The organism is Comamonas sp. AG1104 (assembly GCF_003350425.1).
GTDB classification, from domain to species: Bacteria; Pseudomonadota; Gammaproteobacteria; order Burkholderiales; family Burkholderiaceae_C; genus Comamonas; species Comamonas testosteroni.
This window is the reverse complement of record NZ_QQAS01000012.1, coordinates 57,672-101,836: the sequence shown is the minus strand read 5'-3', so window position 1 is coordinate 101,836 and position 44,165 is coordinate 57,672. Positions and strand designations below refer to the sequence as shown.

At 58.6% G+C, this 44,165-nt stretch carries 45 protein-coding genes and 3 pseudogenes (1 of these 48 only partly in view); 19 read left to right on the top strand and 29 right to left on the bottom strand.

From position 1 onward, the window contains the following. Positions 1-677, bottom strand: a 677-nt coding sequence (locus DFO48_RS23605; RefSeq protein ID WP_114864969.1) for a PAS domain-containing protein, incomplete at its 3' end; no start/stop codon positions are given. Positions 678-874: 197 nt separating this feature from the next. After that, entirely contained in the window at positions 875-1,351 is a 477-nt protein-coding gene (locus DFO48_RS23600; RefSeq protein ID WP_003081373.1) for an Lrp/AsnC ligand binding domain-containing protein, read from the bottom strand. Between the two features lie 115 nt (positions 1,352-1,466). On the opposite strand from DFO48_RS23600, the gene putA reads away from it, so the two are divergent. Next, positions 1,467-5,315, top strand: coding sequence for a trifunctional transcriptional regulator/proline dehydrogenase/L-glutamate gamma-semialdehyde dehydrogenase (gene putA / locus DFO48_RS23595; protein WP_114864964.1), 3,849 nt, complete (start codon positions 1,467-1,469; stop codon positions 5,313-5,315). A 346-nt stretch (positions 5,316-5,661) separates the two neighbouring features. Here putA and DFO48_RS23590 read toward each other — a convergent pair whose 3' ends face one another. The 9 genes from DFO48_RS23590 to DFO48_RS23550 form a co-directional block, all read right to left on the bottom strand. Continuing rightward, on the bottom strand, positions 5,662-5,877 hold the full coding sequence (locus DFO48_RS23590; protein WP_003053517.1) for a molybdopterin-binding protein: 216 nt from the start codon (positions 5,875-5,877) through the stop codon (positions 5,662-5,664). 360 nt (positions 5,878-6,237) lie between these two features. Further along, on the bottom strand, positions 6,238-7,170 hold the full coding sequence (locus DFO48_RS23585) for a CysB family HTH-type transcriptional regulator (RefSeq protein ID WP_114864963.1): 933 nt from the start codon (positions 7,168-7,170) through the stop codon (positions 6,238-6,240). Positions 7,171-7,239: 69 nt separating this feature from the next. Further along, on the bottom strand, positions 7,240-8,250 hold the full coding sequence (locus tag DFO48_RS23580) for an ATP-binding cassette domain-containing protein (protein ID WP_114864962.1): 1,011 nt from the start codon (positions 8,248-8,250) through the stop codon (positions 7,240-7,242). Positions 8,251-8,362: 112 nt separating this feature from the next. Next, positions 8,363-9,208, bottom strand: a complete 846-nt coding sequence (gene ssuC, locus DFO48_RS23575) for an aliphatic sulfonate ABC transporter permease SsuC (protein WP_003081380.1) — start codon at positions 9,206-9,208, stop codon at positions 8,363-8,365. Between the two features lie 10 nt (positions 9,209-9,218). Continuing rightward, on the bottom strand, positions 9,219-10,457 hold the full coding sequence (gene ssuD, locus DFO48_RS23570) for an FMNH2-dependent alkanesulfonate monooxygenase (RefSeq protein WP_114864961.1): 1,239 nt from the start codon (positions 10,455-10,457) through the stop codon (positions 9,219-9,221). A 23-nt stretch (positions 10,458-10,480) separates the two neighbouring features. Further along, positions 10,481-11,563, bottom strand: a complete 1,083-nt coding sequence (locus DFO48_RS23565; RefSeq protein WP_114864960.1) for an aliphatic sulfonate ABC transporter substrate-binding protein — start codon at positions 11,561-11,563, stop codon at positions 10,481-10,483. A gap of 20 nt (positions 11,564-11,583) precedes the next feature. After that, positions 11,584-12,606 (bottom strand): sulfonate ABC transporter substrate-binding protein, encoded by a 1,023-nt coding sequence (locus DFO48_RS23560; RefSeq protein ID WP_114864959.1) that lies wholly within the window; start codon positions 12,604-12,606, stop codon positions 11,584-11,586. A gap of 226 nt (positions 12,607-12,832) precedes the next feature. Further along, the gene (ssuE, locus tag DFO48_RS23555) at positions 12,833-13,429 is read right to left on the bottom strand and encodes an NADPH-dependent FMN reductase (RefSeq protein ID WP_114864958.1); all 597 of its coding nucleotides are present in this window, start codon (positions 13,427-13,429) and stop codon (positions 12,833-12,835) included. Between the two features lie 68 nt (positions 13,430-13,497). After that, positions 13,498-14,529 (bottom strand): sulfate ABC transporter substrate-binding protein, encoded by a 1,032-nt coding sequence (locus DFO48_RS23550; protein ID WP_114864957.1) that lies wholly within the window; start codon positions 14,527-14,529, stop codon positions 13,498-13,500. A gap of 143 nt (positions 14,530-14,672) precedes the next feature. On the opposite strand from DFO48_RS23550, the gene DFO48_RS23545 reads away from it, so the two are divergent. From DFO48_RS23545 to DFO48_RS23525, 5 genes are all read left to right on the top strand, one after another. Then, positions 14,673-14,948 carry an oxidative damage protection protein gene (locus tag DFO48_RS23545; RefSeq protein WP_003053502.1) on the top strand — a complete coding sequence of 92 codons (276 nt, stop codon included), beginning with the start codon at positions 14,673-14,675 and terminating at the stop codon, positions 14,946-14,948. Between the two features lie 304 nt (positions 14,949-15,252). Then, complete coding sequence (locus tag DFO48_RS23540; protein WP_114864956.1) at positions 15,253-16,416, top strand: GGDEF domain-containing protein; 1,164 nt, start codon at positions 15,253-15,255, stop codon at positions 16,414-16,416. Positions 16,417-16,795: 379 nt separating this feature from the next. Beyond that, on the top strand, positions 16,796-17,449 hold the full coding sequence (locus DFO48_RS23535) for a cytochrome b/b6 domain-containing protein (RefSeq protein ID WP_114864955.1): 654 nt from the start codon (positions 16,796-16,798) through the stop codon (positions 17,447-17,449). Continuing rightward, positions 17,446-18,228 (top strand): molybdopterin-dependent oxidoreductase, encoded by a 783-nt coding sequence (locus tag DFO48_RS23530; protein ID WP_114864954.1) that lies wholly within the window; start codon positions 17,446-17,448, stop codon positions 18,226-18,228. The genes DFO48_RS23535 and DFO48_RS23530 overlap by 4 nt, the downstream gene beginning before the upstream one ends. Positions 18,229-18,298: 70 nt before the next feature. After that, positions 18,299-18,610 (top strand): hypothetical protein, encoded by a 312-nt coding sequence (locus DFO48_RS23525; RefSeq protein WP_003081406.1) that lies wholly within the window; start codon positions 18,299-18,301, stop codon positions 18,608-18,610. A gap of 169 nt (positions 18,611-18,779) precedes the next feature. Here the strand turns inward: DFO48_RS23525 and arsH are convergent, their stop codons facing one another. The 6 genes from arsH to DFO48_RS23495 all read right to left on the bottom strand — a co-directional run bounded on the left by arsH (position 18,780) and on the right by DFO48_RS23495 (position 22,691). After that, entirely contained in the window at positions 18,780-19,496 is a 717-nt protein-coding gene (gene arsH, locus DFO48_RS23520) for an arsenical resistance protein ArsH (RefSeq protein ID WP_003057103.1), read from the bottom strand. Beyond that, the gene (arsC, locus tag DFO48_RS23515; protein ID WP_114864953.1) at positions 19,483-19,914 is read right to left on the bottom strand and encodes an arsenate reductase (glutaredoxin); all 432 of its coding nucleotides are present in this window, start codon (positions 19,912-19,914) and stop codon (positions 19,483-19,485) included. The genes arsH and arsC overlap by 14 nt, the downstream gene beginning before the upstream one ends. Positions 19,915-19,939: 25 nt before the next feature. Continuing rightward, positions 19,940-21,229: an arsenic transporter gene (locus tag DFO48_RS23510; RefSeq protein WP_114864952.1), complete on the bottom strand. Its 1,290-nt coding sequence runs from the start codon at positions 21,227-21,229 to the stop codon at positions 19,940-19,942. Positions 21,230-21,355: 126 nt separating this feature from the next. Beyond that, a complete protein-coding gene (locus DFO48_RS23505) occupies positions 21,356-21,862 on the bottom strand; it encodes an arsenate reductase ArsC (protein WP_114864951.1) in 507 nt (168 codons plus the stop codon). Between the two features lie 6 nt (positions 21,863-21,868). Beyond that, positions 21,869-22,354 carry an ArsI/CadI family heavy metal resistance metalloenzyme gene (locus DFO48_RS23500; RefSeq protein WP_114864950.1) on the bottom strand — a complete coding sequence of 162 codons (486 nt, stop codon included), beginning with the start codon at positions 22,352-22,354 and terminating at the stop codon, positions 21,869-21,871. 13 nt (positions 22,355-22,367) lie between these two features. Beyond that, positions 22,368-22,691: a helix-turn-helix transcriptional regulator gene (locus DFO48_RS23495; protein WP_114864949.1), complete on the bottom strand. Its 324-nt coding sequence runs from the start codon at positions 22,689-22,691 to the stop codon at positions 22,368-22,370. Between the two features lie 266 nt (positions 22,692-22,957). On the opposite strand from DFO48_RS23495, the pseudogene DFO48_RS23490 reads away from it, so the two are divergent. Further along, positions 22,958-23,276, top strand: a pseudogene (locus DFO48_RS23490) (tyrosine-type recombinase/integrase); the annotation flags it as partial. A 905-nt stretch (positions 23,277-24,181) separates the two neighbouring features. Here DFO48_RS23490 and DFO48_RS23485 read toward each other — a convergent pair. After that, the gene (locus DFO48_RS23485; RefSeq protein ID WP_114864948.1) at positions 24,182-24,529 is read right to left on the bottom strand and encodes a PRC-barrel domain-containing protein; all 348 of its coding nucleotides are present in this window, start codon (positions 24,527-24,529) and stop codon (positions 24,182-24,184) included. A gap of 88 nt (positions 24,530-24,617) precedes the next feature. Then, positions 24,618-24,914, bottom strand: a complete 297-nt coding sequence (locus DFO48_RS23480; protein WP_233506509.1) for a YqjD family protein — start codon at positions 24,912-24,914, stop codon at positions 24,618-24,620. A 354-nt stretch (positions 24,915-25,268) separates the two neighbouring features. Here DFO48_RS23480 and DFO48_RS23475 point away from each other — a divergent pair, with 354 nt between their 5' ends. The 3 genes from DFO48_RS23475 to DFO48_RS25755 are packed head-to-tail and all read left to right on the top strand — an operon-like array spanning position 25,269 to position 26,770. Continuing rightward, positions 25,269-25,520: a hypothetical protein gene (locus DFO48_RS23475; protein ID WP_114864946.1), complete on the top strand. Its 252-nt coding sequence runs from the start codon at positions 25,269-25,271 to the stop codon at positions 25,518-25,520. A 43-nt stretch (positions 25,521-25,563) separates the two neighbouring features. Continuing rightward, a complete protein-coding gene (locus tag DFO48_RS23470) occupies positions 25,564-26,403 on the top strand; it encodes an alpha/beta fold hydrolase (protein ID WP_114864945.1) in 840 nt (279 codons plus the stop codon). Between the two features lie 37 nt (positions 26,404-26,440). Then, on the top strand, positions 26,441-26,770 hold the full coding sequence (locus tag DFO48_RS25755; protein ID WP_233506511.1) for a four-helix bundle copper-binding protein: 330 nt from the start codon (positions 26,441-26,443) through the stop codon (positions 26,768-26,770). A 101-nt stretch (positions 26,771-26,871) separates the two neighbouring features. Here DFO48_RS25755 and DFO48_RS23460 read toward each other — a convergent pair whose 3' ends face one another. Further along, positions 26,872-27,060 carry a hypothetical protein gene (locus tag DFO48_RS23460; RefSeq protein ID WP_114864943.1) on the bottom strand — a complete coding sequence of 63 codons (189 nt, stop codon included), beginning with the start codon at positions 27,058-27,060 and terminating at the stop codon, positions 26,872-26,874. A gap of 370 nt (positions 27,061-27,430) precedes the next feature. On the opposite strand from DFO48_RS23460, the gene DFO48_RS23455 reads away from it, so the two are divergent. After that, positions 27,431-27,580 carry a transcription initiation factor TFIID subunit D10 gene (locus DFO48_RS23455; protein WP_114864942.1) on the top strand — a complete coding sequence of 50 codons (150 nt, stop codon included), beginning with the start codon at positions 27,431-27,433 and terminating at the stop codon, positions 27,578-27,580. Between the two features lie 429 nt (positions 27,581-28,009). Here DFO48_RS23455 and DFO48_RS23450 read toward each other — a convergent pair whose 3' ends face one another. Then, positions 28,010-28,576 (bottom strand): hypothetical protein, encoded by a 567-nt coding sequence (locus DFO48_RS23450; RefSeq protein ID WP_114864941.1) that lies wholly within the window; start codon positions 28,574-28,576, stop codon positions 28,010-28,012. 434 nt (positions 28,577-29,010) lie between these two features. Here DFO48_RS23450 and DFO48_RS23445 point away from each other — a divergent pair, with 434 nt between their 5' ends. Continuing rightward, positions 29,011-29,562 carry a bacterioferritin gene (locus DFO48_RS23445; protein WP_114864940.1) on the top strand — a complete coding sequence of 184 codons (552 nt, stop codon included), beginning with the start codon at positions 29,011-29,013 and terminating at the stop codon, positions 29,560-29,562. Positions 29,563-29,933: 371 nt separating this feature from the next. Here DFO48_RS23445 and DFO48_RS23440 read toward each other — a convergent pair whose 3' ends face one another. Continuing rightward, positions 29,934-31,259: an MFS transporter gene (locus tag DFO48_RS23440; protein ID WP_114864939.1), complete on the bottom strand. Its 1,326-nt coding sequence runs from the start codon at positions 31,257-31,259 to the stop codon at positions 29,934-29,936. A gap of 26 nt (positions 31,260-31,285) precedes the next feature. Here DFO48_RS23440 and DFO48_RS23435 point away from each other — a divergent pair, with 26 nt between their 5' ends. Together DFO48_RS23435 and DFO48_RS23430 are read left to right on the top strand one after the other, a co-directional pair. Next, the gene (locus DFO48_RS23435) at positions 31,286-32,059 is read left to right on the top strand and encodes a helix-turn-helix transcriptional regulator (protein ID WP_003081433.1); all 774 of its coding nucleotides are present in this window, start codon (positions 31,286-31,288) and stop codon (positions 32,057-32,059) included. Between the two features lie 304 nt (positions 32,060-32,363). Further along, positions 32,364-32,687 (top strand): DUF1010 domain-containing protein, encoded by a 324-nt coding sequence (locus tag DFO48_RS23430; RefSeq protein WP_114864938.1) that lies wholly within the window; start codon positions 32,364-32,366, stop codon positions 32,685-32,687. 691 nt (positions 32,688-33,378) lie between these two features. Here the strand turns inward: DFO48_RS23430 and DFO48_RS23420 are convergent. Further along, complete coding sequence (locus DFO48_RS23420) at positions 33,379-34,149, bottom strand: arylamine N-acetyltransferase (protein WP_114864937.1); 771 nt, start codon at positions 34,147-34,149, stop codon at positions 33,379-33,381. Positions 34,150-34,219: 70 nt separating this feature from the next. Here DFO48_RS23420 and DFO48_RS23415 point away from each other — a divergent pair, with 70 nt between their 5' ends. Further along, on the top strand, positions 34,220-35,725 hold the full coding sequence (locus tag DFO48_RS23415; protein ID WP_233506508.1) for a PLP-dependent aminotransferase family protein: 1,506 nt from the start codon (positions 34,220-34,222) through the stop codon (positions 35,723-35,725). Between the two features lie 286 nt (positions 35,726-36,011). Here the strand turns inward: DFO48_RS23415 and DFO48_RS23410 are convergent. Next, positions 36,012-36,648: pseudogene (locus DFO48_RS23410) on the bottom strand (tyrosine-type recombinase/integrase). Between the two features lie 256 nt (positions 36,649-36,904). On the opposite strand from DFO48_RS23410, the gene DFO48_RS23405 reads away from it, so the two are divergent. Then, a complete protein-coding gene (locus tag DFO48_RS23405; RefSeq protein ID WP_114864935.1) occupies positions 36,905-37,414 on the top strand; it encodes an N-acetyltransferase in 510 nt (169 codons plus the stop codon). A gap of 580 nt (positions 37,415-37,994) precedes the next feature. Here the strand turns inward: DFO48_RS23405 and DFO48_RS23400 are convergent. Next, the gene (locus DFO48_RS23400) at positions 37,995-38,384 is read right to left on the bottom strand and encodes a MerR family transcriptional regulator (protein WP_114864934.1); all 390 of its coding nucleotides are present in this window, start codon (positions 38,382-38,384) and stop codon (positions 37,995-37,997) included. Between the two features lie 73 nt (positions 38,385-38,457). On the opposite strand from DFO48_RS23400, the gene DFO48_RS23395 reads away from it, so the two are divergent. Further along, positions 38,458-39,537: an SDR family oxidoreductase gene (locus DFO48_RS23395; protein WP_114864933.1), complete on the top strand. Its 1,080-nt coding sequence runs from the start codon at positions 38,458-38,460 to the stop codon at positions 39,535-39,537. A gap of 270 nt (positions 39,538-39,807) precedes the next feature. Here the strand turns inward: DFO48_RS23395 and DFO48_RS23390 are convergent, their stop codons facing one another. Beyond that, positions 39,808-40,200 (bottom strand): Fur family transcriptional regulator, encoded by a 393-nt coding sequence (locus DFO48_RS23390; protein WP_003081454.1) that lies wholly within the window; start codon positions 40,198-40,200, stop codon positions 39,808-39,810. 68 nt (positions 40,201-40,268) lie between these two features. Further along, a complete protein-coding gene (locus DFO48_RS23385) occupies positions 40,269-41,438 on the bottom strand; it encodes a DUF1624 domain-containing protein (protein ID WP_114864932.1) in 1,170 nt (389 codons plus the stop codon). Positions 41,439-41,556: 118 nt separating this feature from the next. Between DFO48_RS23385 and DFO48_RS23380 the strand changes: the two genes are divergently transcribed. Continuing rightward, a complete protein-coding gene (locus tag DFO48_RS23380; RefSeq protein ID WP_114864931.1) occupies positions 41,557-42,921 on the top strand; it encodes an OprD family outer membrane porin in 1,365 nt (454 codons plus the stop codon). Positions 42,922-43,165: 244 nt separating this feature from the next. Here the strand turns inward: DFO48_RS23380 and DFO48_RS23375 are convergent, their stop codons facing one another. Continuing rightward, positions 43,166-43,663, bottom strand: a complete 498-nt coding sequence (locus DFO48_RS23375) for a hypothetical protein (protein WP_114864930.1) — start codon at positions 43,661-43,663, stop codon at positions 43,166-43,168. An 86-nt stretch (positions 43,664-43,749) separates the two neighbouring features. On the opposite strand from DFO48_RS23375, the gene DFO48_RS25515 reads away from it, so the two are divergent. Continuing rightward, complete coding sequence (locus tag DFO48_RS25515; RefSeq protein ID WP_199407046.1) at positions 43,750-44,160, top strand: hypothetical protein; 411 nt, start codon at positions 43,750-43,752, stop codon at positions 44,158-44,160. Here DFO48_RS25515 and DFO48_RS25915 read toward each other — a convergent pair. Next, positions 44,154-44,165: pseudogene (locus DFO48_RS25915) on the bottom strand (MFS transporter); its annotated part runs 150 nt beyond the window's last position; the annotation flags it as partial. The gene DFO48_RS25515 and the pseudogene DFO48_RS25915 sit on opposite strands and share 7 nt — an antisense overlap.

Here is a 44,165-nt window from a genome sequence, read left to right as displayed (position 1 = left end):
TGGCGCTTGAGCAGCTCCAGCGGCGTGGCGAACTGGCTCTCGAGCAATAGCGTCATCACCATCAGCGCCACCGTCAGGAAGGCCGCCATCGACAGGAACTGCATCTGGCTTTGACCCAGCAGCCAGGCGCCGAGCACCAGGGCGCTCCACAAGGCCAGCGAGTTCAGGCGAATGCGCCGTCGCACCCCCATGTGCCGCCAGATCGACAGCAGCTTCCCCAGCCCCTTCTGGGAGACTATGCCTTTGTGCAGCTCGGGGGCTGAATCGCCCTGCTCATGCATGGACTCATACAGCTTTTGCGCCGCCTCGACCTCTTTGCGCTCGGGCTGGGTGCGCACCGACATATAGCCCTTGGCCTTGTCATTGCGGATGATGGGAATGGCATTGGCCCGAACCCAGTAGTGGTCCCCGTTCTTGCGCCGATTCTTGACCAGTGCGCTCCAGGGCTCGCCGCTTTTAAGCGTGGCCCACATGTCGGCAAAAGCGGCCGGGGGCATGTCCGGGTGGCGCACCAGATTGTGGGTCTGGCCAAGGATCTCTTGCGGCTCGAAGCCGCTGACCTCCATGAACGCCTGATTGGCATATTTGATGTAGCTCTCGGTGTCCGTGGTGGACATCAGAGTTGCATGCTCATCAAAGCTGTACTCCCGCTGGGTCACTGGTGCATTGACTCTCATAGATGCCACTTTTTGGTCATTAATCGAGAAAAACTGCACAGCTTTGTGCCGCAGCCTGGACTGCGACGACCACCTCTGTGTGTATCAATTATTTACATGTTTTTGGCGACCCTCCCATTCCTGAAAACGCAGTTGTTGCTAGCCCGCGTCAACGCAGATATAGCTCCCCGAGTCCTTCATTCAAAAGCGCCCTTCTCCTACAGAGGCAACCTCGCATCGTCCTTGATCTCCTCCATTACCGCATAGGTTCTGGTCTCGCGCACGCCCGGAAGCTGCCACAGCACCCGACCCGCAAAGTCGCGGTAAGCAGCCATATCGGCCATGCGGGTCTTGAGCAGATAGTCAAAACCGCCCGCCACCATATGGCACTCCATGATGGCCGGATAGGCAAGCACTGCAGATTTGAACTCGTCAAACACATGGGGCGTGGTCCGGTCCAGCAGCACCTCAACAAACACCGTCATGCCCACCCCCAGCTTCTGCGGGTTCAGCCGCGCCTCGTAGCCCAGGATGTAACCATCGCGCGTAAGCCGGGCCACGCGGGCCTGTACGGCTGTGGGCGACAGCGCCACCTGCTCTGCCAGGCGCAGATTGGAGATGCGTCCATCGGTTTGCAGAATTGCCAGTATTTTTCGATCAATCCTGTCGATATCCACTTCTGAAGCATCGATCATTGGTGAATTCCTCTTTTTAATTCACCCAATATAGTGATTAATTTTTCGACAAACCAGCAATGATTTTCCCTATGTAGACAGCTGCGCCCGGGCCGCATGCAATGCAGCTGTGAACATGGTGAAGGCCGCGCACCCGCTCGCGTCCAGGCTCTACGACACCTGCACAGACATGCCGACTTTCACTGCGCTGCCAGATTCCAGCCGCCCTGCCGATGAACTGCGTCAAGCCATCAGTTGCGCCACCCGCATGGCCGAGTCCGATGCCGTGGCCCGGCTGCTACCTGCAGCCACGCTGCCGCCCGCCGAGGCTGCCCAGGTCGCTGCCCATGCACAAAAGCTGGTCGAGCAGCTGCGCGCCCAACCCGCCAGCGCTGGGCGCCAGGGGCTGGTGCAAGGTCTGCTGCAGGAGTTTTCGCTGTCCTCGCAGGAGGGCGTGGCGCTGATGTGCCTGGCCGAAGCCTTGCTGCGCATCCCCGATGCAGCCACCCGTGATGCACTGATCCGCGACAAGCTGCGCGGTGGCGACTGGCAGGCGCATCTGGGCAAGAGCCCCTCGCTCTTTGTCAATGCTGCCGCCTGGGGACTGGTGGTCACCGGCAAGCTGGTCGATACGCATAGCGAGTCAGGCCTGCTCGCGGCACTCAAACGCATCACAGCCAGGGGCGGCGAGCCGCTGGTGCGCAAGGGCGTGGACATGGCCATGCGCTTGATGGGTGAGCAGTTTGTGATGGGCGAGACCATTTCCCAGGCTCTGGAGCGTGCACGCGAGCTGCAGGCCAGAGGCTTTCGCTATTCCTACGACATGCTCGGCGAGGCCGCCCTCACCGCCGAGGACGCACAGCGCTACATGCAGTCCTATGTGAATGCGATTCATGCAATCGGCAAGGCCGCTGACGGCAAGGGCGTCTATGAACGGCCGGGCATTTCCATCAAGCTCAGCGCCCTGCACCCGCGCTACAGCCGCGCGCAATGGCAGCGCGTGATGAGCGAGCTGCTGCCGCGCGTGCTGCAACTGTGCGAGCTGGCACGCAGCTACGACATAGGGCTCAATATCGACGCAGAAGAAGCCGACCGCCTGGAGCTGTCGCTGGACCTGCTGGAACAATTGGCCCACGCCCCTGGCCTGGCAGGCTGGAACGGCCTGGGCTTTGTGATTCAGGCCTATCAGAAGCGTTGCCCCTATGTGATCGACTATCTGATCGATCTGGCCCGTCGCAGCGAGCGCCGTCTGATGGTGCGCCTGGTCAAAGGCGCCTACTGGGACAGCGAAATCAAGCGCGCCCAGATCGACGGTCTGAACGACTACCCGGTCTACACCCGCAAGCACCACACCGATGTGGCCTATATCGCCTGTGCTCGCAAGCTGCTGGCCGCACCCAGCGCCATCTACCCGCAATTCGCCACCCATAACGCCCAAACCGTGGCCAGCATCGAATCATTGGCCGGTGCCCAATCCTACAGCGCCGGACGTTACGAGTTTCAATGCCTGCACGGCATGGGCGAGCAGCTCTACCTGCATGTGGTCGAGGCCGAAGACAAGGCCGCACGCCGCCCCTGCCGCATCTATGCTCCCGTGGGTACGCACGAGACACTGCTGGCCTATCTGGTTCGCCGCCTGCTGGAAAACGGTGCCAACAGCTCATTCGTGCACCGCATCGCCAACCCCGACTGGCCCATCTCTGATCTGATAGCTGCCCCTGCGGACCAAGTCTGGGCTGAGGGCCAACCGGATCCCCAAACCCGAGCCGGGGTGGAGACTTTGATTGCGGTCGATGCCATAGGCCTGCCCCATCCCCGCATAGTGCTGCCGCGCGATCTGCTGGGCGAACAGCGCAGCAACTCCTCAGGCCTGGACCTGAGCGATGACGGTGTGTTGAGCGCTCTGTCTCAAGCGCTTGCGCAAAGCCGGCCCGCACCACTTCGCCAGGGTGTCCATGCCGTGCATGCCGCCGACACCATCGGCACAGCCATAACCAACCCGGCCAGCCATCAGGAACTGCTGGGCTATGTCAGCGATGCAGGGCCCGTGCAGATCCAGCAGGCGCTGCACGCAGCCGCACAGGCCCAGACCGCCTGGCAAGCCAGCCCGGCCGAGCTGCGTGCCAGTCTGCTGCAGACCGCAGCAGAGCTCTTTGAAGCGCAGATGCATCCACTGATGAGCCTGCTGATGCGCGAAGCTGGCAAGACTGCGGCCAATGCCGTGTCCGAGGTGCGCGAGGCCGTGGACTTTCTGCGCTATTACGCGGCTCAGATCCGGCGGCAGGCCGATGCGGATCTGCTCGCCCCCGGCATCGGCCCTGTGGTCTGCATCAGCCCCTGGAATTTTCCACTGGCCATCTTCACCGGCCAGGTCGCAGCCGCCCTGGGCGCTGGCAATGTGGTGCTGGCCAAGCCCGCCGAGCAGACCCCGCTGATCGCCCTTGAAGCCGTGCGCCTGCTGCATCAGGCCGGCATTGCGCCAGACGTTCTGCAATTGCTGCCCGGCCGGGGCGAGACCGTAGGCGCCGCGCTGGTGGCCGATGCGCGCGTGGCAGGCGTGCTGTTCACCGGCTCCACCGAGGTGGCGCGACTGCTGGCTCTGCAGACCGCCGCACGGCTGCGCCCCGACGGCCAGCCTGTGGTGCTGGTGGCCGAAACCGGCGGCCAGAACGCCATGCTGGTGGACTCATCCGCCCTGGTCGAGCAGGCCGTGCAGGACATTGCTGCATCCGCCTTTGACAGCGCGGGCCAGCGTTGCTCGGCTCTGCGCCTGCTGTGCGTGCAAAACGACTGCGCCGACCGGCTGCTGGCCATGCTGCGCGGTGCCATGCAAGAGCTGCATTGCGGCAACCCGGCCGAACTGGCCACCGATGTGGGGCCCGTGATCGATGCCGATGCCAAGACTGGTATCGAGCGGCATATCGCCAGACTCAGAGCTCTGGGTCTGCGCATCCATCAATCGCCGCTGGGCCCGGAAACTGCCGCGCAAGGGCATTTTGTGGCGCCTACGCTGATCGAGCTGCCCGATCTGCATCAGCTCACGCGCGAAGTCTTCGGCCCCGTACTCCATGTACTGCGCTATCAACGGCGCGAGTTGCCGCAATTGCTGGAGCGCATCAACGCCCTGGGCTACGGCCTGACCATGGGATTGCACACGCGCATCGACGAAACCGTGCAGCAGGTCGCCCAGGCGGCACATGTCGGCAACCTGTATGTGAATCGCAATATGGTGGGGGCCGTGGTCGGTGTTCAGCCCTTTGGCGGCGAAGGGCTGTCGGGCACCGGTCCCAAGGCCGGCGGCCCGCTGTATCTGCCACGCCTGCAGCAGACACCCGGCTCGCCCCTGCGTTTGCTCAGTCTGCTGCTGCATCAATCCGGAGAGGCACAGGCCGGTGCCACGCCCGTCACGGCAGCAGCGGCGACCGCCTTGCGGCAGCTGGGCCACTGGGCCAGGCAGCATGGTGAGGCCATTGTCAGCCATGATTGCGAGCGCCTGCAATCGGCCCTGCCCGATCTGCATGCCGCGCGCCTGCTGCCCGGCCCCACGGGCGAGCGCAATCTCTACCAGCTGCTTGGCAAGCCGCGCACAATGTGCCTGGCGCAGGAAAGAACCATGCTGCTGCAGCAACTGGCGGCTGCACTGGCCTGCGGCTCGCAAGCATTGTGGGTGCCCGGCCCGCTAGGCACCTCAGTTCACGGCAAGCTCCCAGAGCCACTGCGCCGTCAGGTGCTGCTGTTGCCTGCAGAGCTCAGCGTCGAGGAAATTGCGGAAACCGAGCCCATGGATTCAGCCCTGCTGGAATGCGACGCCCCCCAGTTTCTACGCTGGGCGCAGGCCCTGGCAAGGCGCCCCGGCCCGCTGATACTGCCCACACGCTGTGTGGCAGGCCAGCCCGTTCGGCTGGAACGGCTCTGGCATGAACGAGCTCTGTCGCACAACACGGCGGCAGCGGGCGGCAATGCGGCATTGATGACGCTGGAATAGCCGCCCTGAGGCGCTTTGCGCCTTCCCCCTCTCAGCTTCGCGAAGGGGGACGACAGCCTCGCTGCAGGGTGGCGGGGCCGCCAAGGCCCTTGCTTGCTGTCCACTGCTCATAGGCCATGCCCATTCGGCGCTGTGCGCCCGATACTCACCACGCCCCTCAGAGCCGCCAACACCACCCAGCAAGCCCCAGGTCTGCTATTGAGACCAGGCGCGAAGCCGCAGACAGCACAAAAGTACGGCAAGACGAGGCAACGACATATCAAGGGTGGGTATTAGCGGGTCCAAAAAAGAAAGCACCCAGCGCAAGCAGTACCTGCGCTGGGTGCTCTTTGAGAGTCAATGAGATTTACAGCTTGGCGATGGACACCTCTGTGGACTTGACCAGAGCCACCACTTCCGAGCCCACCGCCAAACCCAGGTCATTGACCGAGCGCGTGGTGATCACCGACGTGACGATGCCCCAGGGCGTCTCGACATCCACCTCCGAGACCACATCACCACGGATGATTTCCTTGACCTTGCCCTTGAACTGGTTGCGTACGTTGATGGCTTGAATAGACATGTAGATTCTCCTGAGAAAGCGTGAAGGTTTTGAAAACAGCGCTTGCTGCACTGCATGAAAACGATTCTGAAACCTTCTCCAAAAAACTCAAAAGAATAAAAACAAAAATTTTTATACCAAAAACATCTTATGAAAATCAGTGACCATAGCGTGGCACGAGCCTGCGTGGCACAACGCCTGCGCGGCCAGGCATCGAACAACAGCCCGATCGAGCGGATAACAAAGACGCCCATCACCACGATATGGCTGCGCAAAAAGCGCGAGACATTGAGCACCACCTGTGCCTGCCCCTGCTGCGCAGTCGCCCCATGTAGTGCCATACCGTGGCTTAAAGCTCTTTCAGGAGATTCGAGTTGAAATTCAGCCTTCGGCAGATTGCAGTGCCGCACGCACCACCTCGGGCGTCAGCGTAGGCACAAAGCTCTCGATGAAGGCATAGGCATAGCCGCGCAGCCAGGCATCGCGGCGCAGAGCCAGGCGCGTGAGATTGACCTCGAACAGATGGCGCGCATCGATGGCGCGCAGATGGCGGTCACGCTCGGCATCGAAAGCGATGGAGGCAATGATGCCCACGCCCATACCCAGCTCCGCATAGGTCTTGATTACATCGGCATCCATGGCGGTGAGCACCACATCGGGCACCAGCCCGGTCGCCGCAAACGCCTTGTCGATATGAGCACGCCCGGTGTAGCCCTGTTCGTAGGTGATGATGGGGTGGCGCGCCAGCGCTTGCAGCGTCAGGGCTCCTTCTGTATCGAGCAGTTCATGGCCGGGCGGAACGACCACGCTGTGCGACCAGCGATAGCAAGGCAGGGTCACCAGGTTCTCATAGCTTCCCAGCGCTTCGGTGGCCACGCCGATATCGGCCTCGCCCGAGAGCAGCATCTCGGCCACCTGGCGTGGCGAGCCCTGATGCAGATGCAGCGAAACCTGGGGGTAGAGCCTGCGGAAATCACGCACCACCTGGGGCAAGGCATAGCGTGCCTGGGAATGCGTGGCAGCAATCGACAGGCCGCCGCGCTCGCTGGCGTGGAAATCCTCGCCCGCGCGACGCAGATTGTCGGCTTCGAGCAACATGCGCTCGACAATAGGCAGCAGGGCCGTGCCGGGCGGCGTCAGCCCCGTCAGGCGCTTGCCGGCGCGCACAAATATATCGATACCCAACTCCTCCTCGAGCTCGCGAATCTGCCGGCTCACGCCGGGCTGCGAAGTGTGGAGCATGGCCGCCACTTCGGTCAGATTGAAGCCACGCCTTGCCGTTTCCCGGACCGAACGCAGTTGCTGAAAATTCATATCTTGATGGCAGGCGGTGCAGCTTGCGGCTGCGCCAGCCGCCTGTTTCTCTTTGTTTTCGTTGGATGCTCAAATCGCCCAGCGCAGGCCAGTAGCCGGCACGCCAGGCCAGCTCGGCAATCCGGCGGCCTGTTCTGACTCGGGCTTTTGCAGCACGCGATCCAGAATGCGTGTCTCCAGCGCGGCAAAGCGGGCATCGCCATGCACACGCGGGCGCGGCAAATCGATGCGCTCGTCGAGAGCAATGCGCCCATCCTCGATCAGCACCACGCGGTCTGCCAGGGCCACGGCCTCCTGTACATCGTGAGTGACCAGCAAGGCCGTGAAGCCATGACTGCGCCACAGACCTTCGATCAGGCGGTGCATTTCGATGCGAGTCAGCGCATCGAGAGCGCCCAGCGGCTCGTCGAGCAGCAGCAGTCGCGGCTGGTGAACCAGGGCACGGGCCAGGGCGACGCGCTGGCGCTGGCCGCCCGACAGCCGCGCCGGCCATTCATTTTCGCGGTCAGCCAGTCCCACCTGCGCCAGCACCTTGCGGCCGCGCTCGCGCGCCGAATCAGGCAGACCCAGAATCACGTTGTCCAGTACCCGCTTCCAGGGCAGCAGACGCGCGTCCTGAAACATGATGCGCGTATCCCTGTTTTGCCGGCGCTGCTCGCGCGCATCGCCCGCATCGATCAGCAGTTGCCCCGCACTGGCCTCTTCCAGCCCTGCCACAAGGCGCAGCAAGGTGGACTTGCCGCAGCCGCTGCGCCCAACGATGGCGATGAACTCGCCAGGCTGAACATCGAGCTGTACCTGCCTGAGCACTTCACGCTCGCCATAGCGCTTGGTCAGCTGCCGAGTCTGCAAATGCACGCCCTGCGTGCCCTCGGTCTGCTCTTTCTGCTGCGCATCGGGCTGCTGGCTGCTGTCCTTTTTTTCCTCTTCCGCATCCTCGGCCCTGTGCCACAGCTTGCCGCTAGCCTGCAAGGCCTCGGCCTCGTCCCAGGATGCCTCCCATGCCACCAGCGGCTGACGCGCATTCAGCGCACCTGCACCCACCAGCGACTGCGTCAAACGACTCCACAAACTGCTCATCACCAACTCCCGTCTTTGTCTGTTCAAAACTGGCGCAGCACATGCGCGTGACAGCGAGCAAGCGCCGCCGCGCAGCGAGGCTGTCGTCCCCTGGGGGAAGCCGCAATGCGGCTCAGGGGGCTCCATAACTCGGATGCCAGCGCAGCCACCAGCGCTCCAGCGAACGGGCAAACACATCGGCCAGCTTGCCCAGGATTGCGTAGAGCAAGATGCCCACCAGCACCACATCGGTCTGCAGGAACTCACGTGCATTCATGGTCAGGTAGCCGATGCCTGCCTGGGCCGAGATGGTCTCGGCCACGATCAGAATCACCCACATCAGTCCGAGCGAAAAACGCAAGCCCACCAGGATGGAAGACAGCGCTCCCGGCAAGACGATGTCGCGATACAGCTGCCACCGCGTGAGTCCGTAGCTGCGGCCCATCTCGATCAGACCCGGGTCCACGTTGCGAATGCCGTGAAAGGTGTTCAGATAGATGGGAAAGAACACCGAGACGCTGATCAGAAACAGCTTGGCCGATTCGTCGATGCCGAACCACAGAATGACCAGCGGAATCAGCGCCAGCGCAGGGATGTTGCGCACCATCTGGATCGTGGAATCGAGCAGCGTCTCGGCCCAGCGCAGCGAGCCTGTGAGCAGACCCAGCAGCAAGCCCAGGCTGCCGCCAATGGCCAGCCCCGCCAGCGCACGCCCGGCACTGACCTTGACATGCGTCCATAACTCGCCCGACTCTGCCAGAGCCCAGGCGGCACGCAACACATCCAGCGGTGCGGGCAGCACCCGCGTGGACAGCCAGCCCCAGGCCGATGCGGCCTGCCAGGCAGCGATCAGCGCGACCGGCAACAGCCAGGGCAGCAGCCGCAAAGCGAACTGACGCGCCAGCAACTCCAGGCGCGGCACCGGCGGACTTGCAGGCTGAGCCGCAGATTGCAACGTCAGCGTTTGAACATCACTCATACCCTCTCCTTCAGCTTTGGGACACTCGGATCTGCTCGCGCTCCGCAGCAGCGGCTGCCGAAGCAGCGGCTGCCGAAGCAGTGGCTGCCGGAGCAGCGGCTCCCGGCGAGTACAGATTGGCCACGGTTTCTCCAAACGGGCCGCCCGGATTGCCGCCGCCCAGCTTTTCCTGCACGTTGACCGGCAACAGCGGGAAGACCAGCTCGGCAAAGCGATAGGCTTCCTCGAGATGCGGGTAGCCCGAGAGCACAAAGGTGTCTATGCCCAGATCGGCATATTCCTTGATACGGTCGGCCACAGTCTGGGCGCTTCCCACCAGTGCCGTGCCCGCGCCGCCACGCACCAGACCCACGCCAGCCCATAGATTGGGACTGATTTCCAGGTCCTTGCGGCTGCGCTTGGTGCCGCCCGCATGCAGCTGGGCCATGCGGCGCTGGCCTTCGGAGTCCATACGCGCAAACGCGGCCTGGGCCTGTACCACGGTCTCGTCCTTGAGGCGGCTGATCAAGCGCTCGGCGTCGGCCCAGGCCTCCTCATCGGTCTCGCGCACAATCACATGCAGGCGGATACCGAACTTGACCTTGCGGCCACGGCGCTCGGCCTTCTCGCGCACGTCGGCAATCTTTTTGGCGACTTCAGCCGGTGGCTCGCCCCAGGTCAGATAGGCATCGACCTGCTCTGCCGCCAGCTCATGGGCGGCAGGCGAAGAGCCGCCGAAATACACGGGTGGATAGGGTTTTTGCAGCGGCGGGAACAGCAGCTTGGCCCCCTTGACCTGCAGATGCCGACCTTCGAAATCCAGAGACTTTCCCTCATGGCTGCGTGCCAGAATCTCGCGCCAGATCTCGATGAACTCGGCCGATTGTTCATAGCGCGTCGCATGATCGAGAAACACGCCATCGCCCTCCAGCTCGGCCTGATCGCCGCCGGTGACCAGATTGATCAACAGGCGCCCGCCGGAAAGTCGGTCGAAGCTGGCTGCCATGCGCGCAGCCAGGCTGGGCTGATGCAGACCGGGGCGCACGGCCACCAGGAACTTCAGGCGCTTGGTGACGGGCAGCAGACTGGACGCCACTACCCAGGGATCTTCGCAGGAGCGGCCCGTGGGAATCAGCACGCCTTCGTAACCCAGGCTGTCGGCTGCCACGGCCACCTGCTTGACATAGTCATGGCTCAGCTGGCGTGCGCCTTCGCTGCTACCCAGGTAGCGGGCATCACCATGGGTGGGAATGAACCAGAACACTTGCATGACGAAATCTCCTTGAACCTGACTTAGAACCTGGATGCCACGGCGGGCGTGATGGATGAAGCGGCTGGGCTCGCCTGGCCATAGCCTGTGTATTCAGCCGCTGTGGGCTGCCAGACGATCTCGGCCACCTTCACCTGGCGTGGAATCACGCCCAGACGAAAAAAGGTATCGGCCATGCGCTGCTGCTCGACCACGATGGCGGGATTGAGCAGCGTGGTCGGCGAGCTGGGCCTGCGGCCGATGAAGCGGCTGACCACATTCGCATCCAGCCCGCTGAAAGCGGCCAGCAGTTGCACGGCCTCCTTGCGCGAGGCCTGCACCAGCTGGTCGGCGCGCGTGAGCTCGTCGAACAAAGCCTTGATGAGCTGGGGATGGTGCTCGACCAGGCCGCGCGAGGCCAGATAGAACGAGTTGTTGCCCGTCAGGCCCTCGCCGCTGCTGAGCGCGCGTGTTCGGATGCTCAGCTCGGTGGCCGCATAGAACGGGTCCCAGATGGCCCAGGCATCGACGCTTGCGCGCTCGAACGCTGCACGCGCATCGGCCGGGGCCAGATACACGGGCTGAATATCGGCCCAGGCAATACCGGCCTTGTCCAGCGCACGCACCAGCAGGTAATGGGCGCTTGAGCCTTTTTGCAGCGCCACACGCCGGCCTTTGAGGTCGGACAGTGACTTCAGCGGCGAATCGGCGAGCACCAGAATGGCCGAGCTTTCGGGCTTGGGCGGCTCGGCCCCTACATAGCGCAGGTCCTTGCCCGCAGCCTGGGCAAACACAGGCGGAGAATCGCCGGTCAAGCCGAAGTCCAGACTTCCGGCCGACAGTGCCTCCAGCAACTGCGGCCCGGCTGGAAACTCCAGCCAGCTGATCTTGGTGCCTGGAAAGCGCATTTCCAGAACGCCATGCTGCTTGAGCACGACCAGATTGACGGCCGACTTCTGATAGCCGATGCGCAACTGGGCCGGAGCCGCAACAACCGGCACAGGCTGGGCCAGTGCATCGTTGGCGTAATAGGCGGCCAGGGTCCAGCTGAAAGCCGTGGTGCCCAGCAGTTGCAGAGCCTGGCGACGGCCGCGATGGAAACGGGGTGAAGAGGATGCTGAACTCATGGCAATGACCTTTTCATGAATCAACGGCTGGCCAGCAAGTCCACGGGCGCGGCATGCAGCAAATTGAGCTTCTTGGGGATCAGCTTGAGATCGAAGAAGGTGTCGGCAATCTTTTGCTGCTCGCCCAGGATTTCGGCATTCACGGCCTTGGTGCCGAACTCGGTACGGCTCAGGTACAGCTCGGTCACGGCGGTATCCAGGCCCAGGATCTGCGACAGCTCTGCCGCTGCTGCGCTCTTGTTCTTGCTGGCCCAGGCATCGATGGCGGTAATTTCCTCGATCGCGATGCGCAGCACGTCGGCATTGCGGCTCGCATAGTCACGCGAGGTGAAGTAGTAGGCGCGGTTGTTGACCACGCCCTTGGCATCGGCCAGCAGGCGTGCATCCAGAGCCTTCTGGGCCGAGGCCAGGAACGGGTCCCAGATCACCCAGGCATCGACCGAGCCTTTCTCGAACGCGGCACGCGCGTCGGGAGGAGCCAGAAAGACCGACTGCACATCACCGTACTTGAGGCCATGCTTTTCCAGCAGCTTGACCAGGAAGTAATGAACGTTGGAGCCCTTGTTGTAGGCAATGCGCTTGCCCTTGAGGTCCGCCACGCTGCGGATCGCCAAGCCCTTGGGCACGATCACCGCTTCCAGACCGGGGCGCGCCACCGTGGCCCCCGCATAGACCAGGGGCGCACCGGCGGCCTGGGCAAAGATGGGCGGGGCCTCGCCCACATCGCCAAAGTCAATCGAGCCGACATTGAGCGCTTCCAGTTGCACAGGTCCGGCATTGAACTCAACCCAGCGCACGGCCACGCCCAGCGGGGTCAGGCGCTTTTCCAGCGTGCCGCGATTCTTGAGAATCGACAGCCAGCCTTTTTGATGGCCCACGCGCAGCACGCGCTGCCCGCCTGCCGTGCCATTGCCCTGCTGCGCATGCAGTCCGCCCGAAGCCAGGGCCAGCGCCGAGGCTGCCGTACCCGCCAGCCACTGACGGCGTGTGGTGTTCAGCAATTGCGACGAAATGACGACAGAAGTGTTGTTGCGATCGGTCATGAGAAATCAATCCTTGGAGCTTGCAGTCCACACACTTCAGGCGCACCTTCGGCCTGATTTCAGACGCAACTCGGCCTTCGCAGTGCGGGAACTGCTATCAGAAAAATGGTAAATGCGTCAACGCTGCGAGAAAGGACGGCCAGCAAGGGCCTAGGCGGCCCCGCCGCCCCGCAGCAAAGGTCGTCGTCCCCTGGGGGAAGCGGCAAAGCCGCTCAGGGGGACCTACTTAAACGCTACATCGCACGTCGGAGAACGCGATGCTTTCAAAGTCATTGGCTGCGGCCCATTGGGCACTGCGGCGCAGATCGGTGGCCAGCAACTGGGCGGCATCCTCGACGCGCCCGGCAATCTCGGGGGCCAGGCCATAACCGCCTTCAGGCAGCAGGGGCACCCCCTGGTCGGTGGCATAGATGCCGGGCAGTATGTGGCGTGCGCCAAGCGACTGCAGCACGGGGCGCAGCGCATAGTCCAGCGCCAGCATATGGTGAGGGCTGCCGCCAGTGGCCAGAGGCAGTACCAGCTTGCCCTTGAGCGCCGTCTGCGGCAACACATCGAGAAAGACCTTGAGCAGGCCGCTATAGGCCGCCTTGTAAACGGGTGTGGCCACTACCACCGCGTCGGCCTGGGCCACTCTATCGGTCACGGCACGAATCTCGGGGTGATCGAAGCGGGCATGCAACAGGGCTGCAGGGTCCAGCTGGTTGAGCTGCAGCACGGGCTCGGTGCTCAGGCCCTGTGCCTGCAGGCGGGCAGCCACGGCATTGAGCAGGGCACTGGAGCGCGACGGCTGCGAGGGACTACCGGCAATCAGCAAAATCGACATGGCTTGGCTCTATCTTTTTGTTATTGCAAAGACAGGAGCACTGATCGCGCTCCCGCCCTGCGTTTCACTTATTTCTTGGTGTAGATCTGGTCGAAGCTGCCGCCGTCGGCAAAGTGGGCCTTGTCTGCCGCTGCCCAGCCGCCAAAAGCCTTGTCGATGGTGAACAGCTCCAGCTTGGGGAACTGGCCGGCAAACTCGGCAGCCACCTTGGCATCGGTCGGACGGTAGAAGTTCTTGCCAGCGATGCGCTGTGCCTCTTCGGAGTACAGATACTTCAGATAGGCCTCGGCTACCGTGCGCGTACCCTTTTTATCGACCACCTTGTCGACCACGGCCACCGAAGGCTCGGCCAGAATGGACAGCGAAGGCGCGACGATCTGGAACTTCTCGGGACCGAACTCCTTGAGCGCCAGATAGGCCTCGTTCTCCCAGGCCAGCAGCACATCACCCAGACCCCGCTGCACAAAGGTCACGGTGGAGCCGCGCGCGCCGGTGTCCAGCACGGGCACGTTCTTGTAGAGCTTGGTGATGAAATCCTTGGCCTGTGCATCGCCGCCGTACTTGCGCTTGGCAAATTCCCAGGCCGCCAGATAGTTCCAGCGCGCACCACCCGAAGTCTTGGGGTTGGGCGTGATCACCTGGATGCCGGGCTTGACCAGATCGCCCCAATCCTTGATGCCCTTGGGATTGCCCTTCTTGACCAGGAACACGATGGTGGAGCTATACGGCGCGCTGTTGTGCGGCAGGCGCTTTTGCCAGTCGGCCTTGACATTGCCGTTCTTGACCAGGGCGTCGATATCGCCGGCCAGGGCCAGTGTGGCCACATCGGCTTCGATACCGTCGATGATGGAGCGTGCCTGCTTGCCCGAGCCGCCATGCGACTGCTTGATGGTCACATCCTGGTTCTGCGTGGCCTTCCAGTGCTTGGCGAACGCCTGGTTGTAGTTCACATACAGCTCGCGTGTGGGGTCGTAGGAAACGTTGAGCAGTTGAACGCCGGTTTGCGCAAAAGCGGGCAATGTGGGCAGAGCCGAGAGGGTCAAGCCAGCAATCAGACCGGCAGCCAGAGGAAACTTGATAAAGTTGCGACGATTTTTCATTGGACTGTGTTCTTGGAGTGAATGGTTAACGGGCTTCTGCCCCGTTGCTATGCATTCTTGAGCCGCATTCTTAAAACTCAAACTACTAAGATTTCAGTTTGTTATTACCCAAACATCTGAAATCAACCAAGAGGACCCTACACATGGCACGTACCGTTCACTGCATCAAGCTTGGTCAAGACGCTGAAGGCCTGGATTTCCCTCCTGCCCCGGGCGAACTGGGCAAGCGTATCTATGAAAGCGTGAGCAAGCAGGCCTGGGCCGACTGGCTCAAGCACCAGACCATGCTGATCAATGAAAACCGTCTGAACCTGGCCGACGCCCGCGCCCGCCAGTATCTGGCTCGCCAGATGGAAAACCATTTCTTTGGCGGCGGTGCCGATGCCGCAGCCGGCTATGTGCCTCCCAGCGCCGAGTAAGTTCTTCTGACTCGGACACCAAGCCCCGTGGCCCCTGCCCCGGGGCTTTTTCATGTGTGAATTCGCAGCCGTAGCGACGAGGTTGCACGGCCGCTCCGCATGCGGCCGGTCAACGAAGACGACCCAGCCCACAAGAGACACCTGAAAATCCGCATGCTGCGACAATTCGCCTCGCTTGCGACCCGCTCCATTTCAATGCCATGGCCCCAACCGTCGCCACCGAGCAGCTGATCGACTCCTGCGCATTGCTCCTGGCCGGGCGGCTCTCGCGCGAACCCCACCCGCGCTGACACATCCATCGTCCATGGCTCTCGATCCCTTCACCCTGCTCGTCCTCTCCGCGGCCATGGCCGCCGCCTCGGCGCTGTACCTGGCTGCAGAATGGAGCAGCGTTCGCGAACGCTCGCTGCTGCTCTGGAGCGCGGGGTTCACGATCATCGCCGTGGGCAGCGTGCTGGCCCTGCTGCGCTCCAGCGGCTATGTACTGTTCGGCATCTGGTTCCCGAACGGCTTGCTGATCGTCGCCCACTGGCTGTTCCTGGCCGGCGTTGCCGGATTCACGCGCACCCGGCTGCCGCGCACCTGGTGGCTGCTGGCCGTCGTCTGGCTGGCAATGCTGTTTCTCCCCGACGGGCCCTGGTGGTCCAAGGCAATGCTGGGCATCCAGTCGCTGATGATTGCCGTCATCACCTTGCGCGCCGGCCTGCTGCTGCGCCCCCATGGTCGAGCGCTGAGCGTGGGTGCGGCGCAGTTGCGCTTCGTCCTGCTGGCACACGGCCTGTTCTACCTGGCCAAGGCCGGCTCGGCCGCGGCACCGGACGCTTTCGTCAATCTGGCCAGTTTCCGAGGCGCTGTGATACTGGTTTCCCTGGTGGAAGGCGTGATGGCGATCATGCTGCTTGCGATGTCCATGACCGGCACCGAGCGCCATCGCCGTGAAGAGCGTATCGCGCAGATCGCCGCCCGCGACCCACTAACCGCCCTGGACAACCGCCGAGCGCTCTATCTGCGCGCACCTGAGCTGCTGCGGCAGTCCTCGCCGGCCAGCCCCGGTGCCCTGCTGCTGATCGACATTGACCACTTCAAGCAAGTCAACGACCTGCACGGTCACGATGCCGGCGATCGCCTGCTGGTGACCCTGAGCGACCTCATCCGCGGCTTGCTACCCCATGACGCGCTGGCAGCGCGACTGGGCGGGGACGAGTTCGTGATTCTGCTGCGCTGTGTCTCCGGCGCCGACGCGCAGGCGCTGGGACAGAACCTGCGCGAGTCGTTCGCACAGCACGCGCGCGCCATGTTCGCAACGCCGGAGCCAGTGTCCCTGAGCATCGGTGCAACCTTGTTCGACCAGCCCGAGACCGAGCTGTCACATTGGCTCAAGCGGGCCGACGAAGCCCTATACGCATCGAAGCGCAAGGGACGGAACCGGATGGAACTCGCCCCGCTTCCGCTGGGGCGGCCGCAATGATGCACCCCTCGCCTCGACTGAAACCAGTGCAGCGGCCCGGATGCACTTCACCTTCGGCGGTGCCCTGACCCCATGGTCGTCATCGGGCTGCGCACGAAGCGGGTGCTACCCCAGAGCCTTAGGTATGTCTGCTTCTGGCGGTTGTAGCTGTCGCCATTCGACCCGTTGCGGGCGTTGAGGTATTGGGGGTAATTGGCGTTATGACGCACATTGCAGACGCGTGGCGATGCTCATTAGCCTTGCTGACAAGACGAACGACTGCTGACCCCTTCCCCACATAGCTGGTCAACTCAGACCTTCGACCTCAGTTACTCAAGTATCACAAATATTTGAGATTTCTGTGAGGACTTCGAGACCAGGTGCGCTGAAGAATGCACCCATGTCATCCCTCACACATCAACCGCCCAAACGCAGTGCTTCTGTGCAACCGCTGTGGTTGCGCATCACCCACTGGCTGAATGCCGTGGCTGTGCTGATCATGGTGATGAGCGGTTGGCGCATCTATAACGCATCGCCTATTTTTGACTTCACCTTCCCAAACAGCATCACCTTGGGTGGCTGGTTGGGCGGCGCGCTGCAATGGCATTTCGCAGGTATGTGGTTGTTTGTGCTCAACGGGCTTGCTTATCTGTTGCTGAACCTGGTCACCGGCAGGTTTGGTCGCCGCATGCTGCCCGTCTCTCCACGAGGCATATTGCGGGACGCTTGGCTCGCGCTGACGGCTCGCTTGTCCCATGCGGACCTGGGTCATTACAACCAGGTGCAACGTGCCGCCTACCTCTTTGCAGTTATGGATCTGATATTTCTGGTGCTCAGTGGTCTCGTGATCTGGAAATCGGTGCAGTTCCCGCTGTTGCGTGAGCTTCTGGGCGGCTACGACATGGCCCGACGCATTCATTTCTATTGCATGTCGGCCATCGTCTGCTTTGTCGCTGTGCACCTCCTGATGGTCGTGCTGGTTCCTCGCTCACTGCTGGCCATGCTGCTGGGGCGCGCGACATTCCGCCGCACCGACAAAGAAAGTACATCATGAGCACATCTATCTGGCACAGGGACAACGCAGAAGCCGTCGTCGCGGAAGCTCGCAATCTGATCAACAAGCAATTGCCGCAAGCATCGCGCAGACAGTTTCTAGCTCGCGGACTTACCTTGGGCGGCTTGGGGTTGCTCAGCGGGTGCAGCATCGACGACAGCCCCACTGCCGAAGCAGCGTTGACGCGGATCTCGCATTTCAACGATCGGGTTCAGGGTTGGTTGTTCGACTCCTCACGCCTTGCTCCCACTTACCCCGACTCCATGATCACCCGGCCGTTTCCCTTCAATGCGTTTTACAACGAAAGCAAGGTACCAGAGGTCGATGCGTCCAACTTTCTTTTGGAGGTCACGGGCCTTGTCGCCAACAAGCGCCGTTGGAAGCTGGATGAGCTGCGTGCCTTGCCACAGTACGCGCAGATTACGCGCCACATCTGTGTGGAGGGCTGGAGCGCCATCGGCAAATGGAGTGGGCCACGTTTTGGCGACTTTCTACGCGCCGTGGGGGCGGACCTCAGCGCTCGCTATGTGGGCTTTCAATGTGCCGACGACTACTACACCAGCATCGACATGGCGACGGCCTTGCATCCCCAGACCCTGCTCGCGCTCGACTGGGATGGGCAGCCTCTGCCACCCAAGTACGGCTTTCCAATGAAGCTGCGCATGCCCACCAAGCTTGGCTACAAGAACCCCAAACACATACAGGCCATCTTCGTGAGCAATACCTACAACCGAGGCTACTGGGAAGACCAGGGCTACAACTGGTTCGGCGGCAGCTGAAGACGCTCCCCTCTCCGATCTCCACCGCGGCGTATGCCGTCTATTCCACCTGAGCTAAGAAAGTACCATCATGAAACACGCATTCACCACCACCGCGCTCTCCATGTGTCTGGCACTGAGCGCTACTTCGGTTTTTGCAGCCGATGCTATGAGCAAGGATTCCATGGGCAAAGATCAAATGGCGATGGAGAAGCCGGGCATGGGCAAGGACTCCAAGCACAAAGATGCCATGGGCATGGACAAAGGAATGGGCAAAGGCGCTATGAGCAAGAGCGACAAGTCCGCCGTGGATCACATGGGGAAGGACAAGATGTCCAAGGGGGCCATGAACAAGGACGGGATGTCGAAAGACTCCATGTCTAAGGATGGGATGAGCAAGTAAGCAATATCGAGTGGCGAGCCCTGTCTTTGTGCTCGCCACTCGAGCGTCTGCTTCTGGCCGGTAGCAGCCAGCCACCGATGACTGCTAACGACCCATTGCAGCCGCTCAAGTAGCGAAGAAGCGGTCACTGAACTTGTTCTGGAATGCAGAGCTCATCTGCCCGCATCACTTAGATACTTCGCTGGTTGACCCGTTTGGACAGTTCTTCAGCACTTTCACGGCGCTCGCTGTAGCGATCCACCAGATAGTCCGAACAGTCTCGCGTCAGCAGCGTGAACTTGACCAGTTCTTCCATCACATCCACCACTCTCTCGTAGTATGAAGAAGGCTTCATCCGCCCAGCCTCATCGAATTCGGCAAATGCCTTGGCAACGGACGACTGATTCGGGATGGTGATCATGCGCATCCACCGGCCCAGCACACGCATCTGGTTGACCGCATTGAAGGACTGCGAGCCTCCCGAGACTTGCATCACCGCCAATGTCTTGCCTTGCGTCGGTCGCACGGCACCAGCGGACAATGGAATCCAGTCAATCTGCGCCTTGAGGATGCTGCTCATCGCACCATGACGCTCAGGAGACGTCCAGACCATGCCCTCGGCCCATACAGCCAGCTCACGCAGTTCCTTGACCTTCGGGTGATCGTCAGGGGCACCATCGGGTTGCGGCAGGCCACGCGGATCGAAAATCCTGGTCTCTGCCCCCATCTTGCGCAGCAGTCGCGCCGCCTCTTCGGTCAGCAGTCGGCTATAGGAGCGGTCGCGAACCGAGCCATACAGCAGCAGAATGCGCGGCGCGTGCGCAGCACGTTGTGCCGGCAACAGGCCTTCCAGGCTGGGCTTCTCAAAGACTTGTTCGTCGAGGTTCGGTAGATCAGAGCTTGCCAATGCGATTTCCTTTCGAGTCAATGACGGCTTCCCCGTCTTCTTTGGAGAATGCGGCCTGTTGAGGCTGCGGCAGGATGTCCAGCACGGCCTCCGAGGGACGACACAAGCGGGTTCCCACAGGGGTGACCACTATCGGACGATTGATCAGGATGGGATGCTGGAGCATGAAATCAATCAATTGCTCGTCCGTCCATTTGGGCTCGCCCAAACCAAGTTCGTCATAGGGCGTACCTTTTTGACGCAACACATCGTGCACTGGCATGTCCATGGCCTGGATCAGGCCCACCAGCGTGGCGCGATCAGGCGGTGTCTTGAGATATTCGATGACAGTTGGCTCCACCCCGCTGTTGCGGATCAGGGCCAGGACATTGCGGGAGGTGCCGCAAGCAGGGTTGTGGTAAATCGTGATGTCGCTCATGGCGCAAGATTTCCGTTGCAAAGATTCATGACGCCACGCTGAGCCGCAAGGCCAGGGCGGAAAGGGTGATGAGCAGCACGGGCAAGGTCAGTACCGCGCCGACTCTGAGGTAGTAGCCCCAGCCAATCGTTGTGCCTTTCTTGCCCAGCACATGCAGCCAAAGCAAGGTGGCCAAGCTGCCAATCGGCGTGATCTTGGGACCCAGATCACAGCCGATCACATTGGCGTAGACCATGGCCTCCTTGACCGCACCGCTGGCCGTGGATGCATCGATGGACAGTGCTCCGATCAAGACCGTGGGCATGTTGTTCATGATGGAAGACAGCACCGCGGACAACATGCCCGTGCCCAGCGATGCGGTCCACACGCCACCGGCTGCAAACTGATTCAGCAACATGGCGATGTAATCCGTGAGGCCCGCGTTGCGCAGCCCGTAGACCACCAGATACATTCCCAGCGAGAACACCACGATCTGCCACGGAGCGCCATGGAGCACCTTCCTGGTGCTGATGACATGGCCACGCGCAGCCACCGCCAGCAAGATAGCGGCCCCCACAGCGGCCACAGCACTGACAGGGACGCCCAGAGGCTCCAGCGCGAAGAAGCCGACCAGAAGCAAGACCAGCACGACCCAGCCAGCCTGGAAGGTGGCCACATCCTTGATCGCAGCCGACGGCTGTTTGAGCTGGGCCACGTCGTAGGTGGCAGGAATATCGCGGCGGAAAAACAGCAGCAGCACACCGAGGCTGGCCAGGACCGAGGCGATGTTGACCGGCACCATCACCGATGCGTAGCCGTTGAAGCCGATCTTGAAAAAGTCAGCGGAGACGATATTCACCAGATTGGAGACGATCAGCGGCAGGCTTGCAGTGTCGGCAATAAAACCGGCAGCCATGACAAACGCCAGCGTGGCTGCCGGAGAAAAGCCCAGCGCCACCAACATGGCCATCACGATGGGCGTGAGAATCAGCGCGGCTCCGTCATTGGCAAACAGGGCCGAAACGGCGGCACCTAGCAGCACGATGAAAGCAAACAGCTTGACTCCGCTGCCGCCACCCCAGCGGGCAAAGTGCAATGCAGCCCACTCGAAGAAACCGGCTTCATCCAGCAAAAGGCTGATGATGATGACGGCGACAAAGGTCGCCGTCGCATTCCAGACGATATGCCAGACCACCGCAATATCAGCTAAGTGCACGACTCCCAGCAGCAGCGCGATACCGGCCCCAATAGAGGCGCTCCAGCCAATACCAAGGCCGCGCGGCTGCCAGATAACCAGCGTCAGCGTGAAGATGAAAATCAGGATGGCCGTCAACATGACGCATGGGTCCTAGAAAAAGCTTGGATGTGGCATCTGGGCGAGACGTGGGCGTTCTCCCCTGGCTTAAGGCCTCAGACGTTGGCATGAAGGCCTATGCCCGGGAGTTGCCAGGGCTGCGTCGATTCAGTGAGACGACAGCTCACGCGCGGTGGACTGGAGCATGGCCTGCTCCAGCTTTTGCGAGGGAAGATTGACCAACAACTCCAGACGGCGACGGATCATGTGCATGGTCTGGCGGAAGGCTTCCAACTTGGCTTCATCAGAGGCATCACCTTCCGAGGGGTCCGGGTAGCCCCAATGAGCTGTGGCGGGATGACCAGGCCAGAACGGACACACTTCACCAGCGGCGTTGTCGCAGACGGTGATGATCAGATCCATGTGCGGCGCGCCAGGCACGGCAAATTCATCCCAGCTCTTGCTCCGCAAACCATCTACCGAGACACCGGCCTTTTGCAGCACTTGCAATCCCAGCGGATTGGGTTGCTGATTCTCTCGAGGACTGCTGCCTGCCGAATAGGCCTTGAAACGGCCTTGGCCCATATCGTTGAGCAAGGCCTCAGCCAGGATACTGCGCGCCGAGTTGTGAGTGCACAGGAACAAGACGTTCAGGGGAGCTTTGTTGTCAGACATGATGGCTTAGCAGCAGGACTTGGATGAAGAATTGGGAGTGCAGCAAGACGGCGCTTGAACTGGCGTGGCATGAGGCGTACAGCAGGCCGCGCTTTGTGCCGCGACTCGCTTTGGCTCATTGAAGACCGGGATGTTGTCCAGCGTGTGAAAGTGTTCCCAGGCCACGCCCTGCGGATCGGTAATCCAGTGCTTATCGCTGTGGGCATAGCAGCAAGTGGTTCTGCCTTCATCAAGGAGTGCTATCTCACCGGCCTGCGCTCGTTGCTTAAGTTCAGCCAACTCGGTTGCCTCATCGACCTGCAAGCCCAAATGGTCCAGCCCTGTCGCTTGGTTCCCGCGCGTAGAGATGGCGAAGTTCACGCGGGGGTCATCCAGCATCCACTTTGCGTAGTCACTTTCCACACGAGAGGGCTCAGCCCCGAACAACTTGGAATAGAAGTCAATGTTCTTGTTTAGATCGTCGACATGCAGGTGTACGTGAAAGCGTTTCATGATGAAGCTCCCTTTAGCAATGGCATGAAGTTGCTGTGTCAGAGGTGCAAACCCCGCCTTGGCAGCAGTTCTCGGTGAGATACGCCAGCAGCTCATTCATGACAGGGAATGCTGCTCGATAGAGCACATTGCGCCCCTGCCGCTCCTGGCTTACCAGATCGGCATGAAAAAGCTCTTTCAGATGAAAGGACAGTGCATTCGGTGCGATACCCAGTTGCTCAGCGAGTGCACTGGGTGTCAGGCCTTCAGGTCCGGCTACAACAAGAGCGCGAAATACGCGCAATCGGGCCTCATGCGCCAGAGCGGAAAGTGAGCGGATGACGTTTGCTTCTTGCATTAATCAATAATACATCAATTGTTGAATTAGTGAATAGAAATGTGTAGAAAGTGCTCACCTTTTACGCACGCAGACTATCGATGACTGCTCATGGCAGTTCCACAGCAAGCGACTGCTCTTGCCCGAGATGTTGAATTCATGACTACGCCTGATAGCTGACAGTCATCAGGCTGTGGCAGCCAAGCATCGCTCGGCCGCTCAGGCGAGTCGAAGCCAGCGCATCTTGTATACCCCTCAGCTCGATGGGAGAGCATCCTGGGATCCAGGCACCGCGCGCTGTCGTGTTGCAGCACAAGACTCAGCGCCCAGTGCAGTTCGAGATCACGCAGGCTGCACCAATCGCCACATCTGGGGACACGGCAGTACGCCAGAATTCTCGGTCACTGGGTTGACGAGCCAGGCCTGGACCGCATGGAGTACGGGACGCACTCGATGCGCAGGACCAAGGCGACACTGATCTACCGCCGCACCAGGGACCTGCGCGCTGTCCAGTTGCTGCCAGGCCACTCGAAGTTGGAGTCAACAGTGAGATACCTGGACACCGAAGTCGAAGATGCCCTCGAAATCTCTGAACAGACGGAGATTAGACGTTGCCGCAGGCGGCCACCCTGGAAACTGCGTCAGGGTGGCCGTCCTAAACGGCCGCAATGTGGCGCTGGGCCAAACTGGTACTTTCGGCCAGAAGTTGTCGTCCGGTCGGTAGCCGTGAACGGCAGGTCTAGGCTGATTGCTGCCGTTCACCTCAGAAATGCCAATGACCACTGTTGCCCAGAGCAGTCATTGCGCCAAGACTTTTCAGAAGGTCTGCTCTGCATCTCAAAGCTGTCGCTGAAGTCTGACGACCGTAAAGTGACTGCTTTGGCTTGCGCTGAACTGGTGCTATCGACCCGTTGCATTCGTTAGCGCCTTGGCTGCAGGTGTACGCTGTACAGCAATTGTTGCTGCCCAGATTGGCGCTGGACCTGTTGTTAATTATTCAGTAGCGGTCATCTGAACACCGATACTGGCTTAATCCAGATCCACTTTTGCTGAGCAAACCTACTCAGGTACAAATGCGTCCTCAGCAAAGTCAAAAGTTACTCATTGGGGGGCTGCCGCCTTGCAGGCTCTGTGGGAAACAGTTCTTCTCGTCCACCCTCAATCGGATTTGGGCTATTGGGATCCGAAGGGTCCATTGGATCAGCTGGATGTTGCGGCTGCTGTGATGGCCGTGGATTGGCAGGCTGTTCAGGTGACGCTGGCGGCGCGCTGGCAGCCGCGGAGTCGGCAGGGATGTCCTTCGGGCCTGCGGGTGCCTTTCTATGTTGTTCAGCAATGATTGTCGGCTCAGATGCCTTGTTCTCTGAGGGCTTGTCGTTAGCGCAATGTTCCGGCTCATTGGACGCGGAATGCTGATTGCCAGTCATAGCAAACTCCTTGAAAGAGCCGCGTCGACGGAGGCGGCTGTTGCAAAGCGCTCACGGCAAGAGCGCTAGAGTGCGCGGATCAGCTCAGATCCATGGCACGCCGTAATAGTCGTGGACACGCCTTCCGTATTCGTCTGTGTATTCAGGCACAGAGTCCGCTGGATATTTAGGTCCTTGACCCAGTTGGTCCTTGGTTAGAGAAACAACATAGCCCTCCTGATTCGTGTCGTACTTCAACGTGCTCCATGGCAATGGGTGGCGATCGGTGCCCATACCGAGGAAACCGCCAAACTCCATCACGGCGTAGCGAACTTGGCCGGATATCTTGTCAATCAACAAGGATTCGATCGAGCCGAGCTTTTCGCCAGACGGGTTGTATACCTTGGTACCGTCCAACCTGGACGATGAGATTAGGCTGGATGTGGTGATCATAGGAACTCCTTAATTGGGTCAGTGAGGCTCAGTGGCTGATGAGAGTTTCGACAGACTTAATCAGTGGCTGATGAGAGTTTCGACAGACTTAACGCCGGCTGAGCACCAATCCAATCAGTGCTCCAACAGCCAATGCCCCGCCAACCGCGCGCCAAGGTGAATCGTGTATGTAGGCGTCAGCAGCCTCCGCCGCAGCCTTTGATTCACAGATCGCATTTGAGGAGGCGGCTCTCACTTTCTCCAGAGTTGATGCTGCTTTGTTCAGTAGCAGTGATGCTGCCGGATCTGTCTCACGACCTTTGGTAGTCAGGACTTCCTTCAAGTCATCTAGCAGTTGACTCAGATCGTTGGAGAGGTCGGCGGCATTTGCTTTTCGAAATCTCATGTGAACTCCTTTCGTGAACATGTGAGGTTCAGAGTAAGCACATGGAATTGGGTTTGCTGTAGGCCGAGTCCGGGCCTGCCAACTTGAAATGTGACCTGAGGCAACGACCTCTTCCTCGCTAAAAGTAAGGATAGAAAGCTCTCTTCCTGAACAGGTCGACACAGCATATGCCCGCCCTGTGGTGGTATCCGATGTTTTGTCCTGGCAAGCGACTTCAGGCATATCGGTCTTGAGATCGGGAGCCGGGCATCAGCATCTCGACACTTCATTAACAGCTCCGAACATGTCTGGTCGTATGGACTACACGACAGTTGTTGTCAGTACACCAGACTGAGCTTTCGAAAGGAGGCGCTTATGAAGCCAAAAGGCCGTTTGACGGTGGCCAGCCCCGACGAAGCCAAGGTGAATCTCGCAAAGCACAGTGATGCGAGAGCACCTGGCAACGAGTCCCAGTTGCCACACGAGCGGGATCAGTCATTGCACGCAACCAGAGTCAATGCCCACCCCGAGATGAAGCAAGCCCACAAGGACCTCAAGAAAGGTCTGGTCGATACAGATGCCAGAGCCAGTGATGGCCGCCCCTTGGGTAGTCGAAGAACGACCTAGCCCCGCAGCGTTCTTATATCGCCGCAACTGCACAGGAGATCTCATGCCATATATTGAACTTTCCCAATCCAAATCCAAGCCAGTGCAACTGCACTATCAAGACTTTGGTGATGGTCCGCCCGTTGTGCTCATTCATGGCTGGCCGCTCAGCGGACGCACCTGGGAGCCTCAGGTTGCCGCTCTGGTGGATGCCGGTTTCAGAGTCATCGCCTATGACCGGCGCGGCTTTGGCGGCTCTTCTCAACCTTGGGATGGCTATGACTACGACTCGCTGGCCAGCGACCTCAATGCGCTAATCACCGAACTCGCACTGAAGAACGTCTGCTTGGTGGGCTTCTCCATGGGTGGCGGTGAAGTCGCTCGCTACATTGGAGCCTACGGCACAGCCTCTATCCGGTGCGCAGTGTTCGCAGCTGCTGTCCCACCGTTTCTGCTCAAGTGCGAATCTAATCCGCAGGGAGCTGTCTCCGAAGAGGACGTTGTGAAGAAGGAGGAAGCAGTCCTCAAAGACCGTCTGAATTTTCTCGACGAGTTCACTCATAGATTCTTCTCGAGTTCGGACGGAACCTTGCTGGTCAGCGAAGCACAGCGGGAATATGCCAAGACGATTGCGGCATTTGCCTCGCCGAAGGCAACCCACGACTGCATTGCGTCTTTCTCGCGCACCGACTTTCGGAATGACCTGAAGAAAATTGATGTGCCCACTCTCATCATTCATGGTGACAGTGACCGCATTGTTCCTCTGGAGGTCAGCGGGGCGAGAACTCATGATGCAGTGAAAGGCAGTGAGATACACATCATCAAGAACGGTCCGCACGGCTGCAACCTCTCGCATGCTGAAGAGTTCAACCGGGCGCTGATTGATTTCATAGCGGCTCACTGAGCCTCTGTCCTTGATGCCTTGAAAGGAGTCCGCCTTGATTTCAACCAACCCCTATCTATCCTGCATTGATGAATGCAACGCTTGTGCTGTCGCTTGCGACTCATGCTTCGCGGCATGTCTTAAAGAAAGTGATGTGCAGCTGATGACTCGCTGCATCATGCTTGATACTGACTGCGCAGCGATCTGCCGTCTTGCTGCGTCGTCCATGGCTCGCAATAGTGAGACGGCCAAGCAGATCTGTCGTCTTTGCGCCGAGATTTGTCTGGCGTGTGCCAATGAATGTGAGCGGCAAACTCATCAGCACTGCCACGCTTGCGCGCTTGCTTGCAGAAAGTGTGCTGCAGCTTGCGTAGCCATGATCCATTGATCCAGAGCCAGTAACCACGAAAAGAATTGTTCAAGGCTCACAGACTGCAAGCCATCCACAACGCTCTGTTTGATGAGCACCGTGCTGAGCCGGCGTTGCTATTACTTGGGCTTGGCATTGGCTCTGCCTGAGCCAGATTTCTTCCCACCGCCAGACTCTTTGTTGACCGTAGCCCAAGCGATCTCTTGGGCTTTTTTTTCGCTCGTTCCCCGCTTTTCATAGCTCTCTTCGATATGCGCAGCTTGGCGTTTTTGCTTGTCCGTGTACTTGGATTTGTCTCCTCTTGGCATCTGTAGTCTCCATCAAGGCTGAGGCGCAGGCTCTGGAGGAAGCTCTACGGGAGGGACTTCCTGAGGTGGATCGATGGGCTTGGGCTTCGGTGGCACGCCTGGAGGTTGATTCGGGTCATTCAATGGGGGCAGATTAGGGGCATCAGGGCCGGTCGCAGTCAAGAATTTCATTGCCTGTCTCCTTCGATTTCATCCTGACCTTACTGTCACTGCAGACGCAAGTAAATGGCAGACCTTGGTTGGTGACGATCAACGTTACAAAAGACAGGTTTGGTCAGCGACTTCCTACAAAGTGGTTTTTTGTGAAGGTTCATGCTTAAAGCACAGCAAGCAACCGCTTGTTGTTCACTACGACTGAAGGACTTGAGTTATGCAACAGCAAAACAACCAGCGGAACAACGTGAATCAACAAGACCAAAACACCGCAGATCAGCAAAAGAAGCAGCATGAGCAGCAAGCCCCAAAGCAGCAACAGCCAGGGCAGCCGCAAGATCAGAAGAAGCAGCAACAAGCCAAATAGATCATGACAACGCTTCCAGTGGACATCAAGATACTGGCCGCTCTTGGATGAACAAGCAGTATCGGAGTCTTTACTGGCCGCTGCAGATGGGGCAACCTATCAAGAGTCCAAACTTCTATCAGCAACAGTGCAAATGCAATAAGCGGCAACTGGGTGAGGAAACCAAACCATCGCCAAGTATTCAAATGCATTGACTGCAAACGCTGCAAGACTGCTTGATATGCCCCCTGGAGTTCGCCCGCTACTGCGGGCTTTTTGTTGGGTATTTTTTCGCTCCTGCAAGTCGGCCATGCTCCGCGCAAAGTTTTTTCTACGCAAAGGCTGGTCAGGCTCTTCAAAAGCTCCTGCTTCGAGATTGGCGTGAGCCCACAAGCTCACAAGAAAAAGGCGGAGCATGAAGCCCCGCCTTTACGCTTTCATCGCGTTAGCTTATTGACCGAATCGCCTCTTGGCATCCGCTATACAAGCATCTTTGGCGTCACCGGACAGCGGGTCGCAGCGCTGCTTGGCAGCCTTGTAGTCCGCTTCCATGGTCTTTTCGCTAGCGTCCTTTCTTGCGTTTGCGATGTCACCTGGCTTTGCAGACGGATCTTTGCGAACCTCAGAGACTTTCGCGGACTCAAGCGCCTTCACATGAGCGGCCTTTGCATCCTTTTGACACACATCTTTCGAGTTGCCAGAGAAGTCGTCGCATTTTTCCTTGGCTACTCCATAGTCAGCATCAGCCTTTGCTTTGGCGACTGCATACTGATTCTTTTCGTTAGGTTCGACTTTGTATTTCAGCTCTGCTGACGATACCTTTTCGACGCCTTTAGCCTGCTCTTCACAGACATCTTTGGCATTGCCCTTCAAGGTTTTGCATTGCTCTTTGGCTGCCTTGTACTCTGCACTGATACGGTCCTTTTCTGCCGAGTGTTCGGCGGGAGTCAGTGCGAAAGCTGATGTGGCTAGCGTGGCCACCGCGTAAACGATAGCCAGCTTAGGGTTGAACTTCATGACACTTTCCTTTTCAGGTTGTTATCACGATGCCTTCAGACATACGCAATAGATCGTTATCCCACGCAACGGCGGCGATGCCAGGGCGTGCTCCTCTGTTGTGCAGGGCGAACTTTGACTCTAGAACTAGTGAGCCAATGGCAGCGTCAGGCATACCTAAAAATGAGGGTGGGTTTACACCTACGCAGGCCATTCGAAAGTCTTGCCGGTTCGAGCACGCGAAGTCATTTGTTGTGAAGAAGGAATGATTCCAACCTCTGTCGAGCAAGACGAGGAGCGCCTTGAACATTGAATTGCACTTCACCGAGACATATGCGAACTTGTCTCACAGACATGCGTGGCGATGCAATCTACTTTGAACTTACGCGGCTGGCCGCCCACTAGCTGGAGCTGGCAGTCTTTTTCTGTTTGCCGCACAACTTAGAGGCCCACGTATGACCCAAATTGCACAAAGGACACACGCTCACGCGCAACTGAAGATTGATACCAAAGCACTGGAAAGAGCCAAGCGCAGCCTGGATGATGGAGCAGTCGTTGAAGAAAAAAGCCCCTGGCGCGAGGACATCATCCGGCTGTTGAATGACTCGCTGGCTACCGAGCTGGTCTGCGTTCTCCGCTACAAGCGTCATCACTTCACAGCTACCGGACTATCCTCACCAGCTATTGCAGATGAATTTCTCGTGCACGCTAACGAGGAGCAGTCCCATGCAGATCGAATCGCTGCGCGCATTGTTCAGTTAGGTGGCGAGCCTGACTTCAATCCCGCTTCGCTTGTTGACCGCAGTCACGCGGACTACGATGAGCAGCTCGATCTGCACTCAATGATTCGGGCCAACCTCGTTGCTGAACGTGTCGCTATCGAGGTCTACACGCAGATGATTGCCTTGATCGGAAATAAAGACCACACCACCCGCCGTCTGATTGAGCAGATCCTTGAGCAGGAACAGGAACATGCTGACGAGCTATCCGATTGGATGCACAGATAGCAGATAGAGGCCATTGCACAACATGCTAGGCTGACTTTCCTGGCCTCAAGGTCAATCTGCAGTTGGCTAACACGGTGACTGAAGCCTGCTTTCCATCGAACCCCTGGTGCTGGCATAAGCAGTCATCGAACCGCTAGAACTTGATGGATGGTTTCAGCCAAATGCCGTCGCTCGGGAGTCAGCGCCGGCCGACCGCTCTTGGCCGAGAGCACCATTTCGTGCTGGCGGCCGATAGCGGCCTATCGAGCAATTTCCTGAGAACAGGTCGAATGACTGCTGTCAGGGCGCATACCGAACTCAAGCTTCGGACACAACCTGCCATTCGGCACTTTTGCGGGAAGCGGACATAGGCGTATAGCGATGCAGCAGTTTTAGAACTTCTTTCGCTGAGTTTCTGGAAGAAACGCTGTGGCGAAGCCAAGGAGCGGCAGAAATGAGGTCACGCCATAGACCCACACAATGCCGTGTACGTCTGCCAACTCACCCAGTCCGGCTGCGCCAATTCCACCGACGCCGAACATCAACCCAAACATCAGTCCAGATACCAGTCCCACGCGACCGGGTACGGCCTCCTGTGCGTAGACCACCAGAGCGGCAAAGGCAGATGACATTACCAAGCCTATGACAATGGCGAGGATGGCTGTCCCGGCAAGACCGACATAAGGCAGCGCAAGAGCGAACGGGGCGACGCCAATAAACGAAATCCAGATGACAGCCTTGCGGCCAATGCGGTCTCCAACAGGTCCGCCTACGAAGGTTCCTGCGGCCACAGCTGCGAGGAACATGAAGAGAAACAGCTGACTCGTCTGCACGCTGAGCTGAAAGCGCTCGATCAGATAGAACGTGAAGTAATTGGTGAATGATGCGATGTAGACGAACTTCGCAAACATCAGCACACAGATAACGGAAATCGCACGTATCACGCCAGCGCGGCCCAGCCCCTCGCCATGGCCTTTCGACAGGACCTTGGCTTTAGCTGTTCCGTGATGACGTACCCAGATTGTGAGGCGATACAGAACGAAGATCGCTACCAGTGCGACCACCATGAACCACGCTACCGCTGGCTGACCATGCGGGATAACAATGACCGCAGTCAGCAAGGGGCCGATGGCGGAGCCGGTGTTACCACCTACCTGAAAAGTGGATTGCGCTGTTCCAAACTGGCCACCCGACGCCAGCCTTGCAATCCGCGAGGCCTCTGGGTGAAAAGTAGCAGAGCCGACGCCCACCACCGCTGCCGCAACCAACAGCATCTCGTAGCTGCTGGCCGTAGCCAGGAGCGCGATTCCGATGAAGGTCATCCCCATGCCCGAAGGAAGCAGGTATGGCTTGGGATGCTTGTCTGTGTACAGGCCGATCCAGGGCTGGAGCAGCGACGCCGTGACTTGATAGACCAGCGCGATGATTCCGATCTGCCCAAAGCTCAAGGAGAAGCTCTGTTTGAGCATGGGAAAGATCGAAGGCAGCATGGCCTGGATCATGTCGTTGAGAAGGTGGGCAAAGGCAGCGCCCCCGACGATAGGGAGAAGGAATCCCTGTGGCTTGGCGTCGGGCACCGCGATGCAAGGTGCTTCCGATGTGGAGAGAGTGGCAGTTCTGACGGTCATGGAATTACAGAGGCAAGTGCTTTGGACCTGAGCCGTTGGACGGCTGAACTTGGAGATTACGTCCTTGCCGATTGGCTGTCGCACGCTCATCTGCCAATACCTGTAGAGTTTCTGCCATGGCAACGCATCCATCCCATAAACACAAGCAGTACGACAGCCTGGCCTGGCCGGTCGTCGTCATGGAGAGCAGGTGGCCGGTCGGTATGTCCACGGGTTGGCATTCCCACCCTAAAGGCCAGCTTCTCTACGCTACAGAGGGCGTTATGGTGGTGCACACCGACGCGGGGTCTTGGATCGTCCCTCCCAATCGCGCGCTCTGGATAACCACGGGCCTGCGGCATACCGTCACGATGGCCGGCGACGTGCTTATGCGCACGGCGTACATCGATGTCGCGAAGGTAACGACCTTGCCGCATGAGAGCAGCGTCATCAACGTCTCACCCCTGCTGCGCGAACTGCTCGTGGAGGCGGTCCGCATTGCGTTCCACACCGAGCCGAAAGGCCGCGACGCACGGCTTCTGGAATTGCTCATTGATGAGATTCGCGTCTCAACGACCCTTCCGCTTCATCTGCCAATGCCCAAGGATGAGCGGCTTCGCAGCATCTGCGACCAACTTAGCGCAACCCCCTCAGATTCGTCGAATGCCGCGGAATGGGCAGCGTCAATCCATGTGGGAGAGCGAACATTGCACCGGCTATTTGCCAAGGAGACTGGCATGACGTTCGCTCAGTGGCGTGAGCAGGCTAGGCTGCTTCACGCGCTGCGCGGGATTGCTGCAGGTAACAAGGTCATCGAAGTAGCGCTCGACTGCGGCTACGGCAGTGCCAGCGCGTTTGCTGCAATGTTCCGTCGACATTTCGGGGTCTCGCCCTCCAGCTTCTATCAATAGCAAGGCCAAGCTGCGAAGCCCTCAATTCGGCGCGCCCTTTTTAACTGACTGCAATTGATGTGTGCGAACGGCGGCTCTGTGCCGAACAGCGACAGTCGCCGTTCGGCCAGTAGCGGTCATTTGGTCATTGAACTTTTGTACTAACCAAAGACTGAGATCAAAAATTTTAGGATTGTCTTAAGGCGGCAACAGCTAATTTGCCTGTTGAACTGCAAGCTCATACAGTATTAGGCGAACTAAACATGCTTGTTGTATGTCTTCTTAAAACTAGTTAGTCCGCTTTAATTTCTGTCCATTTAAGCCTATGAATATTCAAACACCATTTACCTTCTCAAGTGTTTATTCGCTGGGTTTTTGGGGTTTGTTAGTGCTGCGCCTGCGTAGGTTTTGCCAGTTTCAAGCCTTTTTAGGCTCTAGTCGTTTCACAGTAAGCACTAGTAGCTATGGTTTTCGTAGTTTTGCGGAGCCTCGGTGGCGCGGTGCTTTTCCGTGGGTTACGCCCATCGCCAAGTCTGGGGGTTCTCTTTTGGCCTTTTGGTCTAACCCATCGGTCTTGTCGATCCGCCGATGGCAGTCGACTTGCCTCAGTCGTTATAACTCGCATGGCGCAAGTTCCAACTCCTCCTGACCAGTCGGAGTTCATGGAACCCGAATTGACTCCGATCGTTGAAAGTACTGGCGAAGGACTAGTCGGGACGCTGATTGGGTTCAGCTTTTGGTTTATTGTGCTGAGTTTTGTACTGACGATTGTCACGTTGGGCAAGGCTCTCCCTCTTTTATTTTTCTCGATCTTTGCGGTTCTACCAATCTCCATGCTAGGGTGCTCAGCGCTCTGCTGGCGCGTTTTCCACGCCTCGTTGAGAAGACCGTCTGTCCAAGTTGAGGCCGTTGTCGGTAGTCAATGGGCCAGGTTGGTTGGGTTACTTGCGCTCATACCGGCTGTTGTTTTGTTGGCGCTGTCTGGCGGAATTCTGACTTTCGCATGGCACAAGCTCTAACTAGTCATTGCAACCGACCGCCTTCGGCATCGAATGAATTGCGAATGTCTGCAATGGGTCGTCACCACCAGTTCGCAGCTTACGGGAGCTGCCGTTCACCTTGTCTGGCGCACTACGATCCAGCCAATTTCCGCTTTGAGGTGCACAGCGCACGTCTGGCCAGATAGCAGGTCAACGACTTGTATTGGCGGCAGCGGTCACAGGCTTGCCAAATCTCAGAGGCTACAACCAGCCTGAAGCTACCTGCCGGGCGATCATCCTCACCGGCCGCTTGCGACCATCTTGGAACGACCCATTGTGGAGGTTCGTTTTCAGTAGTGCTCAATGAATGGAAGGCAGCCTGAACTGGTTGAGCAGTACCTCTTCAACCTCTTTCGGATCCAGCTGCCTTTTCTCAGCACGTCCATCTGTGATCGTCTTAAGCATGTCCCCCAGCAAAATGTTACGACCACTGCTGTGGTGTTGCACAACTACTAGCTTCTGCACAAAGATCGCTTCAGGGTGCGTGGAATTGAGATAGTTGGCGGGAACGAAGTCGATCCATTCCTGAGGTGAAAGATCAAAGCCGTATTGGTTGGCCCACTCACCATCTACTTGAGCTTTGAGCAGGTATTCACCGCGCTCGTCACGGGTGAGCCGAAAGGTGTCACTGTCCTGCTCAATATTTATATCCAGAAGCTCCAGATCCATTGGTGCTCGGATGCCGTAGCTGCCGAAACCCAGATCGCACAGCCAGCGCCGACCTTCGACCTCGGCAATCACGGCCATGTGGGTCCTAGGTCTGCGTGCCGGATAAAACATGGGCCGCGCGGCGACGAACTGGTAGGGAATGCCCAGAGCTTGTAACGCCATTGCAAACAGTCCGTTGACCTCATAGCAGTAGCCGCCTCGGCCTTGCTGGAGAATTTTGTCGGCGATATCTTCAGGTATCAACGAGACGACTTTGCCGGCTTGAACATCCAGATTTTCAAATGGAACCGTAAATAGCTGCTGGCGCATCAACGAGTGCAGGGTGGTTGTGTCACCAGCGAAATTGCCTGTGTAGCCAATGCGTTGTAAGTAGGTGGGCAGATCGAAATTGCTGGCATGCATGAAAAATCCTTGGTGAAATTGCATCCAGAAAGATAGAGCATGAATCGCACTATCTGTATAAGCAGAATGATTGAAAATCTACCTGTACAGATTGAGTGAAACGTCCATGCAAAACGCAGTGGTTCTCGCCACCCCTTCATTGCCGCACTATCTCCGAATTGCCGAGGCGCTGCGCCAAACACTGGCATCTGGTGCGTTACGTCCCGGCGACCGCTTGATTTCCGCACGCAAGTTGGCGCAGCGGGAGCAGGTTAGTCTGCCCACGGCACTGGAGGCGCTGCGTTGCCTTGAGGCGAAGGGGCTGATTGTTGCTCGACCACGTTCTGGCTACTTTGTGCCTCAAGTGAGCAATAGCGCCTTGTGCCTGTTACCTAGAACGAACTCTTGGCCGGCTTCGCGCCCTTTGCCTGTGACTATGGCAGGCTTGGCACGCTCCTTGTTCAGTAGTGCTGACACGCGATTGATACCACTGGGCGCTGCGCTACCTGATCCCACCTGGCTGCCAACTACGACATTGCAGCGCGCATTGCAGACTGTGGGGCGTCGATTGCAGGGGCATGGGCAGACCTACAGCATGCCGCCAGGGCGATCAGAGCTACGTGCCCAGATTGCGGCACGGGCTTCCCAATGGGGCGGGCAGTTTGGCCCGGAAGATGTCGTGGTGACTGCTGGCGCAACGCAAGCCGTGCGACTGGCGTTGCGTGCAGTCTGCAAGCCTGGCGACGTAGTGGCGATTGAGCGCCCGGCTTATTTCGGCACATTGTTGTTGCTGGAAGACCTGGGCCTGAAAGCTCTAGAAATCTCCACTGACCCGCACTATGGCATGGTGCCAGATGCGATGGCAGCAGCTCTGGCAAAGCACAAACCTAAAGCGGTGTTGGCTTCGCCCACTGTACAGAACCCGCTAGGAGCCTGCATGCCGGTAGAGCACAAACGTGCACTGGTGGCCTTGTTGGAGCAAGCCGGCGTACCTTTGATTGAGGACGACGTATATGGAGATCTCGCAGGAGAATCTTTGCGTCCACCTGCCTGTAAAGCCTTCGATAGCAGCGGCAACGTGCTGTATTGCAGCTCTGTCTCTAAAACATTGGCACCGGGCTGGCGCATTGGCTGGATTGCGCCTGGACGTTTTCACGAACAAGTGCTGAAAGCGCGGCTGGCTGGGGACTGGGCAGGCGTGCCGCTGTTGGAGGCGGCTTTGAGCGAGATATTGGGGAGTGGTGACTATGACAGGCATTTACGGCGCTTGAAATCTCGCATTCATGCCGCGGTTCAGGCCGTCATGGCGCGGGTGGAGGCTAGCTTTCCCGCAGGTGTCAGAGTGACAACTCCCAGCCAAGGTTTTTTGCTTTGGGTGGAGCTGCCGCTCCAGATCCATGCGATGGAGGTATACCGACGCGCGTTGGCGTTGGGCATAGGCGTCAGCCCCGGTCAACTGTTTACGCCGCAGGCTGATCTGCCCAACTATCTTCGTCTAAATTGTGCCAACGATCCCACACCTCGGCTTTTGGGGGCTGTTGGGCAGATTGGGGAGATATGCTGTGAGCTGATGCGACAGGCTCAAAGCATTGATTGAGTCTGTGATGTCTTAGTTCTATGACTCACCGTTTACAGCCTTTCACCATGAGGATTTGGATAACGCGTTTGCTCCAGCAGATGCAGACTAGCTTTGTGAGCAACTAACGGAGTTCCAGCTCCTGATGGCTTAAGCCAAGCACAGGCGACATCGCTCCATATTTGAGTAGTACTTGAGCTTGGAGTCAAATTTAAACGACTGCTCCTGGCCGAAAGTACCAGTTTGGCCCAGCGCCGCATTGCAGCCGTTGAAGACGGCCACCCGGCCGCAGTTTCCGGTGTGGCCGTCAGCGGCAACAGCAAATCTCCGTCTGTTCAGAGATCTCGAGGGCATCGTCGACCTCAATGCCCAAGTACCTCACTGTCGACTCCAGCTTAGAGTGGCCGAGCAGTAACTGCACAGCGCGCAGGTTCTTGGTGCGGCGGTAGATCAGTGCCGCCTTGGTCCTGCGCATCGCAGTGTGTCCCGTACTCCATGCGGTCCAGGCCTGGCTCGTCAACCCAGTGACCGAGGATTCGGGCGTACTGCCGTGTCCCTAGATGTGGAGATTTGTGTAGTCTGCTCGGAAACAAGAAGTCCTCTGATTTCAGCCCAGCTAGCTTGATCCAGGCTTGCAAGGCGTCACGGGCAGCCTGCGTGATCTCGAACTGCACTGGACGCTGAGTCTTGTGCTGCATGACGACCGCGCGCGATGCCACCTGGTCGCCGTGGCATACATCCCAAACCTTGAGGGCGACGAGGTCGCATCCTCGCAGCTTGCTATCGATGCCTAAGTTGAAGAGAGCAAGCTCGCGCACCCGGCCTTCCATCTGGAGCCTTACGCGCAGCGCCCAGATGTCCTTGAGCTTGAACGGAGCCTTCTGCCCGACGATCTTGCCCTTGTTCCACGGCTCGCGATAAGCGGTATTACCTGTAGATCCCATGATGGTCTCCCATCGAGTTGAGGGGCACACAGGATGCGCGGGCTTCGACTCGCCTGAGCGACTAGTGATGCTCGGCTGCCATAGCCTTATGACTGTCAGCTTCCTGGCATAGCCATGAACTCAACATCTCGGCCAAAAGCAGCCTTTGGGACAGATTAAAGTATTGTCGATTCGACGGTTTCCATGTGCCCGAACTGGCTCATGAAAACATTGGTAAATGCGGCCTCGTTAGATAGCTACAGTCAGAAAGCAAGCCTTGATTTCTATTCGACCAATAGCTGCCCACGAATGGCAGAAGTACCGTGATATTCGCCTGCGCGCTTTAAAGGATTCTCCCGACGCCTTCGGCAGTACTTGGGAGCGTGAAATCTTATTGACCGACGAAAGCTGGTCCATACGCATTGCTGCGGCTGCAAAATCACCCAGTAACGAGGTGTTTTTCGCAGTCAGTGGCGAACAGGCTCACGGATTGATATGGGCTCAGATTTCTGAAAAGGAATCAAATGTTGCTTGTCTGTACCAGATGTGGGTCGATCCTGCAGCCCGCGGTTTGGGTGTTGGACGTTCCTTGCTCACGGAAGCGCTTACATGGGCAAGAAAGAATGGTGCGCGACACGTTCAATTGGGCGTAACCGTCGCTGACTCCCCAGCCTTTAAGTTATATACGTCACAAGGCTTTCTCTCTGTCGGAAATGCTGAGCCTTTACGTGAAGGCTCGGGCCTTATGGCACAAACCATGGTGCTGGAACTGGGCGCTAGCGCATGACTGCTTAGGGTCGCAAGCTCCTGTTCGCACGACGTGACAGCGGACATCCAGCAACCATCGGCCTGCACTTAATGGTCACTGTCCGCAGTTCCCCTGAAACATGTCGTTGGACAGTCGCCAGCGTCGATGCTCGGATGGCTGTTATGCAGCGGTAACCGAAAGGTTGCGATGCGGCAACGAGCAGCAGCAATCGCTGCACAACAGACACCTGTTGACGAAGCACGAACAACAGCAATGGGTCGACTGCTGGCCGACGCGAACGACCGCTAACGGATACCTCAGGTTTGTGGCGCTGCCCCATTGAGTCTGCCATTCGGCGACAGACCGCTCACAGCCTGCAGCAGCCCGTTACGCAAAGGTGGTGACCGACGGCTTCTGGCCGGACCGACAGTCGCAGATCGCCCCATCGCAGACCCTCGCGTGCTGTCGCCTCAGGTCTGCTTGGCAGAACTTGCTAACAGAGAGGACGCACAAGCCTGCACTGAACCAGACAGGGTCTGGCCGCAAGGATCTAGAAAATACTTGAGCGGGGCTTGAAACCGGAAGCCTACGGCAGCTGCCGTTCCTGGATACCGACAGCTCAGCTCGAAGCCTTGGCCAGTTGCTGCAGCTCAAGTTGTCTGGCAGCGCTGGCTTCGAGGTTTGCACGCTCTTCATCCAGATAGCGATAAATGCTTTTGAGGTCGGCGATTTTCTGTCTGATCTCCGCCATCTTCTTTTCAATGAGCTTGGCGCCGTCAGCACAATCGATCGTCTTGTTCCGCTGTGCATTCAGAATCTGGCCTATTTCCCCCAGCGAAAAACCCATGCTTTGCGCGCGCTGGATGAAGTTCAGATCCTGCAGAGTTTGCGCAGTGTAGACGCGATAGTTGTTGGTTCGTCGCGTTGGCGAGATCAGGCCGATTTGCTCGTAGTAACGCAAAGTATGGCGGCTGGCGCCGCTGCGGGTCTCAAGTTCGCCGATTCTCATGAAAATACCGCTTGACTATAGAGTTAGGTCGACACTCTACATTTGATTTCTCACCCAACCAAGGAGCAGGAGAATGAGCGTGGAGTGCTTTGTCACGGGAGGGACCGGCTTCATCGGTCAACATTTGCTGGCGAACCTGAGTGCCAAGGGTCACACCGTCCGGGTGTTGATGCGTCGCCCCGAGCGACTGGCTGCACTGCGAGAGCAAGTCGACAATCTGGGAGGGACTGCAACCCGGATATTTGCCATTGCTGGCGACCTGGAGCGGGACAACCTCGGGCTGAGCCCTGCCGACCAGGCAGTGCTAAAGCAGTCCAGAGTCGTATTCCACCTGGGTGCCCACTTCGCTTGGGGGCTTTCATTGGAGCATTCTCGTGCGGTCAATGTAGAAGGGGCAAAGCGCGTGGCGCTGTTGGCGGCTGGGCAAAAGAGCCGCTTGGTGATGATCGGCGGCTACATGCTGAAAAATCATGAACATCTGCTGCGCATCGGAATTGATCCTCGTCATCCGGAGCTGACGAATTGGCCTGCCGTCTACCGGCGCGTCGGTGCTTACGAGGCGAGCAAGCTGGAGGCGCACTTTGCGACTCTGCAGCTCATGTCCGCCCAGGGCGGGGAAGCTACCGTAGTTCACCCCGCAACGGTTTGTGGCCACAGCCGCACGGGACATATCCTTGACGGTCAGCCGCTGGTGGCGCTGATACGCAATCTTGCGCAGGGAAAGCTAGCTGCAGTGCCCGGTACCGCCGAGCATTGGCTGCCACTGGTCACCGTGGATTACCTGGTCGAGTTGGTGGCGGCTTGTGCTTTCGATCCTGCCATGGTGGGCAAGGAACTGCTGGCGCTTGATGGCCAAAGTCCCAACTTGCGGGAGCTCCTGGGACAGGTGGCACACCCCATGGGCCTGCAGCCTCCCAGGCATCACATTTCACTGCGATTGCTGAAGTTGCTGCTGAGTATTCCTCCCATCGCACGCCTCTTGAATACGAACGCTGAAGCCTTGGACTTTATCCAGACCACTCGCTTTGATACGGCAGCAGTCGAGCAATTTGCCAACAGGCATGGAATAGCCAAACCGGATATACGCCAGTCTTTGCAGCACACTGCAATGTTCGTCAACTCATATTGGGTAGCCAAGCACAGGGCAGCCTGACTTATTCCTTGGGGCTCCAAACAACGTCAAGATCCAAAGTGATCGTACGCAGCAGGACAGCGCGGTCTCGGGCATGCTGCAGATGTGCGCTTGCAAATGTCCGCAAGGGTCTGCTGCACTATTTCGACACACGCAAAAGCAGTCATCCAGTTGATGTCGGACATGGCAACAGATTGCATGGCCGCTCTGGGATGGAATCGGTATTCAAGGCCGGCCGACAAGACGGCTACCGGCAAGAGAGGTCATCGCCGCGGCAAATGGGACGCACACTCACGACAAGGTGGATGCGCATTCACGACAGCGGCCATACAGCGTAATTTCATGGCTATCGACCAGAAAACCAGGTGGTGCCAAGCCCGCCAGGTCGCCGGGACAAGCATGTACATCGAAAACCCGCTGACAGACGGTGCACTGGAAATGGTGGTGGTGGCCGTGGTGAGCTACCTCATACATGGGCGTGCGCTCAGGCAAGTGGACCTCATGAAGAAAACCCTCTTCAGCCATCGCTTTGAGAGCCCGGTACACGGTCGCAATCCCCAGCCCAGGTAGCGTTGCCTGCGCCAGCTCCAGCACCTCCTGTGGCGCAAGCGGCCTGCCGGCCTTCGTCATGGCCTGCTCAATAGCCGCGCGCTGCTTCGTGGATCGTTGCTTGGAGGGGGTCATTGTGGCGAGGCTATGTCATGGAAGCGAGGGAGGCAATATTGTGCCCTGGCTCGCCCCTTGACCGGCCCCTACAGGTACTTGAGCCAGGTGATGTCGCGTCGACGCTGCTTGAGTGCAGCAAACCAGCGAACGGCGGGATACAAGGCCACGGCCAGCAGCGCCGAGATCACCCATAGCCAAAGAAAACTGCTCAGCCCGAACAGTTGTCCCTGGTTGGTCCCCCAGACCGCCATTGCACCCAGATACATGAACTTGAGCACGTACAGATGCAGCACATAAAAGAACATGGGCGCGGCGCCCAGCGTGGCCAGAAGCTGCAGCCAGCGGCGACCGGTGGCTTTCTCGAACGCTCTGAGCAGCAGCAATCCGATGCCGAGCGTCAATAGCAGGAACAACAGTGAAGGCGGATACTTGGTGACGTTGAACCAGGACATGACCGTCCGCAGCGCATCCGCACCGGCCAGCCAAGGTGCATCGCCATACACGTTCAGCGTGCGCAGCAGAGCAAAGCCCAGCAGGCAGCTCACGCCTGCAACGAGCAGATGGTGCCTGCGCTGCGTCGAGTCACAGGCTTTGCCAAACCACGGTCCAATGCCGTAGCCCAGGGCGATCACGCCAATCCAGGGCAGCACAGGATAGGACGTGCGCAGTTGCAAGCCCGCCAGCTCCAGCCAACCACGGTCATGCAGGATTGCCCAGGGGATATGCATCACGTGATCCGGCGGGAAATGCAGGCTATCGAACAGGTTGTGCCCTGCTACCAGCACCAGGCCCAACAGCAGCAAAGCCTTGCGTGGCAGCCACACCAGCACCGACAGCGCCAGCATGGAAAGACCAATGGCCCAGATCACTTGCAGGAAGATCCTGGCGGGGGGAAATTGAAAAGTCCAGGCGAAGTTGACTACCGTCACCTCCAGCAGCACCAAGAACAGGCCGCGCCGCCACAGGAAGCCTGACGCGGCACTCGCCTGATCCGCCTCGGCATGGCGGCTGGCATACAGATATGCCCCCAAGCCTGTCAGAAACACAAACACTGGCGCACACAGATGGGCCAGCATGCGCGGAAAGAACAGGCCGGGCGAAGTCTCCGCCACCACCATCGGGTCCGGTACTTGCAGATGCAGGTAAAAGGTTTCACGGACATGGTCAAGCAGCATGAACAGCATGACAAGACCACGCAGCGCATCGATCGATTGCAGACGGCCAGCACTCGCTAGCGAAGACGGAGAAGGTGACAAGCTGTTTGCTCTATTGATATTGAATTATCACTATCATACCAATTCTATGCTTACCCGCACGTGGTTCCAGCTCTTCCCTTCAAGCAAGCAAACCATGTGTCCAAGAACGCAAGAGCACATGCACGCTGCCTTCCCTGAAAAATCTACCGTGACCTCCCGCCCCACCCTCTGCTGCCCTGCAATCGTCGCGGCCCTCCTCCTGGCCGGTGGCAAAGCCTTCGCTATTGGACAGGAAGAGGCCAAAGGCTTTGCCGAGGGCAGTTCTCTCATCATGCAAAACCGCATGCTTTCAGAGCAACTCGACTATCAAAATGGCAGCAGCTTTCGCGCCGCAAGTGGGCAAAGAGGCCAAACCCTTGCTCGCGAATCGGCCTACGGGCTCATGCTCAATTACGAATCAGGCTACACACGGGGCCTTGTTGGAGTGGGGCTTGATGCGCATGCCTATGGCGCCCTCAATCTAGGCACCGAAGCGAACCATGCACGCGCAACACCTCGCTACGTGGCCAGGGATGGACAAGAGATTGCCGATCGTTTTGGGCGCGCCGGCGCTGCGCTGAAAATTCGAATGTCAGCCACCGAACTGAAGGTGGGCGAGATGCGGACCAGGTCCCCGCTCTTCAGTTCGTCCGATACTCGATTGCTGCCTGAAAGCAATCGAGGCTGGCAAGTCATCAGCACAGACATCCCTGCGCTCACACTGCAAGCCGGACGCTTTACCGGCTGGGCTGACCGCAACGCCCGCAAGAACGGCGCCGATCTGCAGGCCAACTACTCGGGCGTGACCGGCAGCTCCTTCAGCTTTATAGGCGGTACATGGGTCACGCCCATCACCAACCTCACGCTCAGCAGCTACTACGGGCAATACGCGGACAACTGGAACACCGCGTATTTGGGAAGTTTCTACAAGCTTCCTCTGCCAGATAAGCGTTCACTGTCGTTCAATCTGAATATCTATCGCAGCACCGACACCGGCAGGGCAAAGTCCGGCGTCATCGACACCACCACCTGGAGCTTGATGAGCAGCTACGCCATAGGTGCCCACAAATTCGGTCTCGGCCACCAGAAGGTCAGCGGGAACAACCCGTTTGACTATGTGAATCGCGGCTCCATCTGGCTGGAAAACGCGATGCAGCTGTCCGACTTCAACGGTCCGCGCGAAGCCTCGTGGCAGCTCAGGTACGACGTGGACCTGAGCTCCATTGCAACCCCTGGATTGAGCGCAGGCGTGGCCTACACCAGAGGCTCCGGTATCGACAACAGCCGTCTCAACGCAGTGTATGCCAGCTACCTCGGCTATTCGGCAGCCAGCGGCAAACACTGGGAGCGAGACATTCAGGTTCGATACACGGTGCAACATGGGGCGGCAAAGAATCTGAGCTTGCAGTTGCGCTACGGAGTGCATCGAACGAATAAAGCGCAAGGTGAAGCCAATATGAATCAGCTTCGACTACAAGCGGAGCTTCCATTCAAAATCCTGTAAACCTGAACGAACTGCCTGATGGGCTGCAATCAGTGATTCATTGCGGCCCCGTCTTCTTCCGATACCTGGCATGAAGCGGCCGATGGGGAAAGTTCAAGGCCGACCGCTTTCGGAGGCATGGGTGAAATGGAGGCCCCGGCCACAGCCCGTCGCCACAGGCATGCAAAACGGACGCTCAGCACAGGTATCGAATATCGGATGGCGGTGAGGAGGGACATGCAACCGAAGGGGTCGCAAGCGATCTTCATCCGAAATGAGAGAAGATGATCCACCCACGCTTGGGAATGACGATCAGGCCAGACTCATGCCCAGTTGCATAAAAGGAGCCGGGTTCTCTCAACGCCTCATTGATACCGCGCTCCATTTCGGAGGGAATATCCGAGCACCCCTCGTTCATACCGGTCAGCCAGCCGTTTCGAACCACTTCGTCCTTCGGCTCGATGTAGGGTGTTTCCTTCCAGTCACTGTATTCACGCGCTTTATGCCGCCTGGCCTGCTTGGCGTCTCTTAAAGCATCAAGCCCATTCGTGCGAATGTGTTCCAGCGATGGCCCATCCATTTTGTAGATAGCTGCTCCGCAACCTTCTCTCAATCCGCCACTGTCTTCTATAAACAGTAGCTCTTCAACCTCAATCGCCTGAGGCAGGTAGCCTTCGTACCAGTAGCTGTTGAGGCCTGCACAGCCTCGGGTTGCAAGCAGGAGCGCAGCCACAATTGAAAGTGCCATCAAACTGAGCTTCATTGCGCCTCTCATATCGCCCTAGGGTAACCTTTCAGTCAAGCCGACCCGCATTCTGCAGTTGGCTTATCTGGCACATCAGACACGCCATGTCCCTCTCCTTGTACCTGGCCGATCATGCCAACCTCCAGGCGCCTTGCAGTGATATATCGCCGGTCACCTTCAATGACGACGGCTGCTACTGGTTCCTTTACCGCTACTTTGAATCAGCAAACCTCGAACGCCACAAAGGCGAGTTGATTGATCTTTACGGTGGCGGTGTCATCGAAGGGTATCAGCTGCATCGCCTTCGCACCGAGCTTGAGCAAGCAATGCAGGATGTCGCGCATAAGCCCGATTCCTGGCTGGTTCTCGTTGGCTGGCAGGGCGGGAGCGTTTGCGTCGAGACTGAAAACTGGCGCAAAGTCGAAAAGCTCGAAGTGCTTCACGCCATCACTTCGCTCCTCGCACTCATACAGTCAAGCTCCCCTGCGCGAAAGCTTGTCTGCGATGGCGACTGAAGTGG

Excerpts from the sequence above, each read along its gene's own strand:
- DFO48_RS23525 (WP_003081406.1), top strand. The coding sequence starts at position 18,299 with ATGAAACACGCATTCACCACCACCGCGCTCTCCATGTGTCTGGCACTG.
- DFO48_RS23560 (WP_114864959.1), bottom strand. The coding sequence starts at position 12,606 with ATGACCGATCGCAACAACACTTCTGTCGTCATTTCGTCGCAATTGCTG.
- DFO48_RS23535 (WP_114864955.1), top strand. The coding sequence starts at position 16,796 with ATGTCATCCCTCACACATCAACCGCCCAAACGCAGTGCTTCTGTGCAA.
- DFO48_RS23400 (WP_114864934.1), bottom strand. The coding sequence starts at position 38,384 with ATGAGAATCGGCGAACTTGAGACCCGCAGCGGCGCCAGCCGCCATACT.
- DFO48_RS23495 (WP_114864949.1), bottom strand. The coding sequence starts at position 22,691 with ATGCAAGAAGCAAACGTCATCCGCTCACTTTCCGCTCTGGCGCATGAG.
- DFO48_RS23510 (WP_114864952.1), bottom strand. The coding sequence starts at position 21,229 with ATGTTGACGGCCATCCTGATTTTCATCTTCACGCTGACGCTGGTTATC.
- DFO48_RS23455 (WP_114864942.1), top strand. The coding sequence starts at position 27,431 with ATGCAACAGCAAAACAACCAGCGGAACAACGTGAATCAACAAGACCAA.
- DFO48_RS23585 (WP_114864963.1), bottom strand. The coding sequence starts at position 7,170 with ATGAATTTTCAGCAACTGCGTTCGGTCCGGGAAACGGCAAGGCGTGGC.
- DFO48_RS23380 (WP_114864931.1), top strand. The coding sequence starts at position 41,557 with ATGCACGCTGCCTTCCCTGAAAAATCTACCGTGACCTCCCGCCCCACC.
- DFO48_RS23460 (WP_114864943.1), bottom strand. The coding sequence starts at position 27,060 with ATGCCAAGAGGAGACAAATCCAAGTACACGGACAAGCAAAAACGCCAA.
- arsC (WP_114864953.1), bottom strand. The coding sequence starts at position 19,914 with ATGAGCGACATCACGATTTACCACAACCCTGCTTGCGGCACCTCCCGC.
- DFO48_RS23470 (WP_114864945.1), top strand. The coding sequence starts at position 25,564 with ATGCCATATATTGAACTTTCCCAATCCAAATCCAAGCCAGTGCAACTG.
- DFO48_RS25515 (WP_199407046.1), top strand. The coding sequence starts at position 43,750 with ATGTCCCTCTCCTTGTACCTGGCCGATCATGCCAACCTCCAGGCGCCT.
- DFO48_RS23485 (WP_114864948.1), bottom strand. The coding sequence starts at position 24,529 with ATGATCACCACATCCAGCCTAATCTCATCGTCCAGGTTGGACGGTACC.
- DFO48_RS23540 (WP_114864956.1), top strand. The coding sequence starts at position 15,253 with ATGGCTCTCGATCCCTTCACCCTGCTCGTCCTCTCCGCGGCCATGGCC.
- DFO48_RS23375 (WP_114864930.1), bottom strand. The coding sequence starts at position 43,663 with ATGAAGCTCAGTTTGATGGCACTTTCAATTGTGGCTGCGCTCCTGCTT.
- DFO48_RS23440 (WP_114864939.1), bottom strand. The coding sequence starts at position 31,259 with ATGAGCGTGCGACAGCCAATCGGCAAGGACGTAATCTCCAAGTTCAGC.
- DFO48_RS23550 (WP_114864957.1), bottom strand. The coding sequence starts at position 14,529 with ATGAAAAATCGTCGCAACTTTATCAAGTTTCCTCTGGCTGCCGGTCTG.
- DFO48_RS23435 (WP_003081433.1), top strand. The coding sequence starts at position 31,286 with ATGGCAACGCATCCATCCCATAAACACAAGCAGTACGACAGCCTGGCC.
- DFO48_RS23580 (WP_114864962.1), bottom strand. The coding sequence starts at position 8,250 with ATGAGCAGTTTGTGGAGTCGTTTGACGCAGTCGCTGGTGGGTGCAGGT.
- putA (WP_114864964.1), top strand. The coding sequence starts at position 1,467 with ATGGTGAAGGCCGCGCACCCGCTCGCGTCCAGGCTCTACGACACCTGC.
- DFO48_RS23475 (WP_114864946.1), top strand. The coding sequence starts at position 25,269 with ATGAAGCCAAAAGGCCGTTTGACGGTGGCCAGCCCCGACGAAGCCAAG.
- ssuD (WP_114864961.1), bottom strand. The coding sequence starts at position 10,457 with ATGCAAGTGTTCTGGTTCATTCCCACCCATGGTGATGCCCGCTACCTG.
- DFO48_RS23430 (WP_114864938.1), top strand. The coding sequence starts at position 32,364 with ATGAATATTCAAACACCATTTACCTTCTCAAGTGTTTATTCGCTGGGT.
- DFO48_RS23395 (WP_114864933.1), top strand. The coding sequence starts at position 38,458 with ATGAGCGTGGAGTGCTTTGTCACGGGAGGGACCGGCTTCATCGGTCAA.
- DFO48_RS23500 (WP_114864950.1), bottom strand. The coding sequence starts at position 22,354 with ATGAAACGCTTTCACGTACACCTGCATGTCGACGATCTAAACAAGAAC.
- DFO48_RS23445 (WP_114864940.1), top strand. The coding sequence starts at position 29,011 with ATGACCCAAATTGCACAAAGGACACACGCTCACGCGCAACTGAAGATT.
- DFO48_RS23565 (WP_114864960.1), bottom strand. The coding sequence starts at position 11,563 with ATGAGTTCAGCATCCTCTTCACCCCGTTTCCATCGCGGCCGTCGCCAG.
- ssuE (WP_114864958.1), bottom strand. The coding sequence starts at position 13,429 with ATGTCGATTTTGCTGATTGCCGGTAGTCCCTCGCAGCCGTCGCGCTCC.
- DFO48_RS23450 (WP_114864941.1), bottom strand. The coding sequence starts at position 28,576 with ATGAAGTTCAACCCTAAGCTGGCTATCGTTTACGCGGTGGCCACGCTA.
- DFO48_RS23505 (WP_114864951.1), bottom strand. The coding sequence starts at position 21,862 with ATGTCTGACAACAAAGCTCCCCTGAACGTCTTGTTCCTGTGCACTCAC.
- DFO48_RS23480 (WP_233506509.1), bottom strand. The coding sequence starts at position 24,914 with ATGAGATTTCGAAAAGCAAATGCCGCCGACCTCTCCAACGATCTGAGT.
- DFO48_RS23545 (WP_003053502.1), top strand. The coding sequence starts at position 14,673 with ATGGCACGTACCGTTCACTGCATCAAGCTTGGTCAAGACGCTGAAGGC.
- DFO48_RS23420 (WP_114864937.1), bottom strand. The coding sequence starts at position 34,149 with ATGCATGCCAGCAATTTCGATCTGCCCACCTACTTACAACGCATTGGC.
- DFO48_RS23600 (WP_003081373.1), bottom strand. The coding sequence starts at position 1,351 with ATGATCGATGCTTCAGAAGTGGATATCGACAGGATTGATCGAAAAATA.
- DFO48_RS23590 (WP_003053517.1), bottom strand. The coding sequence starts at position 5,877 with ATGTCTATTCAAGCCATCAACGTACGCAACCAGTTCAAGGGCAAGGTC.
- DFO48_RS23390 (WP_003081454.1), bottom strand. The coding sequence starts at position 40,200 with ATGACCCCCTCCAAGCAACGATCCACGAAGCAGCGCGCGGCTATTGAG.
- DFO48_RS23530 (WP_114864954.1), top strand. The coding sequence starts at position 17,446 with ATGAGCACATCTATCTGGCACAGGGACAACGCAGAAGCCGTCGTCGCG.
- ssuC (WP_003081380.1), bottom strand. The coding sequence starts at position 9,208 with ATGAGTGATGTTCAAACGCTGACGTTGCAATCTGCGGCTCAGCCTGCA.